The organism is Variovorax davisae, from assembly GCF_030316845.1.
Taxonomy (GTDB): Bacteria; Pseudomonadota; Gammaproteobacteria; order Burkholderiales; family Burkholderiaceae_C; genus Variovorax; species Variovorax davisae.
Map to the genome: position 1 here is coordinate 110,449 of NZ_JASZYS010000004.1, position 55,342 is coordinate 165,790.

Consider the following 55,342-nt stretch of genomic DNA (forward strand, 5'->3'; position numbering starts at 1 on the left):
GGCATCGGCCACCACGCGGTCGGCCGCCTCGTAGAGGCCGAGCAGGATGTTCACCGCGATCGGCCGCGAGATCAGCGGATCGCTCTCGTAGCTCGCGATGCGTTCCGGGTCGTGGGTGAGGAACTTCGGCTTCACATAGCTGTTGACGAAGAACAGCCCGCGCAGCTTGTGCATCAGCCCGAGGCCGGCGCGCGCGAAGGGCACGTAGAGCTTGACCTTGAAGGCCGGCGAGGCGAGCGTGAGCCCGCGCACCGGCGGCGCGTAGTCATGTGCCCAGGTCGCGACCAGCACCGCGCCCACGCTCTGCGCGATCACGTGGATATCCTCCGGCGGCACGCCGTGCGCGCTGCCGATGTGCTCGATGAAGGTCTGGACGTCCCGCACCGAGGTGGCGAAGCTCGGGCTGTAGCCGCGTGGCCCGGGCGATCGGCCGTGGCCGCGGGCGTCCCAGGCGAAGAAGTCGAAATCCGGCAGCGCCAGTTCGTCGACCAGGTGCGCCATGCGGGCGCCATGCTCGTGGCCGCGGTGGAACAGCACGACCGCGCCGCGCCGCGCGGCGCCGGTGGCCGGCCAGTGGCGGTAGAACAGCGAGACGCCGTCGTGAGTGCTGAATCGTTCTTCTCGTGGCACGCGCGGCTCGGGCATTTCGGTGTCCTGGGTCAGTGGCTGGGTTGGGCGCCGGCTTCGGCGAGCGCGCGGCGGATGCGGTTGCCGATGGTCCACGCTACCGCCGCCGCGAGCAGCGGCATGAGCCACCCCGTCCAGGCCGGCAGCGGCAGGCCCAGCGCCACGTAGAGCCCGAGGGCGCCGAAGACGAAGGCCCGGTCGCTCTTGCCCAGCGGGCCGTCGTAGCGGCGCGACGCGCCCACGGTCGGGCCCAGGGCGCCGGCGAACTCGCTCAGGCCGGCCAGCACGATCACGGCGCCGACCCAGAACGGGCTGAAGGGCGGGACCAGGGCAAAGGGAAGGTAGAGCGCGGCGTCCGAGACGACGTCGGTCAGTTCGTTGAGGAAGGCGCCGAGCGCGCTTTGCTGGCCATGCTCGCGCGCCAGCATGCCGTCGACCGCATTGAAGGCCATGCGCAGCAGCATCCACAACGGCAGCAGCGCGAAGGCCGCCGCCGGCGGCGCGGCGAAGAACAGCCAGAGCCCCAGTGCCACCGAGACCGCGCAGGCCGCGACCGTGACCTGGTTGGCGGTCGCTCCGGCGGCATGCAGGCGCTTGACCAGCGGCCGCAGCAAAGCCTGAAACCTCGGCTTCAATTCGTAGATCGACACGCTGGGGGAGCCCTCCTGGACGCGCATTCTGCATGAGCGAACCCCCCCGGCGCACCCTGGCGGACCCGGGTGCGGCCGTTCGGCCGACTAAACTGTTCGTTCAGCCTATCGCCCCATGACCATCCAGACCGACGACTTCGCCCCGGCCCCGCAACGCGTGGTGTCGGCCGCACCCGCCTCGCCCAACGAAGAAGCCATCGAGCGCGCGCTGCGGCCCAAGCTGCTCGATGAATACGTCGGCCAGGCCAAGGTGCGCGAGCAGCTCGAGATCTTCATCGGCGCCGCGCGCCATCGGGCCGAGGCGCTCGACCATGTGCTGCTGTTCGGCCCGCCGGGCCTCGGCAAGACCACGCTGTCGCACATCATCGCGGCCGAACTCGGGGTCAACCTGCGCCAGACCTCGGGCCCGGTGCTCGAGAAGCCCAAGGACCTGGCGGCCCTGCTGACCAACCTCGAGCGCAACGACGTGCTCTTCATCGACGAGATCCACCGGCTGTCGCCGGTGGTCGAGGAAATCCTCTACCCGGCGCTGGAGGACTACCAGATCGACATCATGATCGGCGAGGGTCCGGCGGCGCGCAGCATCAAGCTCGACCTGCAGCCCTTCACGCTGGTCGGCGCCACCACGCGCGCCGGCATGCTGACCAATCCGCTGCGCGACCGCTTCGGCATCGTGGCGCGGCTGGAGTTCTATACCGCGGAAGAACTCGCACGCATCGTGCGGCGCAGCGCCGGCCTGCTCGGCGTGCCGACGGACGACGAGGGCGGACTGGAAATCGCGCGCCGTTCGCGCGGCACGCCGCGGATCGCCAACCGGCTGCTGCGCCGGGTGCGCGACTATGCGCAGGTCAAGGGCGACGGCCGCATCACGGTCGAGATCGCGCACAAGGCGCTGGCGATGCTCGACGTCGATCCGCAGGGCTTCGACCTGATGGACCGCAAGCTGCTCGAAGCCGTGATCCACCGCTTCGACGGCGGCCCGGTCGGCCTCGACAACATCGCGGCCAGCATCGGCGAGGAGTCCGGCACCATCGAGGACGTGATCGAGCCCTACCTGATCCAGCAGGGCTACCTGCAGCGCACGCCGCGCGGGCGCATCGCCACGCTGGCGGCCTACCGCCACCTCGGGGTGGCGCCGCCGCAGCGGGACGGGGACATGTTCGGCAGCTGAGCGGGCGCTTCGGCGTTTTCTTGCTCGCAGAGAGAGGCTTCCGATTGCGCAGCCGCCGCGGGAGTAGAAACTCGGAGCCCGGCATGCGATCCCGCAGGCCGGCAACGAGAGGGGCGGCCATGCGAGATCCGGCGGACGACATGCGCGTCATCGTCATCGGGAGCGGTTTCGGCGGCGCCGTCTGCGCGTCGAGGTTGGCGGCCGCGGGTTTCAGCGTCACGCTGCTCGAGCGCGGCCCGTGGCGCGACACCGTGCCGGTTCGCGCCGCCGGCATCGCGGGCGCGTCGCCCTTGCCCGCCAGCGGCGGCATTCGCTACCTGCTTCGAAGGATCCGGCCCCTGGGCGGTCCCAAGAACGGTGTGCCGTTCGGCAAGAAGGGCTTCATCGAACTGCATGCGGCCGGCGACCTGACGGCCATCTGCACGTCATCGGTCGGCGGCGGCAGCCACATCTGGTCGGCGTTGATGGTGAAGCCGCCGCCCTCGTACTGGGACGGCGTCGCCGCGGCGGTTTCGGCCAGTGGCATGGACGTGCACTATGCGCGGGTCTTCCACGAACTGGGCGGGGCGGCGCCGAGCCGGCCGCAGGACGTGCCGAATCGCACCAGCCACGCCTGGGCGGGCAAGTCCTTCCTGGCGCCGGTGGCCGACGACGCGCAGCCGGCCATGGGCCTGCTGTTCCCGCGCCACGCACGCGACACGCAGCCCTACCGCACGCACGACGGCGTCTCGAGGACGCCGCTGGACTACGCCCGGGCGGAAGGCGCCTTCGGCAGCCCTTCGGGCGCGAAGTCCACCGTGGATGCGCTCTACCTGCTGCCGGCGCTGGGCTCGGGCCGGCTGGTGGTGCGCGAACTGTGCGAGGTCACGCACATCCGCCGCACGGCGGACGATGGCTATGAAGTCTCGGCGCACGACCACCGCGGCGGCAGGGCCTCGACCTTTTCGGCCCCCGTCGTGGTGCTCGCGGCAGGCACGCTCAACACCCTGCGCCTTTTGTTCCGCAGTCGCGCGCACGGCGGGCTGGGCGCGATGCCGGCGCTCGGCAAGGGCATCGGCACCAACGGCGACTGCCTCGCGACCTGGCGGGTCGACGACACACCGCGGCGCAACCCGGCCTTGGGCACGCCCGTTCACGGCCGCATCCGGATTCGCGGCCACGAGGACGTCGGCTACATGGTCGTCGCCGGCGTCGATGCGCCACCCCTGCCGCGCTGGCTGCGCCACGCGGCGGCGGCCGCCGCTTCGAAGAAGTTCCAGCTGATCGCCATGGGCGCCGATCGGGCCGATGGCGTCGCCAGCTATGCCGGGGAGCGGCTGCGCATTCGCTACGACATGGGCGGCAGCCCGATCTACGGCCAGGTCTTCGAGGCCTTCCGCAGCCTGGCGCAGGCCTCCGGCTGGCGCGTCAAGTTCGATGACGGCAAGGCCTTTACGGCCCATCCGATGGGAGGCTGCCGCATATCGGACGATCCGGCGCTCGGCGTCGTCGATGGGCGCGGCGAGGTCCACGGATTGCCCGGCCTCTATGTCGCCGACGCCTCGGCGTTGCCCAAGGCCGCAGGGGTGCCGCCCTCGCTGACCATCGCGGCCTGGGCTTCGCATGTCGCACAAGGCCTGTGCCAGTCGCGCGGCATGCGAGCCACGCCTTCCGAACCCTCCTGACAAGGAAACCCGATGATCACGGCAATTCTCGAATACTGCCTCCCGACGCCTTGTGCGAGAAGCGCGGTGCTGGAGAAATTCAAGCAGGCCGAGAACCGCTTCCGCGGCATGGCGGGCCTGCAGCGCAAGTACTTCTGCTACGACGAAGCCTCGGGCCTGGGCTTGAGCGTCTACCTGTGGGACTCGAAGACCGCCGCCGAAGCCGTGTTCACCGAAGCCTTCATCAGCGGGTTCGAGTCCGGCTTCGGCGTCCGGCCCTCGATACGCTGCATCGACACGCTGATGATCGTCGACAACGCGGCCGACGCGGTCGTGGTCTTCTAGGTGCGCGGTTCGGCCTCGAAGACGTCTGCAACGGGCCGCACGCTCGACGCGATCAGCCACTGCGCCGCGTAGTAGCTGGCCAGCACCCACAGCGAAGCCACCGGCAGCGGCTGCACGAAGCGGTTGGTGGCCAGCAGTGCGTCGCTCAGCATGAACAGGCAGGCGCCCAGCGCCACCCGTCGCGCACCGGCATCGCCGAGCACGGCCGCGCGGCCGAACGCCTGCGCCGCCATGCAGGCGATTACCACCACGTAGAGACCGACCGGGATCCGCAGGCCGGCCGGCAGCCCGCCCCACCACAGGAAGCCGTACATCAGGACGCCCACCGCCAGCGTGGCGGCCAGCGCGCGACGGCGCGGGAAGAGCCCCACGCCTTCGGCGAACAGCGCGATGTAGGCCAGGTGCGCGAGCAGGAAGGCGACCAGGCCGGGGATGAAGAGCGTCGGCCACATCAGCAGCACGTCGCCGGCCAGCGAAGCCGCCAGCCCCGCGAGCAGCAGCAGGGCGAAGCGCCCCGGCATGCCCTCGCCGCGCGCGCGCAGGCCGGCGAAGACGATCAGGATCGCGAGCGCCAGCGGCTTGGCGACGACATGCAGGCCGGCGATGCCGAGCGCGCCGCTCGCGCTCGCCAGCGCGGCGGCATCGACGAACAGCAGGCCGATCACCGGCAGCCGGCCCTGCAGCACGGCGCCCGTGGCCCAGAGCCCGGCGGTCAGCGCGCAGAGCCAGACCAGCGAGGTGCTCAAGGGGAGCGCGTCCGAGAACCACAGGAAGGCGGTGGCGCCGCCCAGCAGCGCGATGAACTGCAGCGCTGCGACGGCCTGCACGCCGCGCGAGGCCGGCGGCTCGTAGCGCTGCACGGCGGCGATGTCGAAGGGCGGCTTCGGATCGTTCGCCGCCAGGTCGGCCGGCCGCCAGCCGGGCGGCTTGAACCACAGCCGCAGCTTGTCGCCCCAGTGCCGGGTGCGCCAGCTGTCGCGCGCCAGCGATGCATAGACCTCGGCATTGGCCCACAGCGGGTCCCAGCTGCGCAGCGGGCTGCGGGTGCCGTACACGCAGCGCTCGCCTTCTTCCTGGAAGCTGCCGAAGAGGCGGTCCCAGACGATCAGCACGCCGCCGTAGTTGCGGTCGACATAGCGGTCGTTGACCGCGTGGTGCACGCGATGGTTGGAGGGCGAGCAGAACCAGCGGTCGAACCAGCCCAGCTTGCCGACCTGCTCGGTGTGGACCCAGAACTGGTAGAGCAGGTCGACCAGCGCGACCACCCCGAAGACCAGCGGCGGCACGCCGGCGATCGCCATCGGCAGGTAGAAGATCCAGCCGAACAGCGCGCCGCTGGAGGTCTGGCGCAAGGCGGTCGACAGGTTGTAGTGCTGGCTCTGGTGATGGACCACGTGCGCCGCCCACAGCAGCGCGCTCTCGTGGCCGAAGCGGTGCAGCCAGTAGTAGCAGAAGTCGTAGAAGACCAGCGCCAGCAGCCAGCCGTACCAGCGGGTCCAGAAGTCGGTGTCGGGGAACAGCGCGAAGGCCGACCAGATGGCGGTGTAGATGCCGATGCGCAGCAGCCCGGTGAGGGCGGCGCTGATCTGGCTCAGCATGCCGAGGCCGATGCTGTTGAGGGTGTCGGGCAGGCGGTAGGTGTCCTGGCCGCTGCCGCGCCGCGCGCGCAGCCGGCCGACGAAGAACTCGATGCCGATGAGCAGGAAGAAGAACGGTGTCGCGAGAACGATGATCTGGCCGGGTCGCATGACCGGGATTCTCGGTCGCAACCCCACTGTCACACCCCCAGGCTTCCCCTGTCATGCGGGCGTCACGGCGGCGCCTCCGGCACGTCACGGGCGGCTGCGATCGTGTCCGCCCATGCAACGCGACGACGCCTTCCTTCGCGCATGGCGCGACACGACCGGCCCGGCCGGTGGCACGACCGACGACGAAGACGTCACCCGGCCGCCACAGACCTACCGCACCCTCTGGATTTCCGACCTGCACCTGGGCACCCCGGGCTGCCAGGCGCGGGCACTGCTCGACTTCCTGAAACACACGGAGTGCGAGACGCTGTTCCTGGTCGGCGACATCATCGACGGCTGGCAGCTGCGGCGCCACTGGTACTGGCCGCAGGCCCACAACGACGTGATCCAGAAGCTGCTGCGCAAGGCCCGCAAGGGCACGCGCGTGATGTTCATCCCGGGCAACCACGACGAGTTCGCGCGCAAGTACCTGCAGCACAATTTCGGCGGCATCGACGTCGCGGACGAGTGGATCCACGAAACCGCCGACGGCCGCAAGCTGTGGGTCATGCACGGCGACCTGTTCGACGGCGTGATCCAGTGCGCCAAGTGGCTGGCCCATGTCGGCGACTCGCTCTACGAGTTCACGCTGAAGCTCAACCGGCACCTCAACTCGCTGCGTGCACGCATGGGGCTGCCCTACTGGTCCTTGTCGAAGTACCTGAAGCTGAAGGTCAAGCGTGCGGTGAGCTACGTGGGCGAGTTCGAGAGCGCGGTGGCGCGCGAGGCCCGCCGGCGCGGCGTGCAGGGCGTGGTCTGCGGCCACATCCACCATGCGGAGCTGCGCGACATCGACGGCATCCTGTATGCCAACGACGGCGACTGGGTCGAGAGCCTGACCGCGCTGGCCGAGCACGCCGACGGTTCGCTCGAGATCCTGCACTGGGCCGGCCAGCTGCCGGCCCTTTCGAGCCTCGAGGCGGCGGCCTCGCGGCGCGCGGCGGTGCCGGCATGAGGGCGCTGTCCGGCGCGCGCACCATCGACCTCGTCTACTTCAACGCCGGCGGCGGGCATCGCGCGTCGGCGCTGGCGCTGGAGGCCGCGATCGCCCGCGCCGGGCTGCCGTGGACCGTGCGGCGGGTCAACCTGCGCGAGGTGCTGGACCCGAAGGACAGCTTCCGCAAGCTGACTGGCATGGACCCCGAGGACGTCTACAACAAGCGGCTCGCGCGCGGCTGGACGCTCGGCCTGGCGCAGGAACTCAAGCTGCTGCAGGGCATGATCCGCTGGGGCCACGCGCCGCTGCTGCGGCAGCTGCAGCAGCACTGGCTTTCGACCGAGCCCGACATGGTCGTGTCGCTGATCCCCAACTTCAATCGCGCGCTGTGCGAGTCGCTGGGCTCGACCTTGCCGGGCGTTCCCTACGTGACCGTCCTGACCGACCTGGCCGACCATCCGCCGCATTTCTGGATCGAGCCGGGGCTGGACCAGCACCTGGTGTGCGGCTCTGCCAAGGCGGTGCAGCAGGCCCGCGCGGCCGGCCATGCGCAGGCGCGGATCCATGCCAGCTCGGGCATGCTGATGCGCGCCGCGTTCCACGAGCCGCCATCGGTCGACCGGGCGGCCGAGCGGCGGCGACTGGGGCTCGATGCCGGCCGGCCGACCGGCCTGGTGCTGTTCGGCGGCCAGGGCGCGAAGGCCATGCTCGGGATCGCGAAGCGGCTGCCCGAGACCCCGCTGATCCTCGCCTGCGGCCACAACGCGGCGCTGGCGCGGGCCCTGCGCGCCCTGCCGGCGCGCTCGCCGCGGCTGGTGCTGGAGTTCACACCCGACATCGCGCACTACATGCGGCTGGCCGACTTCTTCATCGGCAAGCCGGGCCCGGGCTGCCTGAGCGAGGCGGTGCAGATGCAATTGCCGGTGATCGTGGTGCGCAACCGCTGGACGCTGCCGCAGGAACGCTACAACGCCCAATGGGTGCGCGAGCAGGGGGTCGGGCTGGTCTGCAGCAGCTTTGCCAAGGTGGACCAGGCGGTAGAGGCGTTGACCGGCCAGCTGGGCCGCTACCAGGCGGCGACGCGCAAGGTGCGCAACCGGGCGATGTTCGAACTGCCGGGGATTTTGGAGGGCATCCTGGCGCGGGCCGAGGCGCTGAATGAAGAAAGCCTGCTATCGGTGGGATAGCAGGCTTTCCGGGAGTGGTGGCTCTTCACGGACTCGAACCGCGGACCTGTGGATTATGATTCCATCGCTCTAACCGACTGAGCTAAAGAGCCGAGCCCAGGATTATAGCCTTTTCTGCGGCATGTCGGTCCAGCCTTCCAAAGTTTCATGAGCGGCGGTGATTTCGCCGGCCGCAGCGCATCAGGTCAAAATCCGCCGATGCCTTCGCCCACCGCGATCCCCGACCCCTTCGACGCCCTGAGCGACGACCAGTTGATGCTGGCCTACGCCGGCGGCAACGTCCACGCCTTCGACGCGCTCTACGAGCGCCATGAGAGCGCGGTGCTGCGCTTCGCGCGCCGTCTGCTGGGCCAGCGGCTGGCGGCCGAGGTGGAGGAGGTGTTCAAGGAGACCTGGTCGCGGATCGTGTCGGCGCGCGACAGCTTCTCGCCCAAGCAGTCGAGCTGGCGTGTCTGGGCCTTCACGATCGCCTATCGCATGGCGAACGAGCGGCTGCGCGTCAGCGGCCGCGAGGTGGCGTTCTACGCCCATGACGAGGACGGCGATGGCCTGGACGCGGCGCAGCTCTTCAGCCGCGGCCTGCTGCGCGACGGCGCCGCCGCCGCCAACGATGCCGCGCAGCCATCGCAGGAAGAGCTGGCCTTCTGGCAGGCGGCCGGGCGGCGCCTGCTCGCCTGCCTCGACGAACTGCCGGACGACCAGCGCGCCGCCTTCCTGCTGCACCAGGAGGAGGGCTTCACGCCGGAGGCGATGGCCGCCACCCTCGACATCGGGGTCGAGACCGTCCGCGGCCACCAGGGCCGCGCCCTGAAGAAATTGCGCGGCTGCATGGAGCGCTATCTGTCCGTGGTGCCACACGCATGAGTGCCGCCAACGACGCGCCCGACGACCTGCGCGACGACCGCCTGCGCAAGGCGCTGGCCCACGCGCCCGACCACCAAGCGGTGCCCGGCTGGCGGCTGCGCAAGGCGATCCTGCGCGAAGCGCACGATGCCATCGGCGCGACCGACCCGGTCACCGATGCGGCCGAACTGGAGCGCGCGGCCCGCCCGTGGTGGCAAGCGGAAAGGGGAGGTCGGCGCGGCAAACGATGGGGCGCGGTCTTCGTCATCGCCCTGGCGGCGCTCATCGCAGGCGTGCTCTGGCAGCGCCAGCCGCCCGGACCGAGGCTGGATGCCGAAGTCTCGAAGGATGCGCCCCTGCGTGCGCCACCGAAGCCGCCGGCGCAGGCATCCGCACCGGCGCCCGCGGACGGGTCTGTCGCCTCGCTGTTGCCGTCGCTGGAGCGGATCCCTGAGCCACCTCCGCCGGCGCCAGCGCCACCTCCGCCACCGCGAACGCCGCCGCCCGCCCGTGTCGCGCCCCCGGTCGCCATGCCGCCACCCCCGCGCAGCCCTGCAACGGTGACGTCGATCGACGAGCGCGCGCCAGCGCAGGCCGCACCGGGCGCCGCCGCCGCGCTGCCGCCCGGCCCGGCCCGCAAGCCGCCGCCCACGGTCCGCACCGACGACACCGAGCCCCCGACCTTCGAGGCGCTGGCGAGTTGGAGCCGGATCACGATCAGCCGGCGTGGTGGCGAGAGCCGCAGCCTGTCGCGGCCCGAGGCGCGCGAACTCAATGCGCTGCTGGGCTCGGCCGCGCTGATGGCCGTCGGACCGCGGCCGCTGGCCGGTACACCCGAGTGGCGGGTCACGTTGGAACGCGGTCCGGACTCGCTGGCCGTGTTCGAGATCGCCGGCGCCCAGGTGCGCTGGCGCGAAGGCCGGGCACCGCCGGCCACGGGCGTGCCGTCGCCGGACGCGCTGGCCGCGCTGCGCCAGGCCCTGCAAGAGGCCGTGAAGGCACCGGAAGCGGCCGCCGCGCCGCCGCCGCCGCGCAATCCCTAGCGGCTATTGGTGCTTGAAGTCGGGCGTGCGCTTGGTCAGGAAGGCGTCCATGCCTTCCTTCTGGTCGGCGGTCGCGAACAGCGCATGGAACAGCCGGCGCTCGAACATCACGCCGTCGGACAGCCCGCCCTCGAAGGCCCGGTTGACCGACTCCTTGGCCGCCATCACTGCGATCTGCGAGAAGCTCGCGATCGTCAGGGCCGCGCCGAGGGCCTCTTCGGCCAGCTTCTCGTACGGCACGATGCGGCTCACCAGGCCGGCCCGCTCGGCTTCGGTGGCGTCCATCATGCGGGCCGTCAGCGCCATGTCCATGGCCTTCGACTTGCCGACCGCGCGCGGCAGCCGCTGGGTGCCGCCGGCGCCGGGAATGACGCCGATCTTGATCTCGGGCTGGCCGAACTTCGCCGTGTCGGCCGCGATGATGAAGTCGCACATCATCGCCAGCTCGCAGCCGCCGCCGAGCGCGAAGCCGCTCACCGCGGCGATCACCGGCTTGCGGATCTGGCGGATGGTCTCCCAGTTGCGCGTGATGTATTCGCCCTTGTAGACATCCTGGAAGCTGTACTTGGCCATGGCCGCGATGTCGGCGCCGGCCGCGAAGGCGCGCTCGCTGCCGGTCAGGATGATGCAGCCGATCGCCGGGTCGGCGTCGAAGGCCTTCAGCGCCTGGCCCAGTTCGGTCATCAGGGCGTCGTTGAGGGCGTTCAGCGCCTTCGGGCGGTTCAGCGTGACGATGCCGACCTTCTCGGCCTCGATGCGCACTTCGATGTTCTCGTAGCTCATGGGTGTCTCCTTGAAACGAACAATCTGGGGCGGCCCGGCGGCTACTGCGGATGCAGCCAGGCGGCCATCCGGGCCGGGTCCTGCGCGAACAGGCGCCAGGTCGTGACGCCGCCGGGCAGCGTGAGCGGCAGGCGCAGCAGGCGGCGATCGCGGGCCACCAGGGCCGTCGCCTTGCGCAGCGGCCCGAGGTAGAGCGCGAGGTCGTCGAGCCGCGTCAGGCGCCAGCCCTGTGCCGGCCGGCCCTTGGCCGCCGGCAGCTCGATGCCGATCCATTCGTCGTTGGCCGAGAAGCCGGCCTGTTCGGCGGCGCCGCCGCGCAGCACCACCTTGACCTGGATGCTGCCGCCGGTTTCGGTCACGCGCAGGCCGAGCTCCTGCGCCCGCTGCGCCGGGTCGTCGAGCGCGGCCACGCCGTGGTCGCGCAGCAGCTCCGCCAGGGGCAGCTCGTCGGTCGAGTGGACCCAGCGCGCGAGTTCGGCCGCGTACGACCGGCCGCCGACCGTCTCCAGCGCGGCAGCGACGTCGGACTCGGCGATCGGACCGCCGTCGGTCTGCTTCCACAGCAGCCGCATCACGTCGTCGAGCGTGCCCTTGCCTTCGGCGCGCAACGTGAGGTCGAAGCACATGGCGACCAGTGCGCCCTTGGTGTAGTAGCTCACCGTGGCGTTGGGGGTCTGCTCGTCCTGGCGGTAGTACTTGATCCAGGCGTCGAAGCTGGCCTGGGCCACCGACTGCACCCGCCGGCCCGGCGTCTGCAGGACCTGGTTGACGGTCTTGTTGACGAGGCGCAGGTAGGTGGCATCGTCGATGCGCCCGGCGCGGCGCAGCAGCAGGTCGTCGTAGTAGCTGGTGAAACCCTCGAACAGCCACAGCAGCTCGGTGTAGTTCTCGCGGCCGTAGTCGTAGCGCGCGAACTCGACCGGCCGCAGGCGCTTCACGTTCCAGGTGTGGAAGTACTCGTGGCTGACCAGGCCGAGCAAGGTGGTGTAGCCCTCGGGCTGCTTGCGGGCGCTCAGCTGCGGCAGGTCGCGCCGGGTGCAGATCAGCACGGTCGAATGGCGGTGCTCGAGACCGCCGTAGCCGTCGTCGACGGCGTTGAGCATGAACACGTAGCGGTCGTGCGGCGGCTTCGGGCCGCCGCGCTTGCCGACCTTGTCGCCATGCCAGAAGCGCATCTGCGTCTCGCAGATCGCCTGGGTGTCGGCGATCAGCCGCTCGCCGTCGAAGGAGGCCGGGGCGCCGGCGACCACGAAGCGGTGCGGCACGCCGCAGGCCTCGAATTCGGCGCTCCAGAACGGGCCCATCTCGACCGGGCTGTCGGCCAGTTCGTCGAAGTTCGCGGCCAGGTAGCTGCCGAAGCCGTTGCGGTCGACGCGCGTCGGCTGCAAGGCCGTGGCGCAGGACCAGCGCGCGCCGTCGGCGGCCGCGGGCGGCGCCACCACCTCGAGCGCGTGCGGCGCGTCGACCTGGCCTTCGACCTGCAGGCAGACGCTGGTGGCGTTGAAGAAGCCGCGGTCGGCGTCCAGCCAGGCGGTGCGCACCGAGTTGTCGTAGGCGCAGACTTCATAGCGCAGCACCAGCGGCTTGTCCGGCGCGCAGTCGACTTCCCAGCCGGCCTTGTCGAGCTGGCGCACGACCAGCTTGCGCCGTCCCTGCTGGGCGCGCAGCTGCTGCAGGTTCTTGGAGAACTCGCGCAGCAGGTAGCTGCCGGGAATCCAGGCGGCCAGCGCCAGCCGCTGCAGCGCCGCCGGCTCGGCGACGGTGAGCGTGACGGCGAACAGATGCGCCTTGCGGTCCGCGCACTCGACGCGGCAGTGGACGGCCGGCGTGGCCATCAATTGAGCGCGGCGAGTTGCTTCTCGACCTGCGCGGCCGGGATCGCGCCCGGGGCGCGCGTGCCGTCGCTGAAGATCAAGGTCGGCGTGCCGGTGATGTTGTACTTCTGGCCGAACTCGCGGTTGCGCGTGAGGGCCGTGGTGTCGCATTCGGCGGCCGCCGGCGCGACGCCGCGCTGCATCCAGTCGTCCCACGACTTGGCCTTGTCCTTGGCGCACCAGATGTTGCGCGACTTGACCACCGAGTCGGGTCCCAGTACCGGGTAGAGGAAGAGCTGGATCGTGACGTTGTCGACCTTGGTCAGGTCGCGCTCGAACTGCTTGCAGTAGCCGCAGTTCGGATCGGCGAACACCGCCAGCCGGCGCTTGCCGTTGCCGCGCACGATCTTGATGGCGTCCTTGCCGGGCAGCTTGTCGAAAGCCACCTGGCTGAGCTTCTCGACCCGCTCCTCGGTGAGGTTCCTGCGCTCCTTGACGTCGATCAGGTTGCCCTGCAGGAGGTAGTTGCCCTGTTCGTCGGTGTAGAAGATCTCGAAGCCGTTGACCCGCACTTCGTAGAGGCCGGGGATCGGCGCCTTCGTGACCTCGTCGATCTTGGCGAACTGCGGGATCCGTGCGGCGAGGTTCTTGCGGATCTCGGCCTCGCCGGCGGCCGCGCTCAGCGCCGTCGTGAACATCAGGGCCGCCAGGGCGGCGAACAGGGGGCGGACAGGGTGCTTCATGGTGATGTTCCGGGAATCACTGCAGGCCCATGGCCTGGCGCGCGATCCAGTTCTTGACGAGCCGTGTGCGGTCGAAACCGCGCATGCCCCAGTTGCGCAGCGCCGGCAGGGGGTCGGCGCTGTGGGCGAAGAGTTGCTGCAGGCCGTCGGTGGCGAGGCTCATCGACAGCACGTCGGTGCGGCGTGCGCGCTCGTAGCGGCGCAGCAGCCGGGCGTCGCCCACGCTGCGCCAGTAGTCGCGGGTGCGGATCACCTCGGCCAGCGCGGCGGCATCGCCCAGGCCCAGGTTCAGGCCCTGGCCGGCCAGCGGATGCACCGTGTGGGCGGCATCGCCGGCCAGCGCCCAGGCGCCGCCGTCGCCGAAGGCGCCGGTCCAGCGGTCGGCGATGGCGCGCTGCAGCGGCCAGGCGCTGCGCTCGCTCGTGAGCCGGAAAGCGCCGAGCGCGTCGTGGCTGGCCTCGCGCAGGGCGGCGGTGAAGGCATCGGCCGGCTGCGCCAGCAAGGTCGGGGCATGGAACTGGTCGACCGACCAGACCAACGCCAGCGAGCGGTCGGTGTCGCCGAGCGGCAGCAGGGCCAGCACCTCGCCCTTGTCGTTGAACCACTGGCGCGCGATGCCGTCGTGCGCCTGCTCGGCTTCGAGCCGGGCGGCGATCGCATGCTGGGGATAGCGCGTGACCTCGTAGCCGACGCCGAGCGCTTCGCGGGTGGCGCTGATGCGGCCCTCGCAGACCACGGTCAGGGGCGCGCTCACCGGCGCGGCGACCACCTCGACGCGGGGCTGGAAGCGCACGGCGTCGCTCAGCTGCTGTTCGAGCGCCGGAACGTCGACGATCCAGGCCAGCGCATCGACCTTCTGGCGCGCGGCGGAGAATTGCACCCGCCCGCCTTCGTCGCCATGCACCTGCATCTCGCGCACCGGGGTGGCATGGACCGCGGCGGGCCAGGCGCGCAGCGATTCGAGCAGGGCCTTCGAGGCGCTGTTGAGCGCATAGGCGCGGACATCCTGGCCGGCCGGCGGCGCGGCGGGCACGACCAGCGCCACGCGCACACGTTCGCGGGCCAGCAGCAGCGCCAGCGTCCGGCCGACGATGCCGGCGCCGCGAATGCAAACTTCGGGGGGAAGAGCCATCGCCAGATTGTAGGAGGAGCCTCGCCGGAGGCGGTGTGCAGGACAATCGCGCTTCTTGAAAAGGATTCGACCCGTGAATGCTGCCGATTTCGATCTCCAGGCCACCATCGCCCGTCTGTTCGTCTACCCGGTCAAGTCCTGCGCCGGCGTCGCGCTGGACGAAGCCCTGCTGATCGAGACCGGGCTGGAATTCGACCGCGCCTGGATGGTGGTGGACGCCCAGGGCGAATTCGTCAGCCAGCGCGAACTGCCGCGCATGGCGCTGGTCCGGCCGCAGCTGAAGCACTCCGAGATGGTGCTGCGCGCGCCCGGCATGCTGGCGCTGCACATCGCCTTCGACCGGGTCGAGCAGCCGGTCCGCGCCAAGGTCTGGAAGGACGAGGTCGCGGCCTACGACATGGGCGACATCGCGGCCCAGTGGTTCAGCGACTTTCTGTCGGAGCCCGGGCGGCCGCAGAAGCTGCGCATGGTGCGCTTCGACCCCGAGCAGCGGCGCCTGTCGAGCCTGAAATGGACCGAAGGCGTCGAGGCCCTGAACCAGTTCGCCGACGGCTTCCCGCTGCTGGTCGCAAGCGAGGGCTCACTGGCGGAGTTGAACGCGAAGCTGGCGGCGGCCGGCCATCCGGCGGTCGGCATCGAGCGGTTCCGGCCCAACATCGTGCTGGCCGGCGTCGAGGCGCACGACGAGGACCGCGTCGAGACCCTGCACATCGCGACCGCCGAGGGCGAGGTGCTGATGCGGCCGGTCAAGCCCTGCGCGCGCTGCCCGATCCCCGACATCGACCCGCTGACCGCCGTCAGCAGCCCCGAGGTGGGCGACATGCTGCGCACCTACCGTTCGGACCCACGGGTCGATGGCGCCATCACTTTCGGCATGAATGCGATCGTGCTGCAGGGGCTGGAGCATGCGCTGCGGGTCGGCCAGTCGGTGGGCGGCAACCTGCGCTTCGAGTGACGCCCGGCGCCGGCCCGATGCCGGGCGCCTAAAATACCCGGTTACCCCCAGATTTCTGAAAGCACCCGCCATGAGCCTCCAGTGCGGCATCGTCGGCCTGCCCAACGTCGGCAAGTCCACCCTCTTCAATGCCTTGACCAAGGCAGGCATCGCGGCCGAGAACTACCCCTTCTGCACCATCGAGCCCAATGTGGGCGTGGTCGAGGTGCCCGACCCGCGGCTGGCCCAACTGAGCGACATCGTCCAGCCCGAGCGCGTGGTGCCGGCGATCGTCGAGTTCGTCGATATCGCCGGCCTGGTCGCCGGCGCCAGCCAGGGCGAGGGGCTGGGCAACCAGTTCCTGGCCCACATCCGCGAGACCGACGCCATCGTCAACGTGGTGCGCTGCTTCGAGGACGACAACGTGATCCACGTGGCCGGCAAGGTCGACCCGATCTCCGACATCGAGGTGATCCAGACCGAGCTCTGCCTGGCCGACCTGTCGACCGTCGAGAAGGCGCTGCACCGCCACACCAAGACCGCCCGCTCGGGCGACAAGGAAGCCATCAAGCTGGTGGCCCTGCTCGAGAAGTGCCAGGCGGCGTTGAACGAGAACAAGCCGGTGCGCTCGATCGAGTTCAGCAAGGAAGACAAGCCGCTGGTCAAGCAGTTCTCGCTGATCACCGCCAAGCCGGCGATGTTCGTCGGCAACGTGGCCGAGGACGGCTTCGAGAACAACCCCTTCCTCGACCGCCTGCGCGAATACGCCGCGGCACAGAACGCGCCGGTGGTGGCCATCTGCGCCAAGATCGAGGCCGAACTGGCCGACATGGACGACGAGGACCGCAAGATGTTCCTGGCCGAGATCGGCCAGGAGGAGCCCGGCCTGAACCGCCTGATCCGCGCCGCCTACACGCTGCTGGGGCTGCAGACCTACTTCACGGCCGGCGTCAAGGAAGTGCGCGCCTGGACCATCCACATCGGCGACACCGGCCCGCAGGCGGCCGGCGTGATCCACACCGATTTCGAGAAGGGCTACATCCGGGCCCAGACCATCGCCTTCAACGACTTCATCGCCTTCAAGGGCGAACAGGGCGCCAAGGACGCGGGCAAGATGCGCGCCGAAGGCAAGGACTACGTCGTCAAGGATGGCGACGTGATGAACTTCCTGTTCAGCTCCTGAGCGCGGCGATGATCACGGTCCACCACCTCAACAATTCGCGCTCGCAGCGCGTGCTCTGGCTGCTCGAGGAACTCGATCTGCCCTACGAGGTGGTGCGCTACCAGCGCGACGCCAAGACCATGCTCGCGCCGCCCGAACTCAAGAAGGTGCATCCGCTGGGCAAGTCGCCGGTGGTCACCACCGACGAGGGCATGGTGTTGGCCGAGTCGGGCGCCATCATCGAGACCCTGGTCGAGCACTACGGCGACGGCCGGCTGTCGCCCGTGGCCGGGACGCCCGAGGCCCTGCGCTACCGCTACTGGCTGCACTACGCCGAAGGCTCGGCCATGCCGCCGCTGCTGCTCAAGCTGATGTTCGACCGGGTCGAGAAGGCGAAGATGCCGTTCTTCGCCAGGCCGATCGCCAAGGGCATCGCCGACAAGGCCCGTGCGGCCTTCATCCTGCCGAGCCTCAAGACCCACCTCGACTTCATGGAGGGCGAACTCGGCAAGAGCGAGTGGTTCGCCGGCGACGCCTTCACCGGCGCCGACATCCAGATGAGCTTTCCGGTCGAGGCCGCGCGGGCCCGCGGCGGGCTCGACGCCTCGCGGCCTAAGCTGATGGCCTGGCTCGAGCGCATCCATGCGCGCCCGGCCTACCAGCGGGCGCTGGAGCGCGGCGGCCCCTACGGCCTGCTGAGCTGACGCCGGCTCAGTTGTTCGGCCAGATGTAGAGCAGCGCCACCGTCATCGTGACGTAGCGCGCGAACTTGCCGATCGCCATGTAGAACACGCAGGGCCAGAAGGACAACTTGAGCCAGCCGGCGACCGCGCACAGCGGATCGCCGACGATCGGCAGCCAGGCCAGCAGGCAGGCCTTGGGCCCGAGCCGCTCCAGCCAGCCCAGCACCCGCAGGTGGTGCTTCGAATGCGAATACTTGTCCGCCACCTTGTGGGCGCCATAGCCCATCCACCAGTCGACGACGCCGCCCAAGGTGTTGCCGATTGTGGCGACCGCGATGGCCGGCCAGAACATGTCCGGGTTGAGCTTGAGCAGGCCGAACAGCACCGGCTCCGACCCCACCGGCAGCAGCGTCGCCGAGACGAAGGCGGCTATGAACACCGTACTGAGCCCGTACTGTGGAAGCGCCAGGAGCGCCAGGAGGGAGTCGAGCCAAGCTTGCATAGGTGTGCGCGCAGTATAGAAAGGCGCGGGCCGGCCGCGGCGTAGGCGAGAACCCTCATCTTTGGCGCCGCCCCGGCGCGCCGAGGGTGCAAATCGTTTCAGCCGAAGGCGCGCCGCGCCGCTACAATCGTGCCTCATTTTTCAGCAGCCCAGCGCGCGCCAACCTCCTCCATGACCCTGCAGATCGGCCATATCGCGCTGGAAAACAGCCTGTTCGTCGCCCCCATGGCGGGCGTCACGGACCGGCCGTTCCGCATGCTGTGCCGCGAACTCGGCGCCGGCTACGCGGTGAGCGAGATGGTCACCTCGCGCAAGGAGCTGTGGGGCACGCTGAAGACCTCGCGCCGCGCCAATCACGACGGCGAACCCGGCCCCATCTCGGTGCAGATCGCCGGTACCGATGCGGACATGATGTTCGAGGCCGCGCAATACAACATCGACCGCGGTGCGCAGATCATCGACATCAACATGGGATGCCCGGCCAAGAAGGTCTGCAACAAGTGGGCCGGCTCGGCCTTGATGCGCGACGAGCCCCTGGCGCTCGAGATCGCGGAGGCGGTGGTCCGTGCTGCGCTGCCGCACGGCGTGCCGGTCACGCTCAAGATGCGCACCGGCTGGAGCGAAGACAGTCGCAACGCCGTGGCACTGGCGCGCCGCTTCGAGCAGGCCGGCGTGCAGATGCTGACGGTGCACGGCCGCACGCGCGAGCAGGGCTACAAGGGCCGGGCCGAATACGACACCATCGCGGCGGTCAAGGCCGCGGTGCGCATTCCGGTTGTCGCCAACGGCGACATCACTTCACCAGAGAAAGCGCGCGACGTTCTGGCGCTGACCGGCGCGGACGCCATCATGGTCGGCCGCGCCGCGCAGGGCCGGCCGTGGATCTTCCGCGAGATCGCCCACTTCCTCGATACAGGCACGCATCGGGCCCCGCCGTTGGTGGCCGAAGTGCGTCGACTCATGCTGGACCACCTGAAGGAGCACTACGCCCTCTATGGCGACTACAGCGGCGTGCGAACGGCGCGCAAGCACATCGGCTGGTATGTGCGCGCGCTTCCCGGTGGCGAGGCGTTCCGCTCGGCGATGAACGCGATCGAGGATTGCGATGCGCAGTGGCGCGCCGTGGCCGGGTTCTTCGACACGCTGGCGGGGCAGATGGACCGCATTCCTGCCGCAGCCGAGGGCGCGCTCGATCCGCTGGACGAACAGGCAGCCGACGCACTGGCGTAAGAAGACCAGAACAAGAGGAGAAGAAGAGAAGGCCATGAGCAAGAAACACATCGAAGACTGCGTACGCAGCAGCCTGGACAGCTATTTCCGCGACCTCCGCGGCACCGAACCCGACGGCATGTACGAGATGCTCGTGCGGGTGGTCGAGAAACCCCTGCTCGACGTCGTCATGACGCGCGCCGAGGGCAACCAATCCAAGGCCGCGCAATGGCTCGGCCTCAACCGAAACACGCTGCGCAAGAAGCTGGTCGAACACAAACTCTTGAAGTAACTCCCGATGAACGCACTGATCTCCGTATCCGACAAGACCGGCATCCTCGAATTCGCCCAGGCGCTGCATGCGCTGGGCATCCGCCTGCTGTCCACCGGCGGCACCGCCAAGCTGCTGGCCGATGCCGGCCTGCCGGTGACCGAAGTGGCCGACCACACCGGCTTCCCCGAGATGCTCGACGGCCGGGTCAAGACGCTGCATCCCAAGGTGCATGGCGGCCTGCTGGCGCGGCGCGATGTGCCGGCCCACATGGCGGCCTTGAAGGAACACGGCATCGACACCATCGACCTGCTGGTGGTCAACCTCTACCCCTTCGAGGCCACGGTCGCCAAGCCCGGCTGCACGCTCGAGGACGCGATCGAGAACATCGACATCGGCGGCCCCGCGATGGTGCGCAGCGCGGCCAAGAACTGGAAGGACGTCGGCGTGCTGACCGATGCGTCGCAGTACCCGCAGGCGCTGGCCGAACTCAAGGCTGACGGCAAGCTCAGCGAGAAGACCAAGTTCGCTTTCTCGGTCGCTGCCTTCAACCGCATCAGCCAGTACGACGGCGCGATCAGCGACTATCTCTCGGGCATCCAGGAAGACGGCGCCCACGCGCTGTTCCCGGCCCAGAGCAACGGCCGCTTCGTCAAGCTGCAGGACCTGCGCTACGGCGAGAACCCGCATCAGCAGGCCGCCTTCTACCGCGACCTGTACCCGGCGCCGGGCTCGCTGGTCACCGCGAAGCAGCTGCAGGGCAAGGAACTCAGCTACAACAACATCGCCGATGCCGACGCGGCGTGGGAGTGCGTGAAGAGCTTCGACACGCCGGCCTGCGTGATCGTCAAGCACGCCAACCCCTGCGGCGTCGCCACCGGCAAGGATGCCCTCGAGTCCTACAGCAAGGCCTTCAAGACCGATCCGACCTCGGCCTTCGGCGGCATCATCGCCTTCAACCGGCCGCTGGACCGGGCCGCGGCCGAAGCGGTCAGCAAGCAGTTCGTCGAGGTGCTGATGGCGCCGGGCTACTCGGCCGAGGCGCTGGAAGTCTTCAAGAGCAAGGTCAACGTGCGCATCCTCGAGATCGCGCTGCCGCCGGGCGGCCAGACCGACTGGGACAACGGCCGCAACGCGGTCGACGTCAAGCGCATCGGATCGGGCCTCTTGATGCAGACCGCCGACAACCGCGAGCTGGCGATCGGCGAACTCAAGGTGGTCAGCAAGAAGCAGCCGACCCCGCAGCAGCTGCAGGACCTGCTGTTCGCCTGGAAGGTCGCCAAGTTCGTCAAGAGCAATGCGATCGTCTTCTGTGCCGACGGCATGACGATGGGCGTCGGCGCCGGCCAGATGAGCCGGCTCGATTCGGCGCGCATCGCCAGCATCAAGGCCCAGCATGCGAAGCTGTCGCTGGCCGGCACCGCGGTCGCGAGCGATGCCTTTTTCCCGTTCCGGGACGGGCTCGACGTGGTGGTGGACGCCGGTGCGACCTCGGTGATCCAGCCCGGCGGCTCGATGCGCGACCAGGAAGTGATCGACGCGGCCGACGAGCGCGGCGTCGTGATGGTGCTCTCAGGCGTGCGCCACTTCCGTCACTGACCGGCGCTGCCGTCCGAAAAACGGTACTTCAGCTGGAAGCTGATGGCGCCGTAGAGCTTGTCCCGGATGCTGGGGATGATCGCGATGTTCAATCCCCAGTGCCTGCCCTCGATCGCCGCGGTCGGGATCAGGGCCGGGAACCAGCCGCCGTTGTTGGTCATCTGGTAGCCGTCGAAGCCGCCCACCACGGCGCCGAGCTTCACGCCGTGGAATTCGAAGGGCATCACGTACAGGCCGATGTAGTTCGAGTACGCGCGGTCGCTGTTGCGGAAGCGGCCGGCGGTGACCGAGAAGGTCTTGTCGATCGGCCACTCGATGCCGATGCCCGGGTTGGCGTCTTCCAGCCCCTTGTTGCGGTCGAAATGCAGCGAATAGAAGCCCGGGTTGACCCAGACCTGGCTGATGTCGGCCTGCGCGCAGGCCAGGCCGGGCAGCAGCAGGCACGCGCCTGCCAGGAGCGATGGCAGCTTCACGGCGGCTACAGCGTCTTGAAGATCTGGCGCGCCGCCTCGATGCTGGCGGCGATGTCGCCGTCGCTGTGGGCGGCGCTCACGAAGCCCGCCTCATAGAGCGCCGGCGCGATGTAGACGCCGCGCTCCAGCAGGCCGTGGAACAGCGTGTTGAACCTGGTGCCGTCGCTCTTCATCACGGCCGTGTAGTTCTGCGGCAGCGCGTCCAGCAGGAAGAAGCCGAACATGCCGCCTTCGCTGTCGGCGCAGAAGGGCACGCCCTCGGCGGCCGCGGCGGCCTTCAGGCCGTCGACCAGCGCGCGGGTCTTGGTCGACAGCGCCTCGTAGAAGCCCGGCTTGGCGATCTCTTTCAGCGTGGCCAGCCCGCAGGCGGTCGCCACCGGGTTGCCCGACAGGGTGCCGGCCTGGTAGACCGGCCCCATCGGCGCCAGCTGTTCCATGATCGCGCGCGGGCCGCCGAAGGCCGCCAGCGGCATGCCGCCGCCGATCACCTTGCCCAGCACCGTGAGGTCGGGCGTCACGCCCAGCACGCCCTGGGCGCCGCGCAGGCCGACGCGGAAGCCGGTCATCACCTCGTCGAACACCAGCAGGGCACCGTATTGCGTGCACAGTTCGCGGCAGCGCTTGGCGAAGGCGGCGCTGGCGCGCACGAAGTTCATGTTGCCGGCGATCGCCTCGATCATCAGGCAGGCGATCTCGTGGCCGTGCAGCGTGAAGGCTTCCTCGAGCTGGGCCAGGTTGTTGTATTCGAGCACCAGCGTGTGCTGCACCACCTCGGGCGGCACGCCGGCCGAGGTCGGGTTGCCGAAGGTCGCCAGGCCCGAGCCGGCCTTGACCAGCAGGGCGTCGGCATGGCCGTGGTAGCAGCCTTCGAACTTGATGATGTATTTGCGGCCGGTGGCGCCGCGGGCCAGGCGCAGCGCGCTCATCGCGGCTTCGGTGCCCGAGCTCACCAGGCGCACCATCTCCATCGACGGCACCAGCGCCAGGATGGCTTCGGCCAGTTCGATCTCGCGCTCGGTCGGGGCGCCGAACGAGAAGCCCTCGGTCACGGCGCGCTGCACCGCTTCGACCACCGCCGGATGGCCATGGCCGAGGATCATCGGGCCCCAGGAGCCGATGTAGTCGATGTAGCGCTTGTCGTCGGCGTCCCAGAAGTACGCGCCCTGCGCGCGCTTCACGAAGCGCGGCGTGCCGCCGACCGCCTTGAAGGCCCGCACCGGCGAATTCACGCCTCCGGGAATGACGGCGCGGGCGCGCTCGAAGAGGATCTCGTTCTGGTCCATGTTTGGCATTGGCAGAGTATCTTTCATGTCGCTTGCCGCGGCCGGCGAAGCCAGGCCCGTTGGTGAAACACCGCGGAACCGGCTTCGCCGGGCCGCTGGTGTTGCCCCCCGGCAGGGGGTGGGAGGGCTACACGCAGTGAGCCCGACCTGGGGGCGAGCTAATGTCTGGTGTCGTGGGGAGGGAGGGCGAAGTCGGTCGGCGACGCGAGGTCGTCATTGTCCTCGTCCTCGTCATCCTCGGGCTGGGCCCAGAACAGGCGGTCGGGCAGCACATGGCCCATGCCGGGCCGGAAACCGGCGTCGAGGCAGCGGTCCATGTAGCTGAGCGCCTCGCTGGTGGCGGCAACCAGGTCGGTGCCGCTGGCGAGCAGCGCCGCCAGCGCGGCCGACAGGGTGTCGCCGGCGCCGGCGAACACGGCGTCCAGCCGCTCGTACTTCTCGCTCGCCAGCACCGCCTGCGGCGAGGCCAGCACGTTGTCGATGAACTGGTCCGGCAGCATCAGCCCGGTCACCAGGGTGTAGGGCACGCCGAATTCCCCGGCCGCCATCGCGATGTCGCGCGCCGTCGGCGGCCGCTCGCCGCTCCAGTCGGGCAGCAGCCAGCGCCACAGCGTGCTGTGGTTGCCGACCAGCACCGTGGTCTGCGGCAGCACCAGGTCGCGAAAGGCATCGAGGTAGGCCTCGATCTGGGCGTCCTCCCACCACGAGAGGTTCGGCATGTAGGCGACCACCGGTACCTCCGGGTAGTCGGTCGCGGTCTCGGCCACGGTGCTGAGGTTCTCGGGCGAACCGACGAAGCCGACCTTGATCAGCTGCACCTCGACGTCCTCCAGGATTGAACGCGCCTGCTCGGCCACCGCCTCCTCGTCGAAGGCGAAGTGGTCGAAGATCTCGGCCGTGTCGCGCGCGTAGGCGCCGGTCACCACCGCCAGCATGTGGGCGCCGACCGAGGCCATGGCCAGGGCGTCGCCGCCCAGCCCGCCGGCCCCACTCGGATCGCTGGCATTGAAGACCAGCACGCAGGGTGGGTTCAAATCGGCGTCGTCGGTTTCGGTGTCGTCCGAGGGGTCGGTAAGATCGCTCACTTTGCGGTCGTGCTCTGGTGGTAGTAGATAAGTTTTCATACTCAAATCAGGGCTCAACAGATGGTGGCATAACTGAGACGCTTGTCACGCGAATTGTTGATACGTTTGGATACGATCGTTGCATTTGATGAACAGGGACCTTAAGCTGCGATGAATACGAAAACCTGGATGTGCCTGATTTGTGGGTGGATCTATGACGAGGCGGTCGGCGTGCCAGAGGATGGTATTGCGGCCGGCACGGCATGGGCGGATGTTCCGATGAACTGGACCTGCCCGGAATGCGGGGCACGCAAGGAAGATTTCGAGATGGTTGAGATCTGAAGCATGGCATAGGGCCGCGCTTCCTGCGCTCCCGAGGGAGCGCAGCGGTCTGCAAGGTGTCATACAGGAGCGGTGCGAATGAGCGCGAATGGATCCGGCTACAAGGTGCTCGTCATCGACGACAGCAACACCATTCGGCGCAGCGCCGAGATTTTCCTGAAGCAGGGCGGCCATGAAGTGCTGCTCGCCGAAGACGGCTTCGACGCCCTGTCGAAGGTCAACGACCACAAGCCCCACCTGATTTTCTGCGACATCCTGATGCCGCGCCTCGACGGCTATCAGACCTGCGCCATCATCAAGCGCAACGCCACTTTCTCCAACGTCCCTGTCGTCATGCTGTCCTCCAAGGACGGCGTCTTCGACAAGGCGCGCGGCCGCATGGTCGGCTCGCAGGACTACCTCACCAAACCATTCACCAAGGATCAGCTGCTGCACGCCGTGCAGCAGTTCGGTCTCGTTCAGGAAACCCCGTAATGGCGATTCGCAAAGTGCTCGTGGTCGACGACTCGAAGACGGAACTCGTGTTCCTCACCGACCTGCTCCAGAAGAACGGCTTCTCGGTCAAGACGGCCGAGAACGCGGACGACGCGATGCGCCGGCTCGAGGAAGAGCAGCCCGACCTGATCCTGATGGACGTCGTGATGCCGGGCCAGAACGGCTTCCAGCTCACCCGTGCCATCGCCCGCAATCCGCAGTACGCCGCGGTGCCGATCATTCTCTGCACCAGCAAGAACCAGGAAACCGACCGCGTCTGGGGCATGCGCCAGGGTGCCCGCGACTACATCGTCAAGCCGGTGAATGCCGCAGAGCTGATGGCCAAGATCAGCGCCCTGGCCTGATCGACCGAATCCCCCGTCCATCCCCGAACCCGCCCATGGCCAACCGCGACGCTCTCCGTGCTTTCCAGTCCCGGCTCGCCAGCCGCCTGCAGGCCGCGCGCACCTCGGACGTTTCCGCCTCGTGGCTGGCCGTCGAGGCCGGCGAAGCGAAGTACCTGTTCCCGCTCGGGCACGCCGGCGAGATCTTTCCCTGGGTGGCGCCGCAGTCCGTGCCCTATACCGAGCCCTGGTTTCTCGGTGTCGCCAACCTGCGCGGCGGCCTGTTCGGCGTCGTCCAGCTGTCGACCTTCGCCACCGGCGCCGCCGCGGCACCGGTGCTGAACGAGTCCACGCGCGCGCAGTCCCGGCTGGTCGCGCTCAACGAGATGCTCGAAGTCAACTGCGCCCTGCTGATCGACCGCCTGGTCGGCCTGCGCGGCGTCGACGCCTTCGTGGCCTCGGAGGCGCCGCAGGAAGCGTCCCCGCCCTGGCTGGGACATTCGTACACAGACGCCGCCGGAGGCCGCTGGCAGGAGATCAACCTGCAGGCGCTGTCCCAGCAACCCCAGTTCCTGAGCATCGGCGCCTGAACGGCCAGCCGTGCACGTTTACCACCTGAAGGACCGACCGTGAGCTCGATCGCCGACAAGTTCAAGAAATTCATGCCCCAGGGCGGCAACCCGGTGGCAGTGGGCGGCGACAGCGCCGCCACCCTGTCGCTGGACAGCATCGAAACCGTGCAGACGGCCGATGACAGGGTCGAGCACGTGCGACGCGACGCGGCGCCCGAGCCCGAGCCGGTGCCGCTGGAGGATACGGTGGTGCAGAGCGAGGAGGCGGCGCCGCCGGTCGAGGGCAGCGGTGCCGCGCGGCCGCCAGCCGCACGCGCCCGGCGCTCGCAGCGCTCCAACCCGGCGCGCCAGCAGCGGATCCTGGCGCTGGCCCTGGCCGGCGTGGTGCTGCTGCTGCTGCTGGTGGCCGGCTCCGCCATCCTGCGCGCCGAACGGCTGGCGCAGCAGGTGGCCGCCACCGGCCAGTCGCTGATGCAGTCGCAGCGGCTCGCCAAGTCGGTGTCGCAGGCGCTGGTCGGCAACGTCGGCGCCTTCGCCGAAGTGCGCGACAGCGCCGACGACCTGACGCGCCGCGTGCAGGGCCTGACGAACGGCGACGACGCGCTCAAGCTGGAGCGCGTGGGCAGCCAGTACGAGACCGAGCTCGGCAAGATCAATCCCCTGGTCGAGCGCGCCGACAAGAGCGCCAAGGCGGTGCTGGCGCAGCAGAAGATCCTGACGCAGGTCGGCACCGCGCTGCGCGACATCAACCGCCAGTCCTCCGACCTGCTGGAAATGGCCGAGACCGTCGCCTCGCTCAAGATGCAGCAGAACGCGACCATTCCCGAGATCTCGGCCGCCGGCCAGCTCGTGATGCTGACCCAGCGCATCGGCAAGTCGGCCAACGAGTTCCTGACCGTCGAGGGCGTGAGCCCCGACGCCGTGTTCCTGCTCGGCAAGGACCTGAACAGCTTCCAGGAAATCACCCGCGGCCTGCTCGACGGCAGCCCGCAGCAGCGCCTGCCGGGCACCCGCGACGCGCAGACGCGCCAGCAGCTCGAAGCGATCCTGAAGACCTACGAAACCACCCGCACGCAGGCCGGCGCCATCCTGGGCAACCTGCAAGGCCTGGTCGCCGCGCGCGAAGCGCAGTCCGCCATCCTGACCGACAGCGAACCGCTGCGCACCTCGCTCGGCGACCTGCAGGACAAGCTCTCGGCCCGCACCGGCCTGGGCGCCGGCACGGTCGTGATGCTGTTCGTGCTGTCGCTGGCCGCCCTGGCGCTGGCCGGCGCGATCGGCTTCGTGCAGGTGCGCGAAGGCCGCGAGCGTGCCGCCGCGGCGGAGCGCGACCGGGTCGAGGCCGAGCGCGTGAGCGAGGACGCGAGCCGCGTCAACGCCGCCAACCAGGCCGCCATTCTTCGCCTGATGAACGAACTGCAGACGGTGGCCGAAGGCGACCTGACGCAGGAAGCCACCGTGACCGAGGACATCACCGGCGCCATCGCCGACTCGGTGAACTACACGGTGGAAGAACTCCGCCTGCTGGTCGGCAACGTGCAGAACACGGCGACCCGCGTGGCCCAGACCACCTCGCAGGTGGAAAGCACCTCGACCGAGCTGCTGGCGGCCTCGACCGAACAGCTGCGCGAGATCCGCGAGACCGGCCAGTCGGTGCTGACCATGGCCGAGCGCATCAACGGCGTGTCCTCGCAAGCGCAGGAATCGGCCACGGTGGCGCGCCAGTCGCTGCAGGCCGCTTCGTCGGGCCTGCAGGCGGTGCAGAACGCGATCGGCGGCATGAACTCGATCCGCGACCAGATCCAGGAAACCTCCAAGCGGATCAAGCGCCTGGGCGAATCCTCGCAGGAGATCGGCGAAATCACCGAGCTGATCTCGGACATTACCGAACAGACCAACGTGCTGGCGCTCAACGCCGCCATCCAGGCCGCGTCGGCCGGTGAAGCCGGTCGCGGCTTCTCGGTGGTGGCGGAAGAAGTGCAGCGGCTGGCCGAACGCTCCGCCGACGCCACGCGCCAGATCTCGGCGCTGGTGAAGGCGATTCAGACCGACACCCAGGACGCCGTCGGCGCCATGGAGCGCTCCACGCAGGGTGTGGTCGAAGGGGCGAAGCTGTCCGACAACGCCGGCACCGCGCTGTCGGAGATCGACCGCGTGTCGCGCCGCCTGGCCGAGCTGATCGAGCAGATTTCGCAGTCCGCCTCCCGCGAAGCCGATTCGGCCAACGTGGTGGCGGCCAACATCCAGCACATCTTCGCCGTGACCGAGCAGACCGGCGAAGGCACGCGGACCACCGCGCAGCAGGTGCGCGAACTCTCGCACATGGCCGAAGAGTTGCGTCAGTCCGTGTCTCGTTTCAAGATTGTCTGAACGCCGAGCGCCCAACGTGTCGATCCAAAGCCCCGCCACCGCCCCAACAGCCGGCCATGTGCCGGCCACCGAGGATCTTGGGCCGCTGGCCTGGGTATTGGGAGAAATCCAGAAGACGCTCGACGGGGTAGGCAAGACGCTGCGCCGCTTCGCCCGCGAAGCGGCCACGGCGCTGCCGGGTTCCGAGCTGGACACCGCGCCCCTGCGCCAGGCGCGCCTGCAACTGCACCAGGCGGTCGGCGCGCTGCAGATGGTGGGCCATACGGCGCCGGCCCTGGTGCTGGGCGCGATGGAGTTCGCGGTCCAGAGCTTCGCCACCGAGCCGCTGCGCTGCAACGAGGCCGCGGTCCAGAAGATCGACCGCGCCGGCTTCGCGGTCGCCGATTTCCTCAACGCGATGATCGCCGGCAAGGTGGTCTCGTCGGTGGCCCTGTTCCCGCAGTACCGCGAGGTGCTGGAACTGGTCGGCAACGAGCGGGTCCACCCGGCCGACCTCTGGAGCATGACCTGGCGCTGGGTCGAGATCAAGCCGGCGCCCACGCAAACCGCGCTGGTCTATGACCCGGCCGTGCGCTCCAAGCTCGACCGCGAAGTGCTCAAGGTCGTCAAGAGCGGCGACGACCACGCCGCCCGCCGGCTGCAGGCGCTGTGCCTCGGGCTCGGGCGCGGCGCCTCGGTGCCGCGGGTCGCGAGCTTCTGGACCCTGGCGGCCGGCTTCTTCGAGGCCCTGGCGCTGGCGCTGATTCCGGCCGATGCCCACGTGAAGCGGGCCGCGTCGCGCGTGCTGCTGCAGTACGCCACGCTGGCGCGCGGCGACAACACGGTCTCCGACCGGCTGGGCCAGGACCTGCTGTTCTTCTGCGCCCAGGCCGTGCCCGGTCCGCGCGACGAAGCCGCCACCTTGCGCGCCGTGCGCATCGCCTGGGGCGTAGCCAACGAACAGACCGTCGACTACACGATCGAGCAGTTCGGCCGTTTCGACCCGGTGGTGCTGGCGCAGGCGCGCAAGCGCATCGAGTCGGCCAAGGAAATGTGGTCGGCGCTCTCGGGCGGCGACGTCAGCCGCACGCGGCAGGTGGCCGACACCTTCGCGCAGCTCGGCGAATCGCTGCAAAAGCTGCATCCGCCGAGCGCGCCGATGGTGCAGGCGCTCAACAACGCGGTCGAGGCCTCGCTGCGTTCGGGCCAGCCCCCGGCTACCGAACTGGCGATGGAAGTCGCGACCTCGGTGCTCTACCTCGAAGCTGCCTTCGAGGACCTGGATCCGCACGACCGCCAGCTCACGGCGCGCACCGTCCAGCTCGCGGGCCGCATCGAGCGGGCCCGCGACGGCGGCCGCTCGGAGCCGCTCGAGCCCTGGATGGAGGAGCTCTACCGCCGCGTCAGCGACCGCCAGACCATGGGCACCGTGGTCGGCGAGCTGCGCAGCCACCTGAGCGAGCTCGAAAAGTCGCTCGACCAGTTCTTCCGCCGGCCGACCGAAAAGGGCCTGCTGCGCACCGTGCCGAGCCAGCTGCTGCAGATGCGTGGCGTGTTTTCGGTGCTCGGCCTCGACCAGGCCGCACAGACCGTGCAGCGCATGCGCGAGAACGTCGACCAGCTGGTGGCCGAGGAATCGCCCGCCGACGAGATCCGCGCCTTCGATTCGCTCGGCAACAACCTGGGCGCGCTGGGCTTCCTGATCGACATGCTGAGCTACCAGCCGGCACTGGCCAAGCGCCTGTTCGTGTTCGATGCCGAGCTCGGCGAGCTCAAGCCCCTGATGGGCCGGCAGGCGGCCGAAGCCGGCGCGCCGGAGGCCGCGGCACCGGCGGCGTCCTTCGCCTCGGCCACCGGGCCGGTGGCCGTGACCGACACCGTGCTGAGCGTCGAGGAAGTGGACGCGCAGATCGCGGCCAAGCTCGCCGCGCTCGCCGCCCCGGGCGGCCGCAGCAAGCCGGCGCCGTCGCCGATCGAGGAGTTCAGCCGCGCGACCGCCAGCTGGACCGCCAAGATCACCGGCCCGGCGCCGCTCGACGGGCTGATGCCCGACACCGAAGTCACCGAGCTCGAGGAGGACGACCTCCAGAACATCTTCCTCGACGAGGCCCGCGAAGTGCTGCACAACGGCCTGGCCGCGGTGTCCGCGCTGTCGTCGCGTCCGGACGACGATGGCGAGCTGACCGTGCTGCGCCGCGCCTTCCACACCCTCAAGGGCAGCTCCCGCATGGTCGGGCTGATGGACTTCGGCGAAGCCGCCTGGTCCTTCGAGCAGGTGCTCAACACCTGGCTGGCCGACCAGCGCCCGGCGACCCCCGAGCTGGTGGCCGGCACGCGCAGCGCGCTGACCGATTTTGCCCAGTGGGTCGAGGCCATCGCCGCCAACCAGCCGCACGGCTGGCACTCGGCGCCGTTCCGCAGCATGGCCGAGGCCCTGCGCGCCGGCGAGCCGCTGGCGGTCGCGCCACGGGTGGCCGACGCCGACGCACTGGTGGCGGCCGCGCGCCACATTGCGGCCGATTCGCTGGCCGAGACGGCGCAGCCCGAGGCCGTGCCCGAGGCCGCGCTGCCGCTGGCCGCACTGCCGGCGCTTCCCGATCTCGAACTCGGGCCGATCGAGCTCGACCTGCCTGCGGCCGAGCAGCCGGCCGCGGCGGCGCTCGCCGAGCCCGCGCCGGACGCCGAGGTGCCCACCGTCTGGTCGGGTCTGCAGGAGCCCTCCCGCGAGGAGGATGCGCCGCGGATTCCGGACGATTTCGCCTCGACCGACTTTCTCGATTTCGAAGGCACGCCGCCGCCCGAGGCGCCGCTCGACCTGGGGGCGCTGGAGGACGTCGATTTCCTGGAGACTGCCCACACCGCGCTCGAGCCCGTGGCACGCCCGGCCCAGGCCGAGCCGGAAGCGGAGCCGGCGCTGTCCTTCTCATTGAGCCTGGAGCCCGAAGCGCCGGCCGAGTCGTCGCAGGCCGTCGACGCCGCGCCGGAGCCCGAACCCGAGCCGGTGCACGAGGTCGATCCCGTGGTCGAGCCGCTGTCGCTGGCGCCGGTGGCGCAGGCCGCCGAGGCGGAGCACCAGCCGGAGCCCGAGCCGGAACCCGAGCCGGAACCCGAGCCGGTCGTCCAATCCGTGGCGCCCGAGGTCGCACCGCCCGCGGCCGCGCCGCCGATCGAGATCGAACCCGAGCGCCCGGCCCTGCCGAGCGCCGAGGAGCAGGTCAAGGTCATCGGGCCGCTGCGCATCGGCATCGCGCTCTACAACGTCTATCTCAACGAAGCCGACGAGTGGTCGCGGCAACTGGCCACCGAAGTCGGCGAATGGGCGCTGGAGTCGCACCAGCGGGTCGCCGACTCGACCATCGGGCTGGCGCATTCGCTGGCCGGCAGCTCGGCCACGGTCGGCTTCCAGAGCCTGTCGGGCATGGCGCGCCTGCTCGAGGCGGCCTTGCAGCATCTGCAGATGCAGGGCCGCGGCACGCCCCAGCAGGGCGCGGTGCTGGTCGGCGCGGCCGAGGAACTGCGGCGCCTGCTGCACCAGTTCGCCGCCGGCGTCCTCAAGGATCCGGTCGAAGGCACGCTGCGCGCGCTGCGCGAAGTGGCGGCCTCGGTGCTGCCGGCGGAGCCGCTCGACGCCCGTCCGGTCTATCCGCACCTGGTGCGCGACGCCATGGCCGACGTGGCGCTCGACGATTCCGAGGACGCCATCGACGTGGCCGACGCGGTCGACGTCGACCTGTTCCCGATCTTCGAGGAAGAAGCGGCCGAACTGCTGCCGCAGCTCGGCGCCGCGCTGCGCGACTGGGCCCAGCGCCCCGAGGACACGGCGCCGCGTTCGTCCACGCTGCGCACCCTGCACACGCTCAAGGGCAGTGCCCGGCTGGCGGGCGCGATGCGCCTGGGCGAGCGTGCGCACCGCATGGAATCCGAGATCGAGATGCTCGGCTCGGTGGGCGTCGACCGGCCTTCGATCGAGCAGCTGCTGACGCGCTTCGACGCCCTGCAGGCCACTTTCGACGCGCTGCGCGCCGCCGACGATGCGATCCAGACCGAGCTGGTGCAGCGCGCGGTCGCCGCGCCGGTCGCGCCCCAGCCGGCCGAGGCGGCGCCGCTCGCGGTCGTGTCCGAAACGCCGGCCGCCGTGGCCGCAGCGGCGCAAGACCGCGCCGCGGTGGCGCTGCCATCGCCCTCGGCCCTGACGCCGCTGCGCGCGGTGTCGAGCCAGGCGGTGCGCATCCGCACCCACCTGCTCGACCGCCTGGTGGCGCAGGCCGGCGAGGTCATCATCACCCGTTCGCGGCTCGAAGCCGAGATCGGCCAGCTGCGCAGCTCGCTCAGCGACCTGACCGGCAACCTCGACCGCCTGCGCCAGCAGCTGCGCGACATCGAGGTCCAGGCCGAAAGCCAGATGCAGTCGCGCCTGGCGCAGGCCAAGGATTCGCAGCAGGGCTTCGATCCGCTCGAGTTCGACCGCTTCACCCGGGTGCAGGAACTGACCCGGATGATGGCCGAGTCGGTCAACGACGTGGCGACCGTGCAGCGCACGCTGCAGAAGACCGTGCAGGCGACCGAGGACGACCTCAGCGCCCAGGCGCGCCAGACGCGCGAACTGCAGCGCGGCCTGCTGCGCACGCGCATGGTGGAGTTCGAAGGCATTTCCGAGCGGCTCTACCGCGTGGTGCGCCAGGCTTCCAAGGACACCGGCAAGCAGGTGCGGCTGGACATCACCGGCGGCTCGATCGAGATGGACCGCGGCGTGCTGGACCGCATGACGCCCGCCTTCGAGCACCTGCTGCGCAACTGCGTGGCGCACGGCATCGAGGACGCCGACACGCGCGAGCGCGCCGGCAAGGAGGCCAGCGGCCTGATCGCGATCGAGCTGCACCACGAAGGCAACGACGTCTCGGTGAGCTTCCGCGACGACGGTGCCGGCCTGAACCATGCGCGCATCGTCGAGCGCGCTCAGGCGCTCGGCCTGGTGGCCCCCGGCCAGTCTCTCAGCCCCGCCGAAGCGGCCGAGCTGATCTTCCAGCCGGGCTTCTCGACCGCCGACCAGGTGTCCGAGCTGGCCGGCCGCGGAATCGGCATGGACGTCGTGCGGGCCGAAGTCGCCGCCCTCGGCGGCCGCATCGAGACCCACAGCCAGGCCGGCCAGGGCACCGTCTTCAAGCTGGTGCTGCCGCTGACCACCGCCGTGACGCACGTGGTCATGCTGCGCGCCGGCGGTACCTCGATCGGCGTGCCGTCCAACCTGGTCGAACTGGTGCTGCGCGCCAGCGCCTCGGACCTGGAGTCCGCCTACCACGCGCAGCGCTACGCCTTCGGCGGCGAGCAGGTGCCGTTCTATTGGGCCGGCGCGCTGCTGCAGTCCTCGGCGCGCAGCGAGCGCGCGGCGGGCAAGGCCAACACGATCGTGATCGTGCGCAGCGCGGCGCAGCGTGTCGCGCTGCACGTGGACGAAGTGCTGGGCAACCAGGAAGTGGTGGTCAAGAACCTCGGGCCGCAGCTGTCGCGGCTGCCCGGCATGGCGGCGATCTCGGTCCTGGCCTCGGGCGCGGTCGCGCTGATCTACAACCCGGTGGCGCTGGCCGCGGTGCATGGCGAGCAGGCGCGCGAGTTCCAGGCCGCCGCCCGCCGCCAGCCGGCGGTTCGCGGTGCCGAGCCGGTGGCCGTGCAGGCGGCGGTGGTGCCGCAGGTGCCGCTGGTGCTGGTGGTGGACGACTCGATCACGGTGCGCCGCGTCACCCAGCGCCTGCTGCAGCGCGAGGGCTACCGCGTGGCGCTGGCGGCCGACGGCCTGCAGGCGCTGGAGCGGCTGCAGCAGGAGCGGCCGGCGGTGGTGCTGTCCGACATCGAGATGCCGCGCATGGACGGCTTCGACCTGGCGCGCAACATCCGCGCCGACCAGTCGCTGGCCGACCTGCCGATCATCATGATCACCTCGCGCATCGCCGAGAAGCACCACGACCACGCCCGGGCGCTGGGGGTCAACCACTACCTGGGCAAGCCCTATTCGGAAGACGAGCTGCTGCGGCTGGTGCGCAGTTACACCGGCGTCGAGCTGCCTTCGGTGCTGGCGGCTTGATCTTGTAGGCCGAGGGGGGCGTCAGCGCTTCTCGCGCGGCGCCTGCGCCTTGACCACCGCGTAGCGCTGCAGCGTCCGCTCGCGGGCCTCGGCATGGTCGACCACCGGCTTCGGGTAGTTCCGCCCGAGCTCGACGCCGGCGGCCAGCAGCTCGACCGGGCTGGCGGTCCACGGCGCATGGATCGCCGCATCCGACAGTTTCGCCAGCTGCGGCAGGTAGCGCCGGATGAACTTGCCCTCGGGGTCGAAGCGCTCGCTCTGCGTGATCGGGTTGAAGATCCGGAAGTAGGGCTGGGCGTCGCAGCCGCTCGAGCTGGCCCACTGCCAGCCCCCGTTGTTCGATGCCAGCTCGAAGTCGTTGAGATGCTGGGCGAAGTAGCGCTCGCCGCGGCGCCAGTCCAGCCCCAGGTCCTTGCAGAGAAAGCTCGCCACCACCATCCGCAGCCGGTTGTGCATGTAGCCGGTCTGGTTGATCTGGGCCATGGCCGCATCGACCAGCGGATACCCCGTCCTGCCCTGGCACCAGGCGTCGAACAGCTGGTCGGCATGCTTGCCATGGTGCCACTGGATCCGGTCGTAGTCGGGCTTGAAGCTGCGCGACTCGCCGCCCTCGGCCACATGCGGGTGGTGGGCCAGGATCTGGAAATAGAAATCGCGCCAGATCAGCTCGCTGAGCCAGGTCGCCGCGCCCGCGTCGCCCTGCAGCGACAGCTGGTGCGCCACGCCCGCCAACTGGCGGATCGACACCGTGCCGAAGCGCAGGTGGACCCCCAGGTAGCTCGGGCCGCGCACCGAGGGATAGTCGCGCGCCGCGTCGTAGCGGTCGATGCGCTGGAAGAAGTCGTCGAACAGGGCGGCGCCGCCCTGGCTGCCGGTCGGGATGTCGAGCTCGGCCAAGTTGCTCTTGCCGAAGCCGATGTCGGCCAGCGGGGGCACCGGCCCGCGCAGCGCATCGGGCACCGGCGCCAGCGCGTCGGCGTGGCGGCGCACCGGGTAGGGCTTCAGGTAGAAGGCGTCGACCTTGGCCAGCCAGGCGCGCTTGTAGGGCGTGAACACGCTGTAGGGTTGGCCGGTCTGGGTCAGTACCTCGTCGCGCTCGAAGATGGCCTGGTCCTTGTAGCTGTGGAAGGCCACGCCGGCATTGGCCAGCGCCCCGAGCACCCGGGCGTCGCGGGCCAGGGCCGCGGGCTCGTCGTCGCGGTTCGCGAACACCGCCTGGACGTCGAGCTGCCGCGCCAGCGCGGCGATCTCGTCCTCGGCGACCGCATGCCGCACCACCAGCCCCCCGCCCAGGCCGCGCAGCTCGGCGTCGAGCTCGACCAGCGACTCGCGGATGAATTCCACCCGCCGGTCGACCCGCGGCAGCGGGTCGAGAATGGCGCGGTCGAAGACGAACACGCACACCACCTGCCGGCAGCCCCGAAGCGCCTGGTAGAGGGCTGCGTTGTCGTCGACGCGCAGGTCGCGGCGAAACCACATCAGGCCCTTGGGATAGATCTTGTCGACGGCCAGTAAAATCGGCGGCATGGCCCTCGATTCTGCACGGATGAACCTCACGCATCATTTCCTGATCGCGATGCCGGGTCTGGAAGACAAGGCCTTCAATCGCAGCGTGGTCTACCTGTGCGAGCACAGCGAGCGCGGCGCGCTCGGGCTGGTCATCAACAAGCCCAGCGACATCAACCTGGGCGTGCTGTTCGAGAAGATCGAGCTCCACCTGTCGCGCCCCGAACTCGGCAATGCGCCGGTGTTCCAGGGCGGGCCGGTGCAGACCGAGCGCGGCTTCGTGCTGCACGAGCCGGTCTTCGCCGATGCCGACAAGCCCAATGAATCGGTCTACGCCTCGACCATGACGATCCCCGGCGGGCTGGAGATGACCACCTCCAAGGATGTGCTGGAGGCGCTGGCCACCGGCGCCGGCCCGCGCAAGGTACTGGTCTCGCTCGGCTACGCGGCCTGGGGCGAGGGCCAGCTCGAATCCGAACTGGCCGAGAACAGCTGGCTCACGGTCGGCGCCGACCCGGCGGTGATCTTCGACACCCCGGTCGAGCAGCGCTACGACAAGGCGCTCTCGCTGCTGGGCCTGCAGGCCTGGACCTTGTCGCCCGATGCGGGGCACGCATGAGCGTTCAGGCGATGCCCGACCGCAACATGCCTTCCCCGCCCGTTCCAGCCCATTTCCAGAGTTTCCTGGCCTTCGACTTCGGCCAGAAGCGCACCGGCGTTGCCAGCGGCAACCGGCTGCTGCGCAGCGCCACGCCGCAGGCCACCATCAAGGCCGAGGGCGACGCCCGCTTCGCCCAGGTCGAGGCCCGGATCCGCGAGTGGCAGCCCGATGCGCTGGTGGTCGGCGTACCCTTTCACCCCGACGGCGCGCCGCACGACAACACCCGGGCCGCCCAGCGCTTCGCCCGCCAGCTGCATGGCCGCTTCCGGCTGCCGGTGTACGAGGTCGACGAACGCTACAGCACCACCGAGGCGCTGGCCGGTGGCGCCCGCGACGCCGATGCCGCCTCGGCCTGCATCATCCTTGAACAGTTCCTCAGGAGTCTCCCGTGAACGCAATCCCCGACGCCGAAGCGCTCTACCTCGAGCTGCTGCGCGGCGTGCAATCCCTGCTGCGACCCGACACCCGCCTGGTCGGCATCACGTCGGGCGGCGCCTGGCTGGTCGGGCGGCTGCAGAAGGACCTGGGCCTGGCCGGCGCGCCCGGCATCATCTCCTCGGCCATGCACCGCGACGATTTCGCCCGCCGCGGCCTGGCCGCCAGCGCCCAGACCACGCTGCCCTTCGACGTCAACGGCGCCGACGTGCTGCTGCTCGACGACGTGCTCTACACCGGCCGCACCATCCGCGCGGTGCTCAACGAGCTGTTCGACTTCGGCCGGCCGGCCTGCGTGCGGCTGGCAGTGATGATCGACCGCGGCGGCCGCCAACTGCCGGTGGCGGCCGATTTCGCGGCCCAGAAGCTCGAACTGCCCGCCACCCAGCTGCTGGCCCTGGCCCGCAGCGACACCGGCGCCTTCAGCTTCCAAGTGGAGGAAAACACCTGATGCTCTACAAGCGCAACCCCCAACTCAACAAGAACGGCGAGCTGATCCACCTGCTGTCGATCGAAGGCCTGCCGAAGGACATCGTCACCCACATCCTCGACACCGCGGCCAATTTCACCAGCGTCAGCGACCGCGAGGTCAAGAAGGTGCCGCTCTTGCGCGGCAAGAGCGTGTTCAACCTGTTCTTCGAGAACTCGACCCGCACCCGCACCACCTTCGAGATCGCGGCCAAGCGGCTGTCGGCCGACGTCATCAACCTCGACATCGCGCGCTCCTCGGCCACCAAGGGCGAGTCGCTGCTCGACACCATCGCCAACCTGAGCGCGATGGCGGCCGACCTGTTCGTGGTGCGGCACAGCGAGTCGGGCGCGCCTTACCTGATCGCGCAGCACGTGGCGCCCCACGTGCACGTGGTGAACGCGGGCGACGGGCGGCATGCGCACCCGACGCAGGGCCTGCTCGATATGTACACGATCAGGCACTACAAGAAGGATTTCTCGAATCTCACGGTGGCGATCGTCGGCGACGTGCTGCATTCGCGCGTGGCGCGCTCCGACATCCACGGGCTCACCACGCTGGGCTGCGCCGAAGTGCGCGTGGTCGGCCCCAAGACCCTGGTGCCGAGCGACATGGCGCAGATGGGCGTGCGCGTGTGCCACACGCTCGAAGAGGGCATCAAGGACTGCGACGTGATCATCATGCTGCGGCTGCAGAACGAGCGCATGAGCGGCGCGCTGCTGCCGTCGTCGCAGGAGTTCTTCAAGACCTTCGGCCTCACGCCCGAGAAGCTGCAGCTGGCCAAGCCGGATGCGATCGTGATGCACCCGGGTCCGATCAACCGCGGCGTCGAGATCGACTCGGCGGTGGTCGACGGCCGGCAGAGCGTGATCCTGCCGCAGGTCACTTTCGGTATCGCGGTCCGAATGGCCGTCATGAGCATCGTCGCAGGTAACGAAGCATGAGCAACATCCTGATCATCAACGGCCGCGTGCTGGACCCGGCCTCCGGCCTCGACCGCCAGGCCGACATTGCGATCGCCGACGGCCTGGTGCAGGCCGTCGGCGCTGTCTCGCCCGAGTTCCGGGCCGAGCGCACGGTCGATGCCCAGGGCTGCCTGGTCGTGCCCGGCCTGGTCGACCTGGCGGCGCGGCTGCGCGAGCCCGGCTACGAGCACGAGGGCATGCTCGAGAGCGAGATGGGCGCGGCGGTGGCCGGCGGCGTCACCAGCCTGGTCTGTCCGCCCGACACCGACCCGGTGCTCGACGAGCCTGGCCTGGTCGAGATGCTCAAGTTCCGGGCCGAGAAGATGCAGCGCGCGCGCCTGTTCCCGCTCGGCGCGCTGACACGCGGGCTGGCCGGCGAGGTGCTGACCGAGATGGCCGAGCTGACCGAGGCCGGCTGCATCGGCTTCGGCCAGGCCGAGGTGCCGCTCGGCAACACCCAGGTGCTGCAGCGCGCGCTGCAGTACGCGAGCACCTTCGGCTACACCGTGTGGCTGCGCCCGCAGGAACGCGACCTCGGCCGCGGCGTCGCCGCCAGCGGGCCGCTGGCGACCCGGCTCGGCCTGGCGGGCGTGCCGGTGGCGGCCGAGACCATCGCGATCTTCACCATCGTCGAGCTGATGCGAAGCACCGGCGCGCGGGTCCACCTGTGCCGGCTGTCGAGCGCGGCCGGGGTGGCGCAGGTGCGTGCAGCCAAGGCCGAGGGCCTGCCGCTCACTTGCGACGTCAGCATCAATTCGCTGCACCTGGCCGACACCGACATCGGCTTCTTCGACAGCCGCGCCCGCCTCAGCCCGCCGCTGCGCCAGCAACGCGACCGCGATGCGCTGTCGGCCGGGCTGGCCGACGGCACCATCGACGCGCTGGTGTCCGACCACACGCCGGTCGAGGCCGACGCCAAGACCCTGCCCTTCGCCGAGAGCGAGGCCGGGGCCACCGGCCTCGAGCTGCTGCTGCCGCTGGCGCTGCAGTGGGGCGAGCAGAGCGGTGCCGGACTGCAGCGCGCGATCGAGGTCGTCACGGCGGCACCGGCGCGGCTGCTGGCCGCCGCGGGCGTCGGTCGCCTGGCCGCAGGCAGCGCCGCCGACCTCTGCGTGGTCGACCCGGCGCACGAGTGGCAGGTCCGGCCCGAAGCGCTGAAGAGCCAGGGCAAGCACACGCCCTTCGGCGACTACGCCATGCGCGGGCGGGCCCGGCACACGCTGGTCGGCGGCCGGGTGGTGCACGGCTGATGCAGTCGCTCTCCGCCGGCTGGCGGCTGCTGCGTGCGATCGCGCACATGCTGTCGGGCTGGGGGACCATCCGTTTCCGGTTCGGGCGCCTGTCGCCGGCCGAGCGTGCGCAGCGCGTCCAGCAATGGGCCGAGCGCATGCTCAACATCATGGGCATCCGGCTCACGGTGCATGGCACGCCGCCCGCGCACGGGCCGGTGCTGGTGGTGTGCAACCACCTGTCGTGGCTCGACATCCTGGCGATCCACGCCGCGCGCCACGTGCGCTTCGTCTCCAAGGAAAGCGTGCGCCGCTGGCCGGTGATCGGCACCCTGTCGACCGGGGCCGGCACGCTCTACATCGAGCGCGAGCGCCGGCGCGACGCGGTGCGGGTGGTGCACCACATGACCGAGGCGCTGCGCGCGGGCGACATCATCGCGGTCTTCCCCGAAGGCACGACCAGCGACGGCCACGGCCTGCTGCCCTTCCATGCGAACCTGCTGCAGGCGGCGATCTCGGCCGGGGCGCCGGTGCAGCCGGCGGCGCTGCGCTTCGCCGATGCGGCCAGCGGCCAGAACAGCGATGCGCCGCGCTACGTGGACGACGACAACCTGCTCGCTTCGCTGTGGAACACGCTGAAGGCGCCGCCGCTGCTGGCGATCGTGCATTTCGGCGAGCCCCAGCCGTCGATGGGGCGCGATCGCCGGGGGTGGGCGAAGTCCCTGCACGCCGACGTCCAGTCGCTGCGCCGCGAACTCCGGTAGCCTGCGCGGGCCCGCCGCCCAAAAAAAAGGCAGCACCCCGAGGGGTGCTGCGCAACGGCGCCGGGGGCGCCGGGAGGAGGAATCGTCGTTCAGAGAATCCCGAAAACCTTCAGTCCGATGATCACGACGAGCGGCACGCCGCAGAGCCAGAGGACGATGCTTTTCATGAGGGGTCTCCAGTAGATGTCAGTGCTTGCACCTTAGGCGCGCGAATGCACGCCGGGTGCCGGAGAAATCAATGGGAGCGCGTGGGCGCTTGCCTACAGGGCCGGCGGCGTCAGGTCCAGGTAGTGGTCGAGCATCTGGAAATGGTCGTCCAGGAAGCGGTCTTCCAGCGCGGCCAGCGCGCCGATCGGCGTCCAGTGGGCGGCGGCGGCGTCGTCGTCGGCCCGCAGCCCCGGCAGTTCGCGCTCTCCCAGGTCGAAGAAATGGCCGTGGGTGATGGTGCGGCCGCGCGCGCTGCGGTCCGGGCGGTCGAACACGTCGGTGGCCTTCAGGCAGGCGCGCAGGGTGGCCTGCGGCAGCGCCAGGTGCGTTTCTTCCTCGAGTTCGCGCAGGGCCGCCTGCCGTGTGGTTTCGCGCTGTTCCAGGAAGCCGCCCGGCACCGCGAACAGGCCCTTGCCGGGCGCCTGTCCGCGGCGGATCAGGAGCACGTGGCCCGCGCACTTGACGACGCAGTCGACCGTCACCAGGACCGGCGGGTAGGGCGCCGAGGCCCATGACGCCTCGTAGGCCCGCAACAGCGCGGCTTCCTGCGCCAGGGCCTCGAAATGCGGCGCGGCGCGCCAGGCCCGCAGGAAGTCGAGGGTGGCCGGCGGCAGCTCACCGGCGAGCGCGGCCAGGGCCTCGGCCGGCGAGGCGAACAGCGCGTCGCGCATGAGGCTGGCCCGGCGGACCGGCACGCCGGCCGCCCGCAGCAGCGTCCACTCCGGGAAGGCGTCGAGGTACTCGCGCGTGGCGTCCCGCGCGTGGCCGACCAGCGTCAGCCTGGGCGCCGGGGCCGCCTCGGCGCCCCCCAGCGCGTGCGCGACGGCCTGGCGCACGTCCGCCAGCCAGCGGGCCTCGACGAAGCGATCGCGCACCGGCACGCAGTGCAGCCGCCCGCGCTGCGCTTCGGGCAGCGCCAGCCGGATCATCTCGGCGCGTTCCTGCCAGCTGAAGGGATGCTTGGGCGAGCGGGCCTGGAACGCCGAGCCGATCACCACGACCACGCGCGGCGCGGCTTCGAGCGCCCGCCTGACCAGCGAGAGATGGCCGTCGTGAAAGGGCTGGAAGCGGCCGATGACGACCGCGGCGTCCGATGAATTGTGAGTGTGCACTGCGTTGGCCATTGCTTCAAATGCTTGTATCCAGCAGGCGATCATCGCCTTATGCTGCCGCTGGATCGTCTATTTCAAATCCTTACTCACCAAGGAACCCCATGAGCAAAACCCTCGCCCTCCTGATCGCCGGCTTCTTCGCCGCGGGCGCCTGCGCGCAAGCCCCCAAGGGCGCTTCGTCGGAAGCCGCGCCGATCATGAACAGCAAGCCCCAGGAGCGCGCGGAGGCCAAGGTCGAGGCCCGGCCCCAGGGCAAGGTCAAGGCAGCGGGCGGCGACACCTTGAACACGGCCGAGAGCGGCGCCATCGGCACCGGCAAGTCGGCGGCGGCCGGTCAGAAGCGGGAAGCGACGCGCAATGCGAAGCATCCGAACCGCAAGCTGAACCCGCAGGGCGGCACGCCGAACTGAGCGGCAGCGGCGGCGCCGCCGGGCGGGCGGCGCCTCAACAGAACATGAAAGCCAGGATGGCGGCATCATCCGCCCAGTTCAGCAGCGCATAGCCGGCCAACCTGTAGGCCAGCACGGTCGCTTGGTTGATCAGGTCCTGCATGGTGGAGGGGGGCGGTCTTGGCTGGTGCCCTCGACAGGAATCGAACCTGTATCTGAGTCTTAGGAGGACCCCGTTCTATCCATTGAACTACGAGGACGAGCGCGCCCGAACTTTAACAGTTCGGCTAGTCGAACTGCACCGTGAAGATCAGGTCGACGGCGCTTTGCTGCCCCGCCTGCGCCCGCAAGGTCAGCCGCCGGGTCAGGTCGTAGAAGATGAACAGCGTGCCCAGCGTGCCGCCCAGGCCGCGCTCGTAGGTGACGTAGAAGTCCCGCGCGATGCGCTTGCCCACGGTGACCGTCGAGTCGCGCACGTCGCCGCCGCTGCCGGGGCCCTTGAAGCCGATCTCGTCGAGCCCGAACCGGCTCGCCAGCCCGCCGCCGCCACCACCGCCCAGACCCCCCAGCAGCGCCAGCGCGGCCTGCTGCAGCAGCACCGATTCGCCGCCGCTGGTGGCCGACGCCCGGCCCAGCACCAGCCAGCTGAGGGTTTCCTGGTCCGACAGCTGCGGCTCCGAATAGAGCCGCACGCGGGGCGACTGGGCGGTGCCGGTGATGGCGACGCCGGCGCGCTGCGAGATGTTCGGCCGGATCGCCAGGATGTCGAGCTGGGGGTTGTCGAACGGGCCGTTGAAGCGCGCGATCCCGGTCTCGATGTTGAGCGCCTGCCCGTAGGCGCGGTACTGGCCGGCCACGGTTCGGACCTCGCCGGTGATGCGCGGCGGCGCGTTCAGGGCGGTGCTGCGGATGTCCAGCTTGCCGGCCAGCCGGGTCGTGATGCCGCGGCCCTGGACCGCGAAGTCGGAGCCCAGGTCGAAGCTCACCGCGATGTCCGGCGGCTTCGCGGTCTCGGCCCGGGCGACTTCGGTCTGGTTTTCGGCCGCCCGGCGCTTCGCCTCCTCGGCCGCTTCGCGGTCGATCGCCGCCGAGCGGATCACGACGTCGCTGCCCAGGCTGGGCGCGGTCTGGTCGGGCAGGATGATGACGGCGCGGTCGGTCTTGATGTCGCCCCGCACCGTGAACTGGCCGCTGGCGAGCCGGGCCTGCAGGTTGCCCGACAGCGTGAGCTGCCGATCGGCGCGCACCAGCACGCGCAGCGCCCGCAGCTCGGCCTGGACCGACATCCGGATGCCGCTGCCGGCACCGGCCACCGGCGCCGCGCCCCAGCCCAGTTCGCCGCGCGCGGTCAGCGTGCCGCCGTCGCGCGCCGCCTCGCTGGCCGCCGTGCTGAGGTTGCCGCTCTGGCCCGGGATGCGCGTCTGCGCGCCGGCCCCGCCCTTGAGCGTGAACTCGGTGATCTCGACCCGGTTGCCCGCCAGGGTGGCGCGCAGCCGGCCGTCGCGCAGGTCCAGCCCTTCGACCAGCGCCCGCAGCGCCAGCTGGTCGGCGCCCAGCGTGCCGTTCCAGCGCGGCTCGCTGCGGTTGCCGGCCAGCGTGGCATCGGCGTCGAGCGTGCCGGCCATCCGCCAGCCCGGCGGCGCCAGCATCGACCAGACGCCCAGGTTGGGCATCCGCGCCGTGACGCGGCCGGCCAGCGGGGCGTCGTCGGCCCAGTGCCAGCCGCCCTGGCGCTGCTGCACCCGGGTGCTGGCCTCGACCCGGATCTCGCCCGCCCGCTCGCTGTCCCAGGCCAGGTTGGCGCGCACGGTGTCGCCTTCGGCATCCAGCGCGACCTCGGCGCGCTTCAGGCCGGCCGGCGTGCTGGCGCCGGGGCCGGCGGCATCCATGGTGCGTTCGCTGGCGGTGCCCGTCCCATGGCTGCGGATGCGCGTGACCAGCGCGGCCTCGCCGGCCTGCACCCGCAGGTCGCCGCTGTCGCGCGTCAGGCGGGCCTTGGCGCGCAGGGTGTCGCCGGCGTCGATGTCCCAGTCGCCGTTGAACAGCAGGTCGCCGCTGAAACCGACCTGGGCCAGGGTCTCGCCGTTGCCGAGCAGCTCGGCCCAGGCCATCGGCAGGCCCTGCAGCCGGCCCTTGGACTGCAGCCGGTAGGCCCGCCGCGCCTCGGTGCCGGTGCGGCTGAAGCGCAGCGGCTGCCAGTCGATCCTGACCGTGCCCGGTGCCGGGCCCTTGAGGGTCGCGGCCGCGGCGGAGGCTTCGAGGTCGAGCCGCGGGTTGTCGCCGGCGGCGGTCCGCACCTTCACGCTGACGGGGCTGCCCAGTTCCAGCACCCAGGGGGCGAGATCCGGCCGCGCGCCGTCGAGGGCCTGCAGGCGCAGGCTGGCGAGTGCCGCGCTCCACTGGTCACGGCGTTCGAGGCCGGCGCTGGCCCGGGTGTCGAGCGTGATCTTGCGGCTGCCCGTCACGGCTTCGCCCTTCAGCGTCAACGTGGCCTGGGCGAGGCTGCCGGACAGCTCGGCGCGCACGCCGTTCAGCACGATCGGGTTCGGCGCCGCCGCCTCGGAGGGCGGCAGCTTCACCTCGAGCTTGGGAACGGCCAGCGTGGCCTGGAGCGTGGGTTCGACGGCGCCGCGCGGTGCGGGTTCGTTGAGGGTCTGCAGCCGGCGCTGGACCGCCTGCCAGCCGCCCCTCCAGCTGGCGTCCAGCCGGGCGCTGCCCTGCAGCGCGGTGCCGCCGAAGAGGGCCCCGAGTTCGGGCAGGCCTTCGATCCAGCCCTGCAGCGCCGCCGCGTCGTCGACCCGGGCCTGGACCTCGCCGCCGCCCGTGTTCGGCGCGATGCGGCCGTCGACCAGCACCGTGGCGCCGGGAACGGCCAGGTTCAGCCGGCCGCTGGCGGCCTGGTCGTCGACCCGCACCTGCAGGCGGCCGTCGATGCTGGCGCGCCGGGCCTCGACGCGCAGGCTGCGCAGGTCGAGCACCTGGTCCTGCCACTGGCCCTTGGCGAGCGCCCGTTCGAGCCGCAGGCCCTGCAGCTCGCCGGCGCCGCCGGCCCCGCCCTCGGCCTGCAGCGCGAGGTCGAACTGCAGGGCATCGCCGGTCTGGCCGGCCTGGATTCGGCCGCTGACCGGCGCGCCGTCGAGCTGGGTGTGGAGGGCGCCGGGACTGACGCCGCGCACGGTGGCATCGACTCGCCAGGGCGCCGGCGCGGGGCTCCAGCTGCCTTCCGCTTCGATGCGGCCGCCGCCGGCGCGCACGCTGAGCTGCGGCAGCGTCCAGGTGCTGCCGTCGAAACGGGCGCGGGCGTCGAGCTGCTCGACCGGCAGCCTGGTCTGGTCCCAGGGGCCGGGCAGCGCATTGCGCACCTGCGCGCTGGCCTGCCACAGGGCCTCGCCGGGCGCGGCGGTCGGGTCGGGGCCGGCCTCGATCTCGCCGCTCAGCAGCGTGGCGGGCGCTGCGGGCCAGAGGGTGGCCAGGTCGATGTTCTGCAGCGCGGCCTTGGCGTCGATCACGGGCTGCGGCTGCCAGGGTGCCAGGGTGGCCTGCAGCTGCGCCTGCATCGGCTGTTCGGCGCTGGCGTCGACCGGATGGAGCTCGGCCGCCACCGCGAGGCGGGCGTCGGGGCCGGCGAGCTGGCCCTGGATGTTCGCCTCGGCCCGGACGTCGAGGCTGCGGTCCTGCGCCAGCGTGGCGCGCACCCGGCCGTTCAGCGTGGCGTCGAGCGCCATCGGCGCCGGCCCCTGCAGGCGCAGCCGGGCGCCGTAGTGGCCGTCGGCGATGTCGACCCCGGTGATCTCGAGCTGGTGATGGGCGTCGCTGTAGCGGTAGCTGCCCGCCAGCCCGGTCGCCTGCAGCGCCGGCGGCCCGGCCCAGCGCAGCTCGTCGATGGTGAATGGCAGATCGATCTCCACCGGCAGCACGAGCTGCGCGAGCGGCTCGACCGGCTTGCTCTCGGCCGGGGCGCGGCGCTCGATCAGCAGCTGCGCGGCGTGGACTTCGCCGAGCTGCACCCGGCGCCGCAGCAGGGGCGCCAGCTGCCAGCCGATGCGGGCGTCCCGGACCTCGACCGCCAGGCTCTCGCTTTCCCAGCGCAGCCAGCCGATGCGGCCCCCGGCGCGCAGCGAGCCGGTCACGTCGCGGCTCTCCAGAGTCTGGCCGGGTGGGAGGTAGCGCGCCGTGCGCGCCAGCGCGAAGGCCAGCGACTGGTCCGACCCCAGCCACCACCAGGCGCCCGCGCCCAGCAGCAGCACCAGCGCCACCAGGCCGGTCAGGCCCCAGGCGAATGCGCGCAGCGCACGGCGTCCGCGCGAGCGCGGCGGTGGCGGCGCGGCGGGCGGGGCGGCGATGGCGTCTTCGGAGTTCATCTAGAAGGTGAAGCCGAGTCGGAGGTGAAAGCGGAACGCATGGACGTCGACGCCGTAGGCCAGGTCCATCTGGACCGGGCCGATCGGGCTGGCCCAGCGCGCGCCGACGCCGACACCGACCTTGGCGCTCAGGTCGCCCGGCCGGTCGGCCACCGCGCCGGCATCGATGAAGACCGTGCTGTCCCAGGCGGTCAGCTGGCCCTGGTAGACGAAGGGACGCTGCCATTCGATGCTCGCCACGCCGAGGTAGCGCCCGGCGATGACCTGGCCGTCGGGCTTGATGGCGCCGATCGAGCGGTAGCCGTAGCCGCGCACCGTGGTGTCGCCGCCGGTGAGGAAGTTCAAGGTCGACGGGATCTGGGCCCGGTCCGCGGCGCTCACCACGCCGGCCTCGGCGCGCAGCTGGATGCGGGCATTGCGCCGCTGCGTGCCGTCGTCGTTGCTCACGGTGCCGGCCGGGACGAAGCCGATCCAGCGCACGTAGGTGCGGGTGAAGGGCAGCTGCTCGCCCGACAGCGTGTAGCCGCCGGCCAGTTCGAGCGCCACCCCCTGGCCGCGCGTCGGCGCCGCCGCGTTGTCGAAATAGCGGCCGGTCCAGCCCCAGTTGAGGGACAGGGCCGAGGCCGATGGCGGCGGGTTGAAGCCCCGGTTCACCGCGTAGTCGTACTGCAGGAAGATGCTGCGGTCGATGTGGTCGCCGGCCTGGCTGCGGCCGCCGCGCAGGCGTCCGCTGTCGAGCGTGAAGCTGCCCGAGACTTCGCTTTTCAGCTGGGCCGATGCAAAGGAGCGCCAGCCGTTGTCGCCGGGGATCGCCGTCCACTCGGTGCCCAGCGATTGGGCGTCGCGGTCGAGCGAGAGCTTGGACACCGCGCGCCAGCCGAGCAGCGGCATGTCGTTGTGCGAATGGTCGATCGACAGGCGGGCGCCGCTGTCGGTGGTGAAGCCGACGCCGAGCACCACGCGCTGAAGCGGCGCCTCGGTCAGCTGGGCGATCACCGGGGCGGCCTGCGGGTCGGTCGTGGTGTCCAGCGTCAGGAACACCGAATTGAAGTAGCCGCTGCTGGCCAGCCGCTGCTGGGCGTCGAGCAGCAGCTGCTGGTCGTATTCGGCGCCGGTCGGCACCCGCGCCAGCCGGCGCACGCTGTCGGCCGGATAGCGCTGGTTGCCGTTCACCACCAGCGGCCCGAAGCGGTAGGCCGGGCCGGAGTCATAGGTCGCGCCGAGCCTGGCTTCGCTGCGGTCGGCGTCGATCTCGGCCTTGCTGGCGAGGATGCTGCCGGTCGGATAGCGCCGGGCCGTGAGCGTGCGCAGCGCCGCCGTCTTGGCGGCGTCCCAGGCCGGCTGGTTGAAGGGCTGGCCGGCGCGCAGCGCCCAGCCGGTGCGGATGCTGTCGCGCTGCGCCTCGGCGGCCGGGTTGTCGGCGATCGGCCCGCTGAAGTCGATCTGCACGCTGCTCACTTGCGTGAGCGGGCCGGGCTCGACCGTGATCCTGACCTCCCGCGGCGCCTTGCCGCCGGGCGTCTCCCGCAGTTCCAGCGTGAGCGTGGGCGTGAAGTAGCCCAGGGTGTTGAGCAGTTCGCGCGCGTTGGCCTCGGCCGCCACCATCAGCCGCGAAATCTCGATCGCGCCGAGGTCGTCGAGCTGGCGAAAGCGCTGGATCTCGAGGTGGCGTTCGAGGAATTCGCGCACCGTGGCGGGTTCGGCCCGGACATCGACCGTGAACGCCGCGCCGGTGCTGCCGCCCTCGCTCGCCACGGCGCTGGGGGTCGCGTCCGATTCTGCCGCGTCCTTCTGGGGCAACAGGCTGCAACCTGACAGAAAAAGAGCGGCTGCACATAAAAACGCCGGCCACCACGCCGGCGCACGAAGACGGACCACCCTAAGCATGCGGGCATTCTGACAGCATGCGCGCGAGCCCCCCCGGAAGCCGGGGGCTCGCGCGGGCGGGCTATTTCGAGAGCATCCGCATCGCGTCTTCCAGACCGCGCAAGGTCAGCGGGTACATCCGGTGCGACACCAGCTGCTGGATCACCGCGATGCTCTGGCGGTACTGCCAGACGCCCTGCGGCTCGGGGTTGATCCAGGCAAACTTCGGGAAGGCGTGCGTGAGGCGCTGCATCCACTCGGCGCCGGCCTCTTCGTTGTTGTATTCGACGCTGCCGCCCGGCTGCAGGATCTCGTACGGGCTCATCGTGGCGTCGCCGACGAAGATCAGCTTGTAGTCCTTGTTGTACTTGCGGATGATGTCCCAGGTCGCGAACTTCTCGGAGAAGCGGCGCCGATTGTTCTTCCACATGAAGTCGTACACGCAGTTGTGGAAGTAGTAGAACTCCAGGTGCTTGAACTCGGTCTTGACGGCCGAGAACAGCTCCTCGACGCGCTGGATGTGCTCGTCCATCGTGCCGCCGACATCCATCAGCAGCAGCACCTTGACGTTGTTGTGGCGCTCGGGCCGCATCTTGATGTCGAGGTAGCCGGCATTCGCCGCGGTCGAATGGATGGTGTCGTCGAGGTCCAGCTCTTCCTCATGCCCCTCGCGCGCGAACTTGCGCAGCCGCCGCAGCGCGACCTTGATGTTGCGCGTGCCCAGTTCCTGGCTGTCGTCGTAGTCCTTGTAGGCGCGCTGGTCCCAGACCTTGACCGCGCTCTTGTTCTTGCCGGCGCCGCCGATGCGCACGCCCTGCGGGTTGTAGCCGCCGTGGCCGAAGGGCGAGGTGCCGCCGGTGCCGATCCACTTGTTGCCGCCCTCGTGGCGCTCCTTCTGCTCCTCGAAGCGCTTCTTCAGCGTCTCCATGAGCTCGTCCCAGCCCATCTTCTCGATCTTGGCCTTTTCCTCGGCCGTGAACTCGCGCTCGAGCGTCTTGCGCAGCCAGTCGAGCGGCACTTCCTTGGTGAAGTCGGCCAGCATCTCGACGCCCTTGAAGTAGGCGGCGAAGGCGCGGTCGAACTTGTCGTAGTGCTTCTCGTCCTTGACCAGGGCGGTGCGCGAGAGGTAGTAGAAGTCATCGAGGCCCCAGGCGCCGTCGGAGTTGGGGCCGACCACGTCGGCCTGCAGCGCCTCGAGCAGGGTCAGGTATTCCTTGACCGACACCGGCAGCTTGGCCGAGCGCAGCGTGTAGAAGAAGTCGATCAGCATGGCGAATCACTCCTTGGAGGAAGAGGGCGCCGGCGTGCGCGGCTTGTCCAGCAGGTAGAGCAGCTGGGCCTGGACCTCGGGCCATTCGCCCGAGCGCAGGCTGTACATCACGGTGTCGCGGATGGTGCCGTCGCGGCGCAGCGCATGGCCGCGGATCACGCCGTCCTTGCGGGCGCCGAGCCGCTCGATCGCCTGCTGCGAGGCGTGGTTGAAGTTGTCGGTGCGCCAGCCCACCACGTGGCAGCCCAGGGCATCGAAGGCGTGCGACATCATCAGCAGCTTGCAGGTGGTGTTGACATGGGTGCGCTGGCAGCGCCGGGCGTACCAGGTGTAGCCGATCTCGACCCGCTTCACGGCCGGCAGGATGTCGTGGAAGCTGGTCGTGCCGAGCACGCTGCCGGTGGCTTCGTCGGTGACGGCGAAGGCGAAGCGGTTGCCGTCCTCGCGCATCTTCAGGGCCGCCTCGATGTAGCTGCGCGTGTCCTGCGGTTCGGGCACCGAGGTGACGCGGATGTTCCAGAGCTCGCCGTCGGCGGCCGCGGCGCGCAGGCCGTCTTCATGGGCCAGCGACAGCGGCACCAGCGCGATGCCGCGCGACTTGAGCGTGACAGGCTCGACGAATGCCATCCTCAACTCCTGGGATTGCCGTACTTGCGGATGTACCAGGCCCGCGCGAGCTGCGCGCCCCCGCCGCCGCCGAGGCCGATCAACAGGATGCCGAAGATCGCATTGTTGGTGTAGCCGCCGGGGCCGAAGGCGTCCAGCCCGAGCAGGAGCCCGACCCAGCGGCCCAGCAGCGCGCCGGCGACGAACAGCACCGCCTGTGCCACGCCGAGCAGCATCAACTGCCTCGTCGGGTGCTTTCCGGGTCCACCGGGCGCTGCGCTCATCGGTTGTTGCGCTGCATGAACACGAGCTTCTCGAACAGGGTCACGTCCTGCTCGTTCTTGAGCAGCGCGCCCACCAGCGGCGGCACCGCGACCTTGTCGTCCTTGCTCTGCAGCGCCTCCAGCGGGATGTCCTCGGCCACCAGCAGCTTGAGCCAGTCGAGCAGCTCGGAGGTCGAGGGCTTCTTCTTGAGGCCGGGCAGGTTGCGCACGTCGTAGAAGGTCTTCATCGCGGCCGTCAGCAGTTCCTGCTTGAGGCCGGGGAAGTGCACCGCGACGATGCTCTTCATGGTCTCGGCGTCGGGGAACTTGATGTAGTGGAAGAAGCAGCGGCGCAGGAAGGCGTCGGGCAGTTCCTTCTCGTTGTTGGAGGTGATGAAAACCACCGGCCGGTGCTTGGCGCGGACCAGCTCGCGGGTCTCGTAGCAATAGAACTCCATGCGGTCGATTTCGCGCAGCAGGTCGTTCGGGAATTCGATGTCGGCCTTGTCGATCTCGTCGATCAAGAGCGCCACCGGCTCGTCGGCCGTGAAGGCCTGCCAGAGCACGCCCTTGACGATGTAGTTGTGGATGTCCTTGACGCGCTCGTCGCCCAGCTGCGAATCGCGCAGCCGGCTCACGGCGTCGTATTCGTAGAGGCCCTGCTGCGCCTTGGTGGTCGACTTGATGTGCCACTGCAGCAGCGGCAGGTCGAGCGCCTGGGCCACTTCCTCGGCCAGCATGGTCTTGCCGGTGCCGGGCTCGCCCTTGACCAGCAGCGGGCGCTTGAGCGTGATGGCCGCGTTGACCGCGAGCATCAGATCCTGAGTGGCAACGTAGTTGTCTGAACCCTTGAATTTCATGGATGGGCTTGAAGCGGAGGGTGGTTGAAAGAACACAACATCGATTCTTCGTCCGCAGGGCCCGCGAAGAGCCCCCATATAATCAAATGTTGATTTGAAACAAGTTTCTCCACGAGATTGTGCGCGCAAAATGAACAAGCTGTTGACCACGATGTTTGCCCTTGCTGTCGCCTGCGTGACGGTCTCGGCCCAGGCCCAAAAGATCACGGGGAACGCGGAGGCCGGTGCCAAGAAGACCGCCATGTGCGTGGGCTGCCACGGCATCATCGGCTACCAGGCCAGCTTCCCTGAAATCCACAAGGTGCCGATGATCGCGGGCCAGAGCGCCACCTACATCGTCTCGGCGCTCACGCAGTACAAGGGCGGCGAGCGCAAGCACCCCACCATGCGCGCCATCGCCGACTCGCTGAGCGAGCAGGACATCGCCGACCTGGCGGCCTACTACAGCCAGCTCGGCCTGAAGCAGGGCGACGCACCCCCGGCGGCCGCCAAGGCCCCCAGCGACACCGTGCACGCGCTGATCTCGCGCGACAAGGACAACGCCTGCACCAAGTGCCACGGCGCCAATTTCAACACCCCCAACGACGGCACCGTGCCCAAGTTGGCGGGCCAGTACGCCGACTATCTCTATGTCGCGCTGAAGTCGTACAAGGTCCAGAACGCCCACCTGGGCCGCGCCAACGGCGTGATGGGCGGGCAGGCCAAGAAGTACTCCAACACCGAAATCAAGGAACTGGCCGCCTACATCAGCTCGCTGCCGGGCGAACTGAAGACCGTGCCGGAGTCGCGCTTCCACCACGCCGACTGAGCCCTGCCGCCGACGAAAAAGCCCGCTTCGCGCGGGCTTTTGGCTTTCTGGGCGGCCGGTTTCAGTCCCGGGTGGCGCGGCGCTGGACGCAGGCCACGTAGGCCTCGCCGTCGGGGGGGCGGCCGGCGCGCTGGCTTTCCCACATCATCTGGCCCAGGCATTCCATCGCCTCGTGGTGGGCGTCGAGCAGCGAGTCGCGGCGCGCCGCCAGCAGCTCGACCGCCTGGCGGATGCCGCGCGGCTGGTCGATCGAGCACTGTTCGCTGATCGACAGGTGCATCGACAGGTGGAGGAAGGGGTTCTCGCGCCCGTCCTTGCCGTCGTAGACGCGGGCCACCGCGGCGTCGGCGTCGGCCAGGTCGGCATGGTATTCGGGGTGCTCGTCGATCCAGCGGCTGGCGATGATCTCGAGGGCTTCCATCGGCTCGCCGCGGCGGCTCTTGGCGAAGACGCTGCAAAAGAAGCGGCGCACTTCCTCTTGGGAGGGATTGAACATCCGCCGAGATTAGCACCGCCGCCCCGGCGCGGCGCCGGCCCGCTACATTTGCGAATCCATGGACCGCCTGGAAAACATCGAGACCTTCGTGCGCGTCGCTCAGACCCAGAGCTTCGCCGAGGCCGCGCGCCAGATGCGGGTGGCGAAGTCGGTCGTGACCAGCCGCGTGAAGCAGCTCGAAGACCATGTCGGCGCGCCGCTGTTCCATCGCAGCACGCGGGTGGTGCGGCTGAGCGATGTCGGCCAGGCCTTCCTGCGCGACTGCACCGAGCTGGTCGGGCGGGCCAACGACATCATGGACCAGATGCGCGACGCCCGGGCGGGGCCGACCGGCACCCTGCGCATCCATGCGCTGACCGGCTTCGTGCTGGGCCATTTCGCGACCCTGCTGCGGGCCTTCCAGGTCAGCTTCCCGGACATCCACCTGGAGCTGATCGTCAGCGACGCGGTGGTCGACCCGGTCAAGGCCGGGGTCGATTGCGCGCTGCAGATCTTCCCGGCGGCCTCGACGGAGCTGGTGTCGCGTCCGCTGTTCCCGGTGCGCCGCGTGTTCTGCGCCACGCCCGAGTACCTGCGCACCCGCGGCACCCCGGAAGACCCGCGCGACCTGCACAAGCACACGCTGGGCCTCTATTCGGGCTACCCGACGCGCGACCGCTGGACCTTCCACCATGCGGGCGAGCAGGTCACGCTCTACATGAGTGCCGCGCTGCTGACCAACAGCGTCCACCTGCTGCGCGAGTACGCGATGGAGCACGCCGGCATCGTCTGCCTGCCGACCCTGGTGGCCGGCGATGCGATCCTGCGCGGCGACCTGCAGGTGGTGCTGGCCGAGCACCAGCTGTCGTCGTTCTCGCTCAACGCGGTTTATGCCGGCACCTCGCGCAATGCGTTCAAGCTGAGGCTCTTCATCGAGCACCTCACGGCCGCCTTCACGCGGGTGCCGCCCTGGGACGCGGCGATGATCGATCGCGGCCTGCTGCCGGCCGCGCTGATCGCCGATGCCTGAGGAGTCCAGCCATGAGCGACACCCCGACACCGCCTGAGCCCGAGGCCTCGCCCCGGCCGCAACCGCGCCCCCGCGCGCCGCTGCCGGCGGGCTACCGCGAAGGCATCATCACCGCGATCACGGTGATCATCGGCTTCTCGCTGTCCTTCGTGCGCTACTGGGCGTTCGAGGCGCCGGGCGACTGGACGGCGCGCTCCGTGGTGGCGCTGGTCGCGCTGCTGATCCCGATCGCGGCCGAGATCTACACGCTGTACCGCGCCCTGCGGGTCGAGGACGACGACGAGGCGACCTACAGGACCACCGTGCGATGGTTCATCGGCTCGGTCTGCGCCATGCTGGTCTCGGTATCGCTGGCGGCGATCGTGCTGTCGGGCAGGCCCTGATTCCGGGGCCACCGGGCCCGGGTAAACCCTGCGGATTGACCGGATTCGCCGAACAATGCGGCCCGGATTTGAGGCCTACCGGAGCCGCCCCCCGTTTCCTAAAGTGCAGACATCGCAGCCCACCGCTGCACTGTCCGGCACCTGAGGAGACAACCCATGACCGCTGCCTACCAGACCCGCTTCGGGTCGCTGAAGAACTACGAGAAGGGCCACGTCGAGCCGATCGCCGACGACGTTCGCCACTACGCGTTCTCGAACTGCTTCGACATCGCGAGCAAGAGCAAGCCTTATGAAAAGGTGGTGTTCGGCCAGAACCAGATCTACGTGCTGGAGACGCTGCGGGCCGAGGGCAGCTCGCCCTGGTACACCAGCGCCCACGACGAGTTCGCGCTGGTGATGGACGGCGAGGTGGAGGTGCACCTGGTCCAGCTCGACGCCAGCCAGGCCGTGGCCGACCCGGAGAAGAACGGCGCCGTGCTCGTGAAGGGCGAGCCGAAGGGCCCGAAGATGGGCTGGATGAAGCTCTCGCGCGGCCACCAGGGGCTGCTGCCGAAGAACACGGCCTACCAGTTCCGCAGCGCCGGCGAGCCCGGCGTGATCGTGCTGCAGACCTGCAAGGGCGATCTGTCCATCGAAAAGTGGGCAGACATCTGCCAGTCCCATTGAGCCGCCGAGGAACACCGCCATGAACGCACCCGCAGAACTCGCCAAGGTGATCGCGTCGCAACCCGATGCCACGCTCGGCTACAAGGATTTTTCGCTCGGCAGCTTCGGCTTCCGCCGCGACGAGTACTTCGCCCACGTCACCTGGAAGACCCGCGACGGCCGGCCGATGAGCCACACGATGGACGTCGGCAGCTACCTGCGCGCGCTGATGCGCGACGTCGCCTGGGGCTTCTTCTACGGCTGGGTCAACTTCGACGACGTGATCGGCACGGTCAACCACTACCAGTCGGTCGACCTCTATGCCGGCAGCTTCAATGGCACGATGAAGGACGCCGGCATCGACCTGCTGGAGAACTTCCCGACCGCCCAGATCCGCGCCACCTTCGAGGCCATGCTCGACGACTGGACCAACGAGAGCTTCGATCCGTTCTCGGCACCGCAGGAAACCGGCTCGCCCTACGGCCGCAAGAACGGCAACAACACGGCCAAGATCACCCGGGCGCGCGAGCTGGCCACGCGCTGCGTCGGCCTGAAGGGTGACCTCGACCTGCGCAGCGACGCCCGCGGCACGCCGGTCAACCGCGCCTTCGCCGACGTGCCGCAGGCGCAGCCCGAGCTGCACCCCGAGCCCGGCTTCGAGAACGAGGTCCACGCCTTCAACCTGTTCGGTTTCCTGAGCCGCTCGCAGGTGACCTGGAACCCGAGCTTCACCTCGGTCGTCAAGCACAGCTACATGTGCCCGACCACCGAGGAGCACATCCTGCCGATCATCCACGGCAACGACCGGGTCGAATGGTTCTTCCAGATGACCGACGAGATCCACTGGGACTGCGGCGACAAGAACACCGGCCGGCCGATGGCGCGCGTGATCATGAAGGCCGGCGACATGGCCGCCATGCCCGCCTACTGCCGGCACCAGGGCTTCAGCCCGAAGCGCTCGATGCTGCTGGTCTGGGAGAACGGCTCGCCGAG

51 protein-coding genes and 2 tRNA genes (2 of these 53 running past the window's edge) are annotated in these 55,342 nt (G+C 69.9%); 31 read left to right on the plus strand and 22 right to left on the minus strand.

What is annotated here, in order from left to right; translation table 11 throughout:
• Positions 1-645 carry the 5' portion of a bifunctional alpha/beta hydrolase/class I SAM-dependent methyltransferase gene (locus tag QTI33_RS10905; protein ID WP_286505917.1) on the minus strand. The gene continues 1,116 nt to the left of window position 1, outside the view, so only the first 645 of its 1,761 coding nucleotides appear in the window; its start codon is at positions 643-645; its stop codon lies off the left edge, out of view.
• Between the two features lie 14 nt (positions 646-659).
• Entirely contained in the window at positions 660-1,277 is a 618-nt protein-coding gene (locus QTI33_RS10910) for a CDP-alcohol phosphatidyltransferase family protein (protein ID WP_286505919.1), read from the minus strand.
• Positions 1,278-1,392: 115 nt separating this feature from the next.
• Here QTI33_RS10910 and ruvB point away from each other — a divergent pair, with 115 nt between their 5' ends.
• The 3 genes from ruvB (at position 1,393) to QTI33_RS10925 (ending at position 4,436) form a co-directional block, all read left to right on the plus strand.
• Positions 1,393-2,448 carry a Holliday junction branch migration DNA helicase RuvB gene (gene ruvB, locus QTI33_RS10915; RefSeq protein WP_286505920.1) on the plus strand — a complete coding sequence of 352 codons (1,056 nt, stop codon included), beginning with the start codon at positions 1,393-1,395 and terminating at the stop codon, positions 2,446-2,448.
• 119 nt (positions 2,449-2,567) lie between these two features.
• Positions 2,568-4,112 (plus strand): GMC oxidoreductase, encoded by a 1,545-nt coding sequence (locus QTI33_RS10920; protein ID WP_286505921.1) that lies wholly within the window; start codon positions 2,568-2,570, stop codon positions 4,110-4,112.
• Between the two features lie 12 nt (positions 4,113-4,124).
• The gene (locus tag QTI33_RS10925; protein WP_286505922.1) at positions 4,125-4,436 is read left to right on the plus strand and encodes a hypothetical protein; all 312 of its coding nucleotides are present in this window, start codon (positions 4,125-4,127) and stop codon (positions 4,434-4,436) included.
• On the opposite strand, the gene QTI33_RS10930 is transcribed toward QTI33_RS10925, so the two are convergent.
• Complete coding sequence (locus QTI33_RS10930) at positions 4,433-6,184, minus strand: lysoplasmalogenase family protein (RefSeq protein WP_286505923.1); 1,752 nt, start codon at positions 6,182-6,184, stop codon at positions 4,433-4,435. The two genes, QTI33_RS10925 and QTI33_RS10930, sit on opposite strands and share 4 nt — an antisense overlap.
• A 112-nt stretch (positions 6,185-6,296) precedes the next feature.
• On the opposite strand from QTI33_RS10930, the gene QTI33_RS10935 reads away from it, so the two are divergent.
• Entirely contained in the window at positions 6,297-7,178 is an 882-nt protein-coding gene (locus tag QTI33_RS10935) for a UDP-2,3-diacylglucosamine diphosphatase (RefSeq protein WP_286505925.1), read from the plus strand.
• Positions 7,175-8,347, plus strand: coding sequence for a glycosyltransferase (locus QTI33_RS10940; protein ID WP_286505926.1), 1,173 nt, complete (start codon positions 7,175-7,177; stop codon positions 8,345-8,347). Before QTI33_RS10935 ends, QTI33_RS10940 begins: the two co-directional genes overlap by 4 nt.
• A 15-nt stretch (positions 8,348-8,362) precedes the next feature.
• Here QTI33_RS10940 and QTI33_RS10945 read toward each other — a convergent pair.
• Positions 8,363-8,439 (minus strand) — tRNA-Met (locus QTI33_RS10945).
• A gap of 106 nt (positions 8,440-8,545) precedes the next feature.
• Here QTI33_RS10945 and QTI33_RS10950 point away from each other — a divergent pair.
• Positions 8,546-9,211, plus strand: coding sequence for an RNA polymerase sigma factor (locus QTI33_RS10950; protein WP_286505929.1), 666 nt, complete (start codon positions 8,546-8,548; stop codon positions 9,209-9,211).
• Positions 9,208-10,233: a hypothetical protein gene (locus tag QTI33_RS10955; RefSeq protein WP_286505931.1), complete on the plus strand. Its 1,026-nt coding sequence runs from the start codon at positions 9,208-9,210 to the stop codon at positions 10,231-10,233. Before QTI33_RS10950 ends, QTI33_RS10955 begins: the two co-directional genes overlap by 4 nt.
• 3 nt (positions 10,234-10,236) lie before the next feature.
• Here QTI33_RS10955 and QTI33_RS10960 read toward each other — a convergent pair whose 3' ends face one another.
• The 4 genes from QTI33_RS10960 to QTI33_RS10975 all read right to left on the minus strand — a co-directional run bounded on the left by QTI33_RS10960 (position 10,237) and on the right by QTI33_RS10975 (position 14,705).
• A complete protein-coding gene (locus QTI33_RS10960) occupies positions 10,237-11,016 on the minus strand; it encodes an enoyl-CoA hydratase (protein ID WP_286505933.1) in 780 nt (259 codons plus the stop codon).
• Between the two features lie 41 nt (positions 11,017-11,057).
• Positions 11,058-12,851 carry a M61 family metallopeptidase gene (locus QTI33_RS10965; protein WP_286505934.1) on the minus strand — a complete coding sequence of 598 codons (1,794 nt, stop codon included), beginning with the start codon at positions 12,849-12,851 and terminating at the stop codon, positions 11,058-11,060.
• Positions 12,851-13,528, minus strand: a complete 678-nt coding sequence (locus tag QTI33_RS10970) for a DsbC family protein (protein ID WP_286506326.1) — start codon at positions 13,526-13,528, stop codon at positions 12,851-12,853. Before QTI33_RS10970 ends, QTI33_RS10965 begins: the two co-directional genes overlap by 1 nt.
• A gap of 61 nt (positions 13,529-13,589) precedes the next feature.
• Complete coding sequence (locus QTI33_RS10975; RefSeq protein WP_286505936.1) at positions 13,590-14,705, minus strand: FAD-dependent monooxygenase; 1,116 nt, start codon at positions 14,703-14,705, stop codon at positions 13,590-13,592.
• Positions 14,706-14,778: 73 nt separating this feature from the next.
• On the opposite strand from QTI33_RS10975, the gene QTI33_RS10980 reads away from it, so the two are divergent.
• The 3 genes from QTI33_RS10980 (at position 14,779) to QTI33_RS10990 (ending at position 17,505) form a co-directional block, all read left to right on the plus strand.
• Complete coding sequence (locus QTI33_RS10980; protein WP_286505938.1) at positions 14,779-15,660, plus strand: MOSC domain-containing protein; 882 nt, start codon at positions 14,779-14,781, stop codon at positions 15,658-15,660.
• A 70-nt stretch (positions 15,661-15,730) separates the two neighbouring features.
• Positions 15,731-16,822: a redox-regulated ATPase YchF gene (gene ychF, locus QTI33_RS10985; protein WP_286505940.1), complete on the plus strand. Its 1,092-nt coding sequence runs from the start codon at positions 15,731-15,733 to the stop codon at positions 16,820-16,822.
• Positions 16,823-16,830: 8 nt separating this feature from the next.
• Positions 16,831-17,505 (plus strand): glutathione S-transferase, encoded by a 675-nt coding sequence (locus QTI33_RS10990; protein ID WP_286505941.1) that lies wholly within the window; start codon positions 16,831-16,833, stop codon positions 17,503-17,505.
• 7 nt (positions 17,506-17,512) lie between these two features.
• Here QTI33_RS10990 and QTI33_RS10995 read toward each other — a convergent pair whose 3' ends face one another.
• Positions 17,513-17,986, minus strand: a complete 474-nt coding sequence (locus QTI33_RS10995; RefSeq protein WP_286505942.1) for a YqaA family protein — start codon at positions 17,984-17,986, stop codon at positions 17,513-17,515.
• Positions 17,987-18,157: 171 nt separating this feature from the next.
• Between QTI33_RS10995 and dusB the strand changes: the two genes are divergently transcribed.
• From dusB to purH, 3 genes are read left to right on the plus strand one after another with little or no spacing between them, the layout of a single operon-like run.
• The gene (gene dusB, locus QTI33_RS11000; RefSeq protein ID WP_286505944.1) at positions 18,158-19,216 is read left to right on the plus strand and encodes a tRNA dihydrouridine synthase DusB; all 1,059 of its coding nucleotides are present in this window, start codon (positions 18,158-18,160) and stop codon (positions 19,214-19,216) included.
• Positions 19,217-19,250: 34 nt separating this feature from the next.
• Positions 19,251-19,487 (plus strand): Fis family transcriptional regulator, encoded by a 237-nt coding sequence (locus QTI33_RS11005; protein WP_028249493.1) that lies wholly within the window; start codon positions 19,251-19,253, stop codon positions 19,485-19,487.
• Between the two features lie 6 nt (positions 19,488-19,493).
• Positions 19,494-21,065, plus strand: a complete 1,572-nt coding sequence (purH, locus tag QTI33_RS11010) for a bifunctional phosphoribosylaminoimidazolecarboxamide formyltransferase/IMP cyclohydrolase (protein ID WP_286505945.1) — start codon at positions 19,494-19,496, stop codon at positions 21,063-21,065.
• Here the strand turns inward: purH and QTI33_RS11015 are convergent.
• From QTI33_RS11015 to thiD, 3 genes are all read right to left on the minus strand, one after another.
• Positions 21,059-21,538 carry a hypothetical protein gene (locus QTI33_RS11015; RefSeq protein WP_286505946.1) on the minus strand — a complete coding sequence of 160 codons (480 nt, stop codon included), beginning with the start codon at positions 21,536-21,538 and terminating at the stop codon, positions 21,059-21,061. The genes purH and QTI33_RS11015 overlap by 7 nt on opposite strands.
• Before the next feature lie 5 nt (positions 21,539-21,543).
• Positions 21,544-22,830: a glutamate-1-semialdehyde 2,1-aminomutase gene (hemL, locus tag QTI33_RS11020; protein WP_286505947.1), complete on the minus strand. Its 1,287-nt coding sequence runs from the start codon at positions 22,828-22,830 to the stop codon at positions 21,544-21,546.
• Between the two features lie 149 nt (positions 22,831-22,979).
• Positions 22,980-23,945: a bifunctional hydroxymethylpyrimidine kinase/phosphomethylpyrimidine kinase gene (thiD, locus tag QTI33_RS11025; protein WP_286505949.1), complete on the minus strand. Its 966-nt coding sequence runs from the start codon at positions 23,943-23,945 to the stop codon at positions 22,980-22,982.
• A 111-nt stretch (positions 23,946-24,056) separates the two neighbouring features.
• Here thiD and QTI33_RS11030 point away from each other — a divergent pair, with 111 nt between their 5' ends.
• The 6 genes from QTI33_RS11030 (at position 24,057) to QTI33_RS11055 (ending at position 34,045) form a co-directional block, all read left to right on the plus strand.
• Complete coding sequence (locus QTI33_RS11030) at positions 24,057-24,227, plus strand: rubredoxin (RefSeq protein WP_007838397.1); 171 nt, start codon at positions 24,057-24,059, stop codon at positions 24,225-24,227.
• 78 nt (positions 24,228-24,305) lie between these two features.
• Positions 24,306-24,701, plus strand: a complete 396-nt coding sequence (locus tag QTI33_RS11035; protein ID WP_286505950.1) for a response regulator — start codon at positions 24,306-24,308, stop codon at positions 24,699-24,701.
• Positions 24,701-25,066: a response regulator transcription factor gene (locus QTI33_RS11040; protein WP_028249487.1), complete on the plus strand. Its 366-nt coding sequence runs from the start codon at positions 24,701-24,703 to the stop codon at positions 25,064-25,066. The genes QTI33_RS11035 and QTI33_RS11040 overlap by 1 nt, the downstream gene beginning before the upstream one ends.
• Positions 25,067-25,101: 35 nt before the next feature.
• Positions 25,102-25,635, plus strand: coding sequence for a chemotaxis protein CheW (locus QTI33_RS11045; RefSeq protein ID WP_286505952.1), 534 nt, complete (start codon positions 25,102-25,104; stop codon positions 25,633-25,635).
• A 72-nt stretch (positions 25,636-25,707) separates the two neighbouring features.
• Positions 25,708-27,987 (plus strand): methyl-accepting chemotaxis protein, encoded by a 2,280-nt coding sequence (locus QTI33_RS11050; protein WP_444814837.1) that lies wholly within the window; start codon positions 25,708-25,710, stop codon positions 27,985-27,987.
• A 16-nt stretch (positions 27,988-28,003) separates the two neighbouring features.
• A complete protein-coding gene (locus QTI33_RS11055; protein WP_286505956.1) occupies positions 28,004-34,045 on the plus strand; it encodes a hybrid sensor histidine kinase/response regulator in 6,042 nt (2,013 codons plus the stop codon).
• A 21-nt stretch (positions 34,046-34,066) separates the two neighbouring features.
• Here the strand turns inward: QTI33_RS11055 and QTI33_RS11060 are convergent, their stop codons facing one another.
• Positions 34,067-35,572: a cryptochrome/photolyase family protein gene (locus QTI33_RS11060; RefSeq protein ID WP_286505958.1), complete on the minus strand. Its 1,506-nt coding sequence runs from the start codon at positions 35,570-35,572 to the stop codon at positions 34,067-34,069.
• On the opposite strand from QTI33_RS11060, the gene QTI33_RS11065 reads away from it, so the two are divergent.
• The 6 genes from QTI33_RS11065 to QTI33_RS11090 are packed head-to-tail and all read left to right on the plus strand — an operon-like array spanning position 35,571 to position 40,074.
• On the plus strand, positions 35,571-36,170 hold the full coding sequence (locus QTI33_RS11065; protein WP_286505960.1) for a YqgE/AlgH family protein: 600 nt from the start codon (positions 35,571-35,573) through the stop codon (positions 36,168-36,170). The genes QTI33_RS11060 and QTI33_RS11065 overlap by 2 nt on opposite strands.
• Positions 36,167-36,604 carry a Holliday junction resolvase RuvX gene (gene ruvX / locus QTI33_RS11070; RefSeq protein WP_286505961.1) on the plus strand — a complete coding sequence of 146 codons (438 nt, stop codon included), beginning with the start codon at positions 36,167-36,169 and terminating at the stop codon, positions 36,602-36,604. The genes QTI33_RS11065 and ruvX overlap by 4 nt, the downstream gene beginning before the upstream one ends.
• Positions 36,601-37,098 carry a bifunctional pyr operon transcriptional regulator/uracil phosphoribosyltransferase PyrR gene (gene pyrR / locus QTI33_RS11075; protein ID WP_286505962.1) on the plus strand — a complete coding sequence of 166 codons (498 nt, stop codon included), beginning with the start codon at positions 36,601-36,603 and terminating at the stop codon, positions 37,096-37,098. Before ruvX ends, pyrR begins: the two co-directional genes overlap by 4 nt.
• Positions 37,098-38,060, plus strand: coding sequence for an aspartate carbamoyltransferase catalytic subunit (locus QTI33_RS11080; protein ID WP_286370034.1), 963 nt, complete (start codon positions 37,098-37,100; stop codon positions 38,058-38,060). Before pyrR ends, QTI33_RS11080 begins: the two co-directional genes overlap by 1 nt.
• Entirely contained in the window at positions 38,057-39,331 is a 1,275-nt protein-coding gene (locus tag QTI33_RS11085) for a dihydroorotase (protein WP_286505964.1), read from the plus strand. Before QTI33_RS11080 ends, QTI33_RS11085 begins: the two co-directional genes overlap by 4 nt.
• Positions 39,328-40,074 carry a lysophospholipid acyltransferase family protein gene (locus QTI33_RS11090; RefSeq protein ID WP_286506327.1) on the plus strand — a complete coding sequence of 249 codons (747 nt, stop codon included), beginning with the start codon at positions 39,328-39,330 and terminating at the stop codon, positions 40,072-40,074. Before QTI33_RS11085 ends, QTI33_RS11090 begins: the two co-directional genes overlap by 4 nt.
• A gap of 260 nt (positions 40,075-40,334) precedes the next feature.
• On the opposite strand, the gene QTI33_RS11095 is transcribed toward QTI33_RS11090, so the two are convergent.
• Positions 40,335-41,405: an NUDIX domain-containing protein gene (locus tag QTI33_RS11095; RefSeq protein WP_286505967.1), complete on the minus strand. Its 1,071-nt coding sequence runs from the start codon at positions 41,403-41,405 to the stop codon at positions 40,335-40,337.
• A gap of 89 nt (positions 41,406-41,494) precedes the next feature.
• On the opposite strand from QTI33_RS11095, the gene QTI33_RS11100 reads away from it, so the two are divergent.
• Positions 41,495-41,803 carry a cell envelope biogenesis protein TolA gene (locus QTI33_RS11100; RefSeq protein ID WP_286505968.1) on the plus strand — a complete coding sequence of 103 codons (309 nt, stop codon included), beginning with the start codon at positions 41,495-41,497 and terminating at the stop codon, positions 41,801-41,803.
• A 164-nt stretch (positions 41,804-41,967) separates the two neighbouring features.
• Here the strand turns inward: QTI33_RS11100 and QTI33_RS11105 are convergent.
• The 7 genes from QTI33_RS11105 to QTI33_RS11135 all read right to left on the minus strand — a co-directional run bounded on the left by QTI33_RS11105 (position 41,968) and on the right by QTI33_RS11135 (position 51,008).
• A tRNA-Arg gene (locus QTI33_RS11105) sits at positions 41,968-42,042 on the minus strand.
• 27 nt (positions 42,043-42,069) lie between these two features.
• A complete protein-coding gene (locus tag QTI33_RS11110) occupies positions 42,070-46,143 on the minus strand; it encodes a translocation/assembly module TamB domain-containing protein (protein WP_286505969.1) in 4,074 nt (1,357 codons plus the stop codon).
• A complete protein-coding gene (locus QTI33_RS11115; protein WP_286505970.1) occupies positions 46,144-48,030 on the minus strand; it encodes an autotransporter assembly complex protein TamA in 1,887 nt (628 codons plus the stop codon).
• Between the two features lie 61 nt (positions 48,031-48,091).
• A complete protein-coding gene (locus QTI33_RS11120; RefSeq protein ID WP_286505971.1) occupies positions 48,092-49,279 on the minus strand; it encodes a vWA domain-containing protein in 1,188 nt (395 codons plus the stop codon).
• 6 nt (positions 49,280-49,285) lie between these two features.
• Positions 49,286-49,906 carry a GNAT family N-acetyltransferase gene (locus QTI33_RS11125; RefSeq protein ID WP_286505973.1) on the minus strand — a complete coding sequence of 207 codons (621 nt, stop codon included), beginning with the start codon at positions 49,904-49,906 and terminating at the stop codon, positions 49,286-49,288.
• 2 nt (positions 49,907-49,908) lie between these two features.
• Positions 49,909-50,169, minus strand: coding sequence for a hypothetical protein (locus QTI33_RS11130; protein WP_286370025.1), 261 nt, complete (start codon positions 50,167-50,169; stop codon positions 49,909-49,911).
• On the minus strand, positions 50,166-51,008 hold the full coding sequence (locus QTI33_RS11135) for an AAA family ATPase (protein ID WP_286505974.1): 843 nt from the start codon (positions 51,006-51,008) through the stop codon (positions 50,166-50,168). Before QTI33_RS11135 ends, QTI33_RS11130 begins: the two co-directional genes overlap by 4 nt.
• Positions 51,009-51,138: 130 nt before the next feature.
• Between QTI33_RS11135 and QTI33_RS11140 the strand changes: the two genes are divergently transcribed.
• Entirely contained in the window at positions 51,139-51,816 is a 678-nt protein-coding gene (locus tag QTI33_RS11140; protein WP_286505975.1) for a c-type cytochrome, read from the plus strand.
• Positions 51,817-51,877: 61 nt separating this feature from the next.
• Here QTI33_RS11140 and QTI33_RS11145 read toward each other — a convergent pair whose 3' ends face one another.
• Complete coding sequence (locus QTI33_RS11145) at positions 51,878-52,312, minus strand: DUF1841 family protein (RefSeq protein ID WP_286505977.1); 435 nt, start codon at positions 52,310-52,312, stop codon at positions 51,878-51,880.
• A 58-nt stretch (positions 52,313-52,370) separates the two neighbouring features.
• On the opposite strand from QTI33_RS11145, the gene QTI33_RS11150 reads away from it, so the two are divergent.
• From QTI33_RS11150 to QTI33_RS11165, 4 genes are all read left to right on the plus strand, one after another.
• Positions 52,371-53,321, plus strand: coding sequence for a LysR family transcriptional regulator (locus QTI33_RS11150; RefSeq protein ID WP_286505978.1), 951 nt, complete (start codon positions 52,371-52,373; stop codon positions 53,319-53,321).
• Between the two features lie 11 nt (positions 53,322-53,332).
• Entirely contained in the window at positions 53,333-53,704 is a 372-nt protein-coding gene (locus tag QTI33_RS11155; RefSeq protein ID WP_286505979.1) for a hypothetical protein, read from the plus strand.
• A gap of 156 nt (positions 53,705-53,860) precedes the next feature.
• Positions 53,861-54,370, plus strand: coding sequence for a cupin domain-containing protein (locus QTI33_RS11160; protein WP_286505980.1), 510 nt, complete (start codon positions 53,861-53,863; stop codon positions 54,368-54,370).
• 19 nt (positions 54,371-54,389) lie between these two features.
• Positions 54,390-55,342 carry the 5' portion of a hydroxyquinol 1,2-dioxygenase gene (locus QTI33_RS11165; RefSeq protein WP_286505981.1) on the plus strand. 55 nt of this gene lie beyond the right edge of the window, so only the first 953 of its 1,008 coding nucleotides appear in the window; the start codon lies at positions 54,390-54,392; the stop codon falls past the right edge of the window.

Bases quoted from the DNA above. Each gene is read 5' to 3' on its own strand.
- ruvB (WP_286505920.1), top strand. From the start codon at position 1,393: ATGACCATCCAGACCGACGACTTCGCCCCGGCCCCGCAACGCGTGGTG.
- QTI33_RS10920 (WP_286505921.1), top strand. From the start codon at position 2,568: ATGCGAGATCCGGCGGACGACATGCGCGTCATCGTCATCGGGAGCGGT.
- QTI33_RS10925 (WP_286505922.1), top strand. From the start codon at position 4,125: ATGATCACGGCAATTCTCGAATACTGCCTCCCGACGCCTTGTGCGAGA.
- QTI33_RS10930 (WP_286505923.1), bottom strand. From the start codon at position 6,184: ATGCGACCCGGCCAGATCATCGTTCTCGCGACACCGTTCTTCTTCCTG.
- QTI33_RS10935 (WP_286505925.1), top strand. From the start codon at position 6,297: ATGCAACGCGACGACGCCTTCCTTCGCGCATGGCGCGACACGACCGGC.
- QTI33_RS10940 (WP_286505926.1), top strand. From the start codon at position 7,175: ATGAGGGCGCTGTCCGGCGCGCGCACCATCGACCTCGTCTACTTCAAC.
- QTI33_RS10950 (WP_286505929.1), top strand. From the start codon at position 8,546: ATGCCTTCGCCCACCGCGATCCCCGACCCCTTCGACGCCCTGAGCGAC.
- QTI33_RS10955 (WP_286505931.1), top strand. From the start codon at position 9,208: ATGAGTGCCGCCAACGACGCGCCCGACGACCTGCGCGACGACCGCCTG.
- QTI33_RS10960 (WP_286505933.1), bottom strand. From the start codon at position 11,016: ATGAGCTACGAGAACATCGAAGTGCGCATCGAGGCCGAGAAGGTCGGC.
- QTI33_RS10965 (WP_286505934.1), bottom strand. From the start codon at position 12,851: ATGGCCACGCCGGCCGTCCACTGCCGCGTCGAGTGCGCGGACCGCAAG.
- QTI33_RS10970 (WP_286506326.1), bottom strand. From the start codon at position 13,528: ATGTTCACGACGGCGCTGAGCGCGGCCGCCGGCGAGGCCGAGATCCGC.
- QTI33_RS10975 (WP_286505936.1), bottom strand. From the start codon at position 14,705: ATGGCTCTTCCCCCCGAAGTTTGCATTCGCGGCGCCGGCATCGTCGGC.
- ychF (WP_286505940.1), top strand. From the start codon at position 15,731: ATGAGCCTCCAGTGCGGCATCGTCGGCCTGCCCAACGTCGGCAAGTCC.
- QTI33_RS10990 (WP_286505941.1), top strand. From the start codon at position 16,831: ATGATCACGGTCCACCACCTCAACAATTCGCGCTCGCAGCGCGTGCTC.
- QTI33_RS10995 (WP_286505942.1), bottom strand. From the start codon at position 17,986: ATGCAAGCTTGGCTCGACTCCCTCCTGGCGCTCCTGGCGCTTCCACAG.
- dusB (WP_286505944.1), top strand. From the start codon at position 18,158: ATGACCCTGCAGATCGGCCATATCGCGCTGGAAAACAGCCTGTTCGTC.
- QTI33_RS11005 (WP_028249493.1), top strand. From the start codon at position 19,251: ATGAGCAAGAAACACATCGAAGACTGCGTACGCAGCAGCCTGGACAGC.
- purH (WP_286505945.1), top strand. From the start codon at position 19,494: ATGAACGCACTGATCTCCGTATCCGACAAGACCGGCATCCTCGAATTC.
- hemL (WP_286505947.1), bottom strand. From the start codon at position 22,830: ATGCCAAACATGGACCAGAACGAGATCCTCTTCGAGCGCGCCCGCGCC.
- thiD (WP_286505949.1), bottom strand. From the start codon at position 23,945: ATGAAAACTTATCTACTACCACCAGAGCACGACCGCAAAGTGAGCGAT.
- QTI33_RS11030 (WP_007838397.1), top strand. From the start codon at position 24,057: ATGAATACGAAAACCTGGATGTGCCTGATTTGTGGGTGGATCTATGAC.
- QTI33_RS11035 (WP_286505950.1), top strand. From the start codon at position 24,306: ATGAGCGCGAATGGATCCGGCTACAAGGTGCTCGTCATCGACGACAGC.
- QTI33_RS11040 (WP_028249487.1), top strand. From the start codon at position 24,701: ATGGCGATTCGCAAAGTGCTCGTGGTCGACGACTCGAAGACGGAACTC.
- QTI33_RS11045 (WP_286505952.1), top strand. From the start codon at position 25,102: ATGGCCAACCGCGACGCTCTCCGTGCTTTCCAGTCCCGGCTCGCCAGC.
- QTI33_RS11050 (WP_444814837.1), top strand. From the start codon at position 25,708: ATGCCCCAGGGCGGCAACCCGGTGGCAGTGGGCGGCGACAGCGCCGCC.
- QTI33_RS11065 (WP_286505960.1), top strand. From the start codon at position 35,571: ATGGCCCTCGATTCTGCACGGATGAACCTCACGCATCATTTCCTGATC.
- QTI33_RS11060 (WP_286505958.1), bottom strand. From the start codon at position 35,572: ATGCCGCCGATTTTACTGGCCGTCGACAAGATCTATCCCAAGGGCCTG.
- ruvX (WP_286505961.1), top strand. From the start codon at position 36,167: ATGAGCGTTCAGGCGATGCCCGACCGCAACATGCCTTCCCCGCCCGTT.
- QTI33_RS11080 (WP_286370034.1), top strand. From the start codon at position 37,098: ATGCTCTACAAGCGCAACCCCCAACTCAACAAGAACGGCGAGCTGATC.
- QTI33_RS11085 (WP_286505964.1), top strand. From the start codon at position 38,057: ATGAGCAACATCCTGATCATCAACGGCCGCGTGCTGGACCCGGCCTCC.
- QTI33_RS11095 (WP_286505967.1), bottom strand. From the start codon at position 41,405: ATGGCCAACGCAGTGCACACTCACAATTCATCGGACGCCGCGGTCGTC.
- QTI33_RS11100 (WP_286505968.1), top strand. From the start codon at position 41,495: ATGAGCAAAACCCTCGCCCTCCTGATCGCCGGCTTCTTCGCCGCGGGC.
- QTI33_RS11110 (WP_286505969.1), bottom strand. From the start codon at position 46,143: ATGAACTCCGAAGACGCCATCGCCGCCCCGCCCGCCGCGCCGCCACCG.
- QTI33_RS11115 (WP_286505970.1), bottom strand. From the start codon at position 48,030: ATGCTTAGGGTGGTCCGTCTTCGTGCGCCGGCGTGGTGGCCGGCGTTT.
- QTI33_RS11120 (WP_286505971.1), bottom strand. From the start codon at position 49,279: ATGCTGATCGACTTCTTCTACACGCTGCGCTCGGCCAAGCTGCCGGTG.
- QTI33_RS11125 (WP_286505973.1), bottom strand. From the start codon at position 49,906: ATGGCATTCGTCGAGCCTGTCACGCTCAAGTCGCGCGGCATCGCGCTG.
- QTI33_RS11130 (WP_286370025.1), bottom strand. From the start codon at position 50,169: ATGAGCGCAGCGCCCGGTGGACCCGGAAAGCACCCGACGAGGCAGTTG.
- QTI33_RS11135 (WP_286505974.1), bottom strand. From the start codon at position 51,008: ATGAAATTCAAGGGTTCAGACAACTACGTTGCCACTCAGGATCTGATG.
- QTI33_RS11140 (WP_286505975.1), top strand. From the start codon at position 51,139: ATGAACAAGCTGTTGACCACGATGTTTGCCCTTGCTGTCGCCTGCGTG.
- QTI33_RS11145 (WP_286505977.1), bottom strand. From the start codon at position 52,312: ATGTTCAATCCCTCCCAAGAGGAAGTGCGCCGCTTCTTTTGCAGCGTC.
- QTI33_RS11150 (WP_286505978.1), top strand. From the start codon at position 52,371: ATGGACCGCCTGGAAAACATCGAGACCTTCGTGCGCGTCGCTCAGACC.
- QTI33_RS11155 (WP_286505979.1), top strand. From the start codon at position 53,333: ATGAGCGACACCCCGACACCGCCTGAGCCCGAGGCCTCGCCCCGGCCG.
- QTI33_RS11160 (WP_286505980.1), top strand. From the start codon at position 53,861: ATGACCGCTGCCTACCAGACCCGCTTCGGGTCGCTGAAGAACTACGAG.